The organism is Priestia sp. YIM B13489, assembly GCF_042787645.1.
Classification (GTDB): domain Bacteria; phylum Bacillota; class Bacilli; order Bacillales; family Bacillaceae_H; genus Priestia; species Priestia megaterium.
Genome location: NZ_JBHZOQ010000010.1, coordinates 1 through 57,671 on the forward strand (window position 1 = coordinate 1; position 57,671 = coordinate 57,671).

Consider the following 57,671-nt stretch of genomic DNA (forward strand, 5'->3'; position numbering starts at 1 on the left):
TACATGCTATGTAGAAAAACGTTGTATTTGTCGTCACTAAGAGTAAATAGTAAAACAATAATTTTTATAAGTTGGTTTATTCATTTACTTCTTTATGTAAAAAACGTTAATCTTATATTTTTAATTGAATTTATCTTATTAAAAATGCATTAAAGTTAAATACTTATACATTTTCTCTTTGATTAACATACATATAGCAATTTTTTAAAAACGAAGTAGAAGATAGATTGGTATATAATAAGAAGTAAAAATCATCATTTGTCTTTAGGAAGAGTAAATATTAAAACTATAATTTATAAAATGTAATATTACTTTGGCTTATGTAGCTATATATTAATTTAATCATTAATCAATGGAATAAATTAAATATCTAACATTCATTTAATTTAGGATGTTAAATATTTAAGAAGAAACACCAATAGGCGACCTAATCCTTCCGTTCAGAAAGATAAAGTCACCTAAACAATTTTCTATTCATTATTATTTATCCTTTCACTTTTGCTAATTTATAAATTTATAGGTTTACATGCTCCTGTTCTAATTGATTTACTACATCCTCCTGACATTCATTGATAAATAAATAAGTAAGGTATGAATGTAAATCAAATCGATCTTCGTTAATAAAAGTAGAGAAAATCTGTTTATATTCGCTCAGTAGCTTTAACTCCTTTATGCAAGTTCCTATTTTTCATTATTGACCAACTAACAATCTCTTAAACAACATATAAATTAACAAAATATTTTATACGATAAACTATTTTCACCTTTCTCAGGCTCTTTATTTAGGAATTATAGTGTGAATTTCATATTAGTTCTCCCTCAAAATAAAAGCACGCCCGTTAAGGGCGCGCTTGTTTTTCTGGTAAAGATATATTTTATATAAATTTATTTATCATACAATTTCTTTCAATTCCAAAGTCGATTTGTTTAGAAAAATGTCATTCAACAAACCCAATTCCATCTTTCAACTTTTCTCTCATAATTTTTCTTTTTTCATTTGAAATCCCCCTATGGATTGTCCAATCGAAATCCCATACAGGCCTATTTTTCATTAAATTCTCATTTTTATCAACAAATTCTTGCGTTTTAGCCACTACTTCAGCCGGATTGCCAACCGCAACACTGTTATCTGGTATGTCTCTTGAAACAACACTCCCAGCACCAATTACTACATTATTTCCAATTTTCACGTTCGGAAGTATTGTACTGTTTGCTCCTACAAAAACATTATTCCCTATACTCACATTGCCGACCTTAGTATATCCTGTATGCATTTTTGTACTAGCATCATGTGCTAAGATATAAACTCTAGATGCCAACGTGACATTATCCCCAATTGATATTAGCCAACAATGAGGTGGGTCAATTATAACTCCGCCCTGTCTGCTAAAATTTTTACCTACGGTTAAACCACTTCTTATTAAAGATTCAGTATCTACTTCTCCTCTTATTCTAAAAATAATTTTTCGTAAAAAATCCTTAACCAAATAAATCATCTGCCTTTTTTACATAGTATATTATAGAAAAAAGTTATATTTGCACCAACCATGAAATTTTCACATTTTCAGATGGGGCAATCGAACAATTAACTTTGAAGGTGGTTTCGTTGATATCAGATACTCAAACATGACCTACATTTCCTCTGTTAACTAACTTTTTTATATAAATTATTTACCTAGAATAGATAATTGTTTAATTTTTTTAAATACAAAATTATTTAATAATTTATAGAGGAATTTAAATTCCTTAGTTTTGTGAAATATCATCAAGAATATGACGTTAGGAATACCAATACAAATTATTATCTTAAAAATAAAATTTGTTAAGTTAGTTTCATCAAATAATTGACTTATGTTTAGTGTAACTATACTAACAAGGATAGTAATAGTCGTATACAAAATATATCTTTTGAAAAATGGAAGTAAAGGATATTTTAACCCATGCTTATAGAGAACATAAGGCTCGATCCAAAAACATGTTGTCAATGTACTGATAGTTGTCCCAATAAAAACACCTATCATTCCTAGATATTTTACAAGTATAAGTGAAAGACAAAGGTTAATTATGGATTCGAATATTGGCTTATGTCTATCATACCAAAATAGGCCCATAGCTTCTTTAAAGGTAAGAACAGCTTGCCTCATACCTGTTAAATAAAAATTTAGAACTATCATTATTACAATACTATCATTTAATAAATATTTTTCACCAAGCCATAATTCTATGAAAGGGTTTAAAATTACAATAAATACTATTGAACAAAATCCATAGATCCAAAAATTCAAAAAGAAAACTACATCGAAAATTGATTTTGTTTTCTCTTTAGTTTCCGTAACTCCTAAATTGCCAACACTTGCGGTAATTGAAGAAAATATTTGGGCTATAACTAAATTTAAGGCATTAATAACAAGGAAATAATTTGAATATAGGCCAACCCACGTCAAACCAACAAATCTTGAAATAATGAGATTATCTGTCGAATTTATCACTACTCCTCCTAATTTATGCACGACTAATGCTCGAATGTTCTTAAATATGGAAGAAGTTGTCTCTTTATCTAATTTGTTGATGGTTTTTTCTTTTAAAAATGGATAAAGTTTATCGGCCTTCTTTGATACCAAAATATTCTCAGCAAATGTGGCAATAATCTGGCAAGATAGAAATAAAATAAAACTCTTGGTAGAAAAAAGTACCGCAATCTGGACAATATTTAAAACAGTAAAAAAAGTATATCTATAATATGTTGCAATATAACGCTTTTGATCAGTAATAATCAATGAACGTTTATAAGAAAAGAAATAAGAAATTGCGGAATTCCCAACAAACATCAGATAAATTAAATATAAATTAGGGATATCCGGAACATCTTTTATGAAAAAATGCAAAAATGGCGCTAGGCTGGCACCTAAAATAGCTACTACAATACCTATAACTGTATATGCTTTTTTGTATAGCAGCATTAAAGACTTTACTTTTTCTGTATCTTTTTCCGCAAGTGGTTTATACAGGCTAAAGGTCATTGCTGGACCAACGCCAAGCTCTACTAGAGAGAGTATGCTTAATATAGTTGTAAATAAACCATTAAGGCCTAAATATTCAGTACTAAGCACACGGACAAAAGCTAATCTTGCTACAAAACTTACTAACAGACCTATACTTTGTCCAGCCATAGCAAATATTAAGTTTTTAATTGAACTTTGTGTACGCATATATCTATCCTTCTAATAATGTAATGGCATGCAATAAGAAAGGTAATTAGCTCTTATATGTGATTCTTTTTGTCATAAATACAATAATTATCCACGTTGGTAATATGTACGTGAATAAACCAATTAAAAAAATATAATAATTATAAAGCACAGGTATACAGGCTAAAATAATTGAAATAAATTGATATAAAAATTTATATGGTAAACGAGTTTCCTGAGAAAACTTTGATCCGTACCTCATAGATTGATATGTGAATATACAAGAAAATAATGGGGCTAGAATAAAACCGAAATATAGTTTTCCTAAACCAACAGAAGGTAAAATTTGTCCTCCAGCTCCATTAGACCCATACATTATCCCATTAAATAAGGCTGTTGAATTAATCATATGAGTAAAAAAGGTTCTCAAAAGAGGTAAAGATGTAAAAAAGTCAGCTATTATTAGGCTATAGGTATTAACTTTATTAATCATTAGTGCAGCTGCAACATTGACTGGACCATTAAAATAGGCTTGTAATGTATTGGAAATATTAAACAATGCACCAGAAGAATTTTCAGACGATGCTAACGATAAAGATAACAAACCTAGTACAGCTACTATTAATACTAGTAAGGAAGTAAATAAAGTTATAATCCTTTTTCTATTAGGATATAAATATGTTAGAACAATAAGAAATGCTAGAGAAAAATATAATGAATAAGCAGTATCACCTGAAGAAATTAAGGCGTTCAAAATAATAATAGTAATGGAAATAAATAAATGTCTCTTTTTTGCGCCTCTTTTTCTAAGATTTAAAATTAACACTAATATCCAAATGTTCTTGACTATATTAATAGCCCATGTAGATATGTAGAATATAAATATTGGTACATTTTCTTTCGCTAAATTATAGTTTCGATACCAGTTTATAGACTGTTCTTCAGATAAAAAAACAAAAAATTTATAGTTATTTAGAATATCTGGATATACCAGTACACAAGCTAATATAAATATCGATAAAAAGATTAAGAGTAATCTAGCAGTCTTATAAGATTTATCTGGCAACTCTAACTTTTTACTCACTTCCACATTGTCAGCTGGTAAACAGAATTTTTTCCCAAATACAGACAAAATTAAAAATACAAGAAAATACTCAAAAATCATTAGTGTAATAGCTGTATTGAAAGTATTATCGACGTTTGCTGCTATTTCGCTTCTTTGATAATTTGAAAATTTCATGAAAAATGGTGTTATTACTAATCTAATATAATAAGTAAAGACAATAATTGTAATTGCAATATTTTTATAAATATATGAATAAATATTTATAAAAACAATACATCCAAAGGCAAAAACCATTGGTAAAAACGGTAAATAATCTCTAGTGGGAGGTAATGTGGGATCACTAAACAGTATAATTGTTACTGCTATAGATGAAAAAAATATAATTAATTGAGTTAGTAAAGATTTTAAATTAAATGTCATAACCTTAATCCATGTTTCCAACATAATGTAGATATTGTTTTTGCAAATCTGTTGCAACATTTTTTATTTCAAATCCAGCATCTTCAATTATATTGTTTGTATTCATTCTCTCACTTTTACTAGATCCCTCAATTATTTTTTGAGCCCAAAATTCTTTGTCCTCTTTTAAGGATATATATTCCACTAAATTTGATAAGTTTACTTCTGTTGGAACAACGTCTTCTGAAGTGAAACACCTTAAACCTGAAGCTTGAGCTTCTACCAGCACCATGCCTAGACCCTCATATAAGGAGGGAAATACAAATGTATCCATTGCTTGCATAATATCTGCTACATTAGATCTACTACCTAGGAACATTATTTTATTGTTAAGGTGTTTTTCCTTAACATAATCTCTTATTTCTTGTTCCGATGCTCCGTGCCCTATCAATAATAGCTTAGCTTTTTCTATCTTATTTGCAATCTCACCAAAAACGTCAATTAAAAATTTATGATTTTTGGCTTCGGTAAACCTGCCAACATGTCCAATAACAAAATCCTCTTCTATAGAGAGTTCTTTTCTTATCTTTGTACGCTTTTCAAGATTATAAATGAACTTTTCAACATCTATTGCATTTTTAATAGTGTGTACATCTTTACGTTTTACTTTGGATTTATTAAACAACCAATCTGCTGCTAATTCTGAACAGGTAAAATATATATTTGCATATTTATCAATGTACCTGCTGTGTAAAATATGAAAAAGATGATGTAATTTTCCCTCTGCTTTGATGCTATGTGAATGAACTATACGAACTTTTACATTATTACGAAACGCGATTTTAAGTGGGTTAATATAGGTAAGAGATGATACATGTTGGTGAATAATTTGTAATTCAGGATGATTTCTAAATAAATTATTCCAATCTCTATAGTGTTGAATAATATTTTTTCCCCTCGGCGTAATATAAAATATTCTGCCTCCTAGCTCTTTAATTTCATCATCATAGGCACATTTATTTTTTGTGTGGACTGCAAAGTCAAATTGTACTTTTTCTCTGTCAATATTCCTATAAATATTCATTATAAAGGTTTCGATTCCACCTCTATTCATACTGCCGACAACATGTAATACTCTAATCATTATTTATCACCTTAATATTTCCTTGTATTTTTCCACTGTCTCATGTGTTACTTTTGTCCATTCAAAGTTATCTTTAATAAATTTAACTGCATTGTGTGAAAAAATATTTAACTTATCTTTGTTATTATATGCTTCAATAATTGTACGTCCTATATCCTCCGCCTCGGAATCTGATTTCCATCCACAATTATTATTTTTAACGTCATCAGCCATATTAGTGCCAGGGGTAACAATTACAGGTACGCCATTAGCCAAAGCTTCCATTACTCCTAAAGGCTGCCCTTCAAACCTTGAAGTCTGGATGAAAATATCACTATTCAAAAGTTGAGCCATTTTTTCTTTGCCAAATAACCCATCATTTATACTAACAATATCTCTAATATCAAAATCGTTTATCATTGTTGTTAAATGATTTTTTCCTCCCTCATGGTCAGGGCCATAGATTGATAATATAATCTTCTTTTGGCGCATTTCGCTTTTTATTCCATTACAAGCTTGTAAAAGTAAATCAATTCCTTTATGAAAAGGATCTAGTCTACCTATAAAAATCATTTTAAAACTGTCCTCGTTCATAAAAGAGTGTTTGAGAGTTGAACCTATATTCATACCATTACAACCAATAAAAGAGTTAGTATTTTTAGCAATGGTAGTTTTTTGTTCCTCTTCTGATAAGTACTGAATTGCTTTTGCTTTTTTTACTATACGATCAAAAATTAATAAATTTGCCAGTAGTTTTTTTAGACGCTTTTTATCTTGAGCAGCTTTAGATAAGCTACCATGCGGAACTAAAATATATGGTAGTTTATTTCTTAAAAGTACCTTTACGATCTTTGAATAAAAAGGGATATATAATCCGTGAATTATTACTAAATCAGGCTTATTGTAAGGTGATGGTAGCTTAGTTATATCCCCGTCTTCACAATCAACTGTTGTAAACATTGGGAAGTTTCCGTCTCCAATATTAGGTACAATATTAGAACAATTCAATAAAGCAACATCTGCATGCAAATTCTGATATTGTACATGAAGAGGAACTACAACACTCATCCCACTAGCCTGGTTATTTGTTATACTTGAAATATGTAATATTACCATTTATGACTCCTTTTCTGTTTTCGATATTACAATATACTTCCAATTAATGACTGAATTAATTTATAATTAGTTTTTCTATCAAACTTATCTTCTGCGAGTTTCCTATTGTTCATACCCATTTTCTGTCTCAATATCGGGTCATTGTATAGAATTAAAATTTTTTCAGCTAAGTCATGAGGATCGCTATTTTTACAGTTTAATCCTGCATTATAATCAACAATTAAACGCCTGTATTCCTCAGATTCTTGTGTATTTAATACAGGTAAACCTGCTGCAGCATAATCCCCAACCTTATTTATGATACTACCAGCAGAATTTGATTTAATAGGATTTACAGCAATATCGCATGAGACTAAAACTCCAACCATCTTTTCATAGTCGAGTCTACCCATAAATTCCACATTTATTTGTTTTTGTTCAGCATAGTCTCTAAACTTTGAATGTAAAGGTCCATCTCCCATCACAACAAATTTAATATTATTTATATCTTTATTTTTAATTAGAGCCAGAGCATCTATAACATATATAAGATCATAACTATTTCCTAAAGTTCCTATGTAAGCAATTTGTATTTCATCTTTCGGCTTATCGACTTTGTTCTTTATCACTAAATTATCAAAGTGTGCAAGCTCCGTACCCAGGAATATACTTAACCCCCCTTTAAGCTGTTTATTAGCAAGTAAAGCTCTATTTACATATGTCTCCGATACTGCAACTATCTCGTCAGCTGCATTATAAATGAAATTTGCTTTTTTATTCATAGGGTGAAAAATAAGATCACTAATAACAGGAAGATTAAATACCATTTTAAATGCTTCAGGCCAAAGATCTTGAATATCAATTATAAACTTTATACCATTGTGCTTAGCATATTTCGCTGCAACAAATGCTGCATCCAACGAGGGCACAGCACAGTAAATTATATCCGGTTTTTTTCTGTTTTTAAGATAGTTTCTAAGATTTTTACCAAATGTATAGTGACTATAAAAGCGTTTTAAAGATACATTTTTTCTATATCCTTTTTCCTGCAACATTGTCAATTTGTATTTTATATGTTTTAATTGTGATTCTTGAACATTTCTTTGTTGCTTTGTCCTATGGGAAAATTGTGTTGTTACTATCTCAACGCTTTGGCCACTATTCGCTAACATGTCGGCAAGGTACCAAAAGCGTCCATTACCTTTTTCTCCAGGAACCTGAGTAAAGTGTGCTACAATTAAAATATCTTTCATTTTATTCATCCTTTTTATATCTATAAGCTGGAAAAAAATCAACAGATTCGTCAACATCGACGTGATTACACAGTAAACTATATACTTTCTTATTCCATACTCTTTTTCCAACGAAGAAGTTAAAATGAGTATTTTTTGAGAAACCTTTTTTAAATTTAAAAAGAGAGTCTTCCTCAGAATTTGTTCTACCGCCTCCATGATGTATTAACTCATAACCCTTTTCTTTCCCCCATAATGTAACTGCATACCTTAGAATATAAGCAGGCGATAAATAAAGGTATTCTGAAAGAGTCCCCGATAGATGTATATGAATCGTTTTATCAAAAACAAAATAAAAACCCTGGGCAATTGTTTTATCCTCATAAATAGCTGATACAACAATAATATTATCTTTAAATAATGATAATGCCTTATCAAAATATTCATCGTCGAAATAATAGTAATCAGTTGCGTTGTTTCTATCCATAGTAGAATAGTAAATCTCTTTAAATTCTTTAATGTTAGAAGGTTTTTCAATGATTTTAAAAGAAACACCTTTATCTAAAGCCTTACGTATGTTTTTACGACAGCTTTTAGAAAATTCTATTTGAAATGGATCTTCAAAATCCTTAAGGTTTGTCCCAAGTGTTTTTCTAATACAATTAACATCATATATCGAAGTGAAATCCTCAGCATTTTTTATTATTGGATGAAACCTGATGAATTCACTAACTATATTATTCTCTTCGCAATAATGTGAAAAAGCTTTTGTATATTCTATTAATAGTTCATTTTTTTTATTTTCATCACATTTAATAATTACAGGTCCACCATAACCATATGGTGTAACAATATCATAATATATTTCATTATTAATTTTTATTGGTATTTCTCTTTTTATGAATTGATTTTTTATAATTCCAAACTTACAATTAAAGTTAAAAATCTCCGCCTTGCCATTTTCAACTTTTTCATATAATCTTCCATAGTTATCGTCAAAATACACATCTAAATCATTTCCCATAACTAAACTCCTTAAAAAACCGTTTAATTTCATTAATGCTGTCTTTAATGTTATAAACATCGTACCTTTGATCACAAATTAATGAAAGTTCTAAATCGTAAATGGATATACACGTTGGGTGATATTTAACTATTGCTGGCTTTGGCCAATGAATTGGATAATAAATTTTCTGTTTAATAAGATATTCTCTTAGGTGATTTCTTATATTTTCATCTAATAAAACTGGTATAAAAATTGGGCAATCACCTTCTTTTAAAATCGGAAACAGTGGTTTGACCTCATTTGTTTCATTAATAAAATCATGAATAATTTGTGCGTTTTTTCTCCGCACTTTAATTATTTTTTGAAGATTAATTCCGTTTAAGATTCGAAGTGAATAATCATCGATTTTATAAAGAGAATAACTTTCATTAAGCATTTTATTTGCAGCACTGTATTTTTGGAGGAAATCTTCCTTTTTTACTGTCATATCTCCATTTATATATCGAGCCTTATCCAGCATTGCACTTTTTCTTACTTTTATCATCTCGTCCAATGTATTGTTGCTTACTTTAATGTTAAAACTATCATTAGCTTTAGCTGCTAGCCCCCCGCTCATAACGGGAAACCATTTTCTTAAGCTTGCAATCCGATAGTCAGAATAGTTATTATATGAATTTGACGAAAGCAGAGAATGAGTTATATCTTCTATAATAATAACTCCTCTTTTTTTAAATTTTTCTATATAATAATCCATTCTTCCATCGGAGTAACCAAAGTAATTCATTGCAAAAAAGATATCACATTTCTGATCAATATCTATGTCAAATTTCAAACCTCTATTTGTGTTATACACATTATAAAATTCAATATGAATGTCATTGTCGATAAAGGGTTGTAACATAGACTGACAGCAATATGATGGAAAATACACGGTGGAAACCCTTTTATCATATAAAATATCTTTTAAAACAAGATCAATAGCTGTCCGTCCAGAGAGTAAATATTCATTTGCATTACCAATGTTTAACCAAGGTGGGAATTGAGGTCCTTCAAATTCCTTGCCTTCAATTTCTTCTATCCAATACTCACTACCTATTTCTTTCATTTATAAAATCTCTTTTCAATAAGGAATAAGAATATACATCCTGATACGCACCATTTTTATAAATACGGCCTTGTAATTTACCTTCTAAAGTAAATCTACATTTTTCAAATAATTTTTGTGAAGCAATGTTGTAATTCAAGATATTTGCTATTAGACAATTTAAATTTAGTTGGTTAAATGCATAATCTGATAATAATATTATTGCTTTATACCCTATTCCTTTTTGTTTGATTTCATCAGAATTAAGTTTAATATTAATTGTAGCTGTTCCATTTTTATAATCTATGTTAGTCAATGAGACTAATCCAACAGCACCTATATTATTTATATCAACAATAAATCTAACGTTATTTTTGTCACCTTTTAGATTATTTATCCAGTTAATCTGTTGGTTGCTTGAAACTGGGAACGACCAACCTAAAACCATGTTCTCAATGTTAGGATTATTTATCATACTCTTTAATAATTCCATATCTTCTAATTCAATTGCTCTTAAAATTAAATCTTCATTATATATATTCATTAGATTATAGGCTCCTTAATTTGCTTGTTTTGTTCGATTTGAGCTTGTCTATGAATATGAAAGTCAACTACCTTTGTGGTTCCTCTTACAGTTATACCGTCCCTTTTTATAACTTTTATAAACGTTTGAAATATTATTTTAATATCTCTTTTGAATGTGATATTCTCTACATATTCAATATCAAATTTAAATCTATCTTCCCACCCTGCGGTATTCCGGCCATTAATTTGCGCTAATCCTGTTAATCCAGGACGAACTGTATGTCGTAATCGCTCTCTATCATTATAATACGGAAGATAAATAGTAGCTAAAGGCCTTGGTCCTACCAAACTCATGTCGCCTTTTAATATATTAAAAAGTCCGGGTAACTCATCAAGGCTAGTAGCTCTTAAGAACTTACCAAACCTTGTTAACCTAACCTCATCAGGTAATAATTCCCCGTTTTCATCTCTTTGATCTGTCATAGACCTAAATTTATACATAGTGAAAATTTGTTCATCTTTTCCGGGCCTTTTTTGTTTAAAGATGATAGGACTGCCTAATTTACACCTAACTAAAATTGCTGTTAATACAATAATTGGAGATAATAAAATTAAAGCTATTAAAGGTAGTAAAAAATCTATGATTCTCTTAAAATATTTTGCATACAAAAGCCGACACCCCTAATAAATATTATCTAAATAAAGTAGTAATTGTATTAATAACCCTTGCAATTTGACTATCTGTCATTTTTGTATCACTTGGAAGGCATAATCCCCTATTAAATATATCCTCTGATATACTAATTCCACTATCATTATGATTGAAGAAATCATATTCTTTAAAGAAAGGTTGAAGATGCATTGGTTTCCATACGGGTCTACTTTCAATATTTTCACTTTCTAGTGCTAGTATTATATCTAAAGGTTTTATTGCGCTATTTTCTTTCAATGTAATACAAGATAACCAATTATTTGATTCCCCATAATTGCAATTTGGCATCATTTCAATCTCTTCAATCTCTTCGAAAGCCTCTGTATACGATCGGTATATCTCCCTTTTTTTCTCAACTCTATCCATTAATACTTTCAGTTGACCTCGGCCTATGCCTGCTACAACGTTACTCATTCTATAATTATAGCCTAGCTCACTATGTTGATAGTGTCGTGCTGAATCTCTTGACTGGGTAGCCCAGAAACGAACCTTTTTTATTGCCTCCTCATCATTTGAAACAAGCATGCCTCCGCCACTAGTAGTAATAATTTTATTACCATTAAAAGAAAATACACCAAAATTTCCTATTGAACCAGTCATTTTTCCTTTATAAGTTGAACCTAGGCTTTCAGCTGCATCCTCAATAATTGGAACATTATTTTTTTCACAAATCTCCATTATTTCATCCATTTGAGCAGATTGCCCATATAAATGGACGACAATAACAGCTTTTGGCTTGTAATTCTCAAAGGCTTTCTCTAAAGCCTTTGGACTCATGTTCCAACTATTCGGCTCACTATCAATAAAGACCGGGGTAGCATTTTGATATATGATAGGGTTTGCACTTGCTGAAAAGGTGAGTGATGAACAAAAAACAATATCCTCTTTTTCTACTCCTAACGATTTAAGTGCCAAGTGAATAGCAGATGTACCAGATGAAAGAGCAGCAGCGTGTGAAATTCCTGCAATTTCTGCTAACTCTCTTTCAAATCCATCTACATTTGCTCCAAGTGGTGCAATCCAATTTGTATCGAATGCTTCTTGAACATATGACATTTCCAATCCAGACATATGCGGTGAAGCAAGAAAAATTCTATCTTCCATAAAAGCTGCTCCTCACGATAATGAAATTATATATAACCTAATAAATTATATTAATTTAATTAGTATTTGTTATTAATAGTTCTTCTTCCTTATTAGCTAATTCCAAAACATATTTCCTAATATATTCTGAATCATAATCATTATAATTCTCAATCAAAGTAATCACTCGAGAATAATTCACTTCAACTGACTTCCCAACAAATATCTTAGGAAACACAGCCTCACTGTCAACTTCATTCTTTCCTAAAAGTTCCTCATACATCTTCTCACCGGGACGAATCCCAGAATACTTAATTCCAATTTCCTCTTCTGTATACCCTGACAATCTAATTAAGTTCTTTGCTAAATCAACTATTTTTACAGGCTCACCCATATCAAGGACAAAAATCTCCCCACCACTAGCAAGCGCTCCTGCTTGCATAACAAGTCTTGAAGCTTCCGGAATGGTCATAAAATACCTTGTCATATCAGGGTGAGTAACAGTAACCGGCCCACCAACTTGAATCTGTTTCTTAAACAAAGGAATAACACTACCGCGACTACCAAGGACATTACCAAAACGGACAGCTACAAACTTTGTTTGACTATACTTGTCTAACTCTTGAATAACCATCTCTGCTATACGCTTAGTAGAACCCATAACATTGGATGGATTTACTGCCTTATCAGATGAAATAAGCACGAAAGTGCCTACCCCAAATGTATCCGCAGCCTCCGCCACATTCTTTGTCCCCATCACATTATTCTTTACAGCCTCTTTCGGATTATACTCCATCAAAGGCACGTGCTTATGGGCAGCAGCGTGATAAACAACATTAGGTTTATGTTCTTCCATCACATGAAAAATTCGATTTCGATCCTGAATATCAGCAATAATAGGTATAATCTCAAATTCATTTTGATATCTATTTCTCAGCTCCATATCAATGGAATAAATAGAGTTTTCACCATGACCTAGAAGCAATATTTTTTTTGGTTTAAACTTACTTACTTGACGGCAAATCTCTGAACCAATTGATCCACCAGCACCTGTAACAAGTATGGTTTTTCCCGACAGTTTCTTAGATATACTTTGAATATCAAGTTCTACAGGATCACGTCCTAATAAATCCTCAACCTGTACATCTCGGAATTGATTTACAGATACTTTACCCGTAACGATGTCCTCTATCATTGGCATAATTTTTGTTTGTGCTTTTGTTTTACTGCACTCTTGGTAAATCTTTTGAATTTCGTGTTTGCTAAGTGAAGGAATTGCAATAATGATATGATCAATTTCCTTACTGTTCACGATTTCGGGAATATTTTCCGTTTTTCCAAGTACTGTTACGCCATAAATTTGAAGTCTTTGTTTTGCAGTATCATCATCTACAAAAGCAACTGGTTTTAGTTTACTATCATTATTTTTTAATAATTGGCGAACAAGCATAGTGCCCGCTGAACCTGCTCCAATAATAAGTGCATTCTTTTTCGTTACGTTCGACTTAATGAACCGACCTCTCACGATTCTCCAGGAGAATCGGGACCCGCCAATAAGACACATATGTAAAAGCCATGTGATGAATAACACTCGAACATAGATATTCCCACTTATAAGCAACTGAACAGTAGCTGCAGTCCCAAGAGAGAATGTAACAGATTTCACTATGGTAACAAGCTCTCCTACACTTGCATACTCCCAAGACTTATGGTACAAACGATAAATAAACGCAAACACATGATGACTTATAAGCAAGGTCAAAGAACTAATTATTATCATTTCTAGACTATAAATACTAAAATAAGGATTTAAAATATAATATCCAATAAATATTGAAAATAAGACGATGAATGAATCCATCCCCATGAGCAGCGACACTCGTTTTGAGTAACCCAACTTGACCCCTTCTTTACATGAAATTTTATTATAAAAGATATCTAATGAAAAAAAACAACGCTTGTACTCTCTAATTAGATATCTATAAATGTCTAACGATTACTTTCTATCTTCCTCGCAGCAATTGCATCATTTATTACCTTTTGAATATCCACCAATTTCTCTAACGGTGCTTCTTGATAGATATAGCGAACTGTTTTCTTTATTGTTTTTGGTAATTCATTAAAATTACTCATAGTTCTCTCCTATCTGTAAAATTAAAAAATCCCTAAAAATCTTTTACATTTAATTTTACTTGGTTCTTGCTTGTATATAGGTTGACCCTGTACGATAAGCTCAGCGTTCTGATGAAAATAATAATTCACTTGACTTCCAAATTCTTTATGTATTTTAGAAATTGATTCTCTCATAAAAAAACTTCTTGTAGATGTGTTATGCGCATCAGAAGCAATAAAATGTATAGTATTTGACTCAATTAACTGCACCGAAAGCCTCTGAACCTTCTTTCCAAAGTGTCCTGTCAAACTTCCAGCCGTAAGTTGGGCAAGTGCACCTTTCTTAACAAGATTAAGTAGTTTCTCAGGATTATTCATAATTTCAGCATTCCTCTCTGGATGTACAATAATTGGTGTTAAACCTTTTAATTGCATCTCAAACAGGAGTTGTTCTGTATACCTTGGAACATGCCCAGAAGGCAACTCAACAAATAAGTAGTTTGTGTGATTAAGAGTTAAAATATCTCCCTTCTCAAAATCATCTAACAATGATCCATAAATCCTTGTTTCTTGACCTGGCAAAACTTCTAAAGGGATATTCTCACTTTGAAGCACACAATTGAGCTCTCTTACTCTTTTTATAATATCTTGTTGCCTGTTGAAAAATATTCCATTTTGATGATGCGGAGTAGCAATAATCTTTGTAATCCCTTCATTGACTGCCTGCTTAGCCATGCTAACGGCATCTTCCATGGTTAATGCACCATCGTCAATGCCGGGCAAAATGTGACTATGAATATCAATCAAACTACCTGCCTCCAATGGACTTTCTGTAGATTCTTCTTATTATTCTCCATAGTAATAATGTTGACTATCCTGTTCTTTCTTATTATTGAGCACAACACCAAGAATTTTCGCTTTCGCACTCTCAAGTAATTCTTTTGCTTTCTTTGCAGAATCTTTCTGTGTATGCCCACTACTAATAACAAGAACTACACCATCTGTTAAATTTGATAATACTTGTGCGTCTGTAACAGCTAACACTGGTGATGAATCAAAAATAATGAGATCATATTCATTCTTTGCCTTCTCCAATAGGGCATTCATACTACTTGAACCAAGAAGTTCAGAAGGGTTTGGTGGAATGGGCCCACTTGTTAAAATCCATAGATTTTCTTGCCTAGTTGTCTTCACTGCTTTTTCAAGTGTTGTTTGTTTAGCCAAAACATTAGTTAAACCAACATGGTTTTCGATATGGAATGTATAATGAACAGTTGGTTTACGTAAATCAGAATCGACTAACAAAACACGTTTTCCTTGCTGAGCAAAAACAACAGCAAGATTAGCAGTTACTGTTGATTTTCCTTCTTCTGGACTCGGAGATGTAATAACCACTGAGCGTAAATCTTTGTCAACACTTGAGAATTCAATACTTGTACGAACTGTTCGAAATTGCTCAGCTATTGATGATTTTGGATTTGTTAAAGAAATTAAACTTCTATTTCGCAATTGTAAAATCTTCGCTTTATCTTTACGAGCCAATTGAATCACCTCTTGTTTCACTAATATTTATTTTGCTATCTCTTCCCTTTGCATAGCTATCCATATTAATAATATTTATTCCACCTAAGACAGGAAGACCAAGCTGCTCTTCAATGTCTTTATCCCTTTTTATTGTATTATCTAAATACTCAAGCAAGAGTGCTAAACCTACCCCCATCATTAGTCCAACTACTAAAGCAAGGGTCATATTTGATATTAAATTAGGCTTAATTAGTGAACCTTCTTCCGCTTTAGTTAAGATGCTAACATTGTCAACATTCATAATTGATTTAATTTCATTTTGAAATGTTGTTGCAATTGCATTTGCAATGTTTTTTGATTTTTGTGGATTTTTTTGTTGTACTGTAATATTGACAACTTGTGATTCTTGTTGGTTTGAAACAGTAACTAATTGATTCAATTGTCCGGAAGTCATTTCTAAATTCTCTTTTTTAATGACTTTATCTAAGATAGCTGGACTCTTAATGATAATGTTATAGGTGTTAATTAATTGAAGGTTGGTCTGTACTTCATAAGGACTATAAGCCTCATTCTTGCTTTTTGCTTGATTCACAAGAATCTGTGTTGAAGATTGATATATTGGTGTTATAAAAAAGTAACTAACTATTCCACTTATTGCGGTAAAAATAGCTGTAATAATAATAATGAGTAAGAGACGTTTCTTTAGTGATTGAAGCAACTCTTTTAGGTTGATTGTTTTTTCCATGATGACCCCCAAAATTTATTAATTTAGTTTAGCAAGACTATTAAATAGAAAATAATTTAATTTATCTTATATAAAACTACAGTTATTACAAAAAAGGATTTAGTTTTAAGTATTCCTTGATTATAGGTTGGGTTTTAAAATCCACCTTAATCTTTTCACAAGGTATGTTATAAAATTTTAATAGAAGTACTAATCTAATTTATAAGATAATAGAATTGTCAGATGATTCATCTACTATTTAAGTTTTAAAGAGATTCTAAAAATACCGTGAATTTATAGAGTGCTTTTGAAGTAAAGATGAAATCTCTTGTGGGGTAACTTATCGTTGTCCTTTAACCATTGCTATCTCATAAAATGGTATATTGAAACTATAATAAATACCCAAATAGGAACAGCAATGGCTACCCCCCATAAACATCCCTTCATGAAACTATTTTTTTGCATATGACACCCCTATGTGAGAAAAACATGTGCTTCTCTGATTGATTCTATGTTCTAGTCAAAATAAAATAGCTCAGCGTTTTCTGAAATGGATATAATTGTTTTAGTATGTATTCTAAGGTAAAACGTTGGCATTTCTATTCATTAAGGTCAAAAGAACTAGAATGTGAACGGAAACTGTAATAATAATTTCTTAATTTATCCTAGTTTTTAAATCCTCTAAACTTAAGTTAAGCAGATATTCACTTTTTTCTTCTTGCTTCCTTAGTTGTAATTCTGTATATTTGCTTTCTATTAAGCTACAAACCACATCCTTCATAGTTTTTCCGTATTCTTCTGATATTTCAGACAACATTTTTTTTATAGAAGGATCAGCATCTATTACAATTCTTTCAGTTACTGGCATATCAAATTCCCCTTATTTTGATAATTTTTTGTTTTTTTTTACAACTTTTTCATTATAATGTACGTACATAAGTTATTCAACCTCTTACCTAAAAAAATTACAATTATTCTCATCTAATGTTTTATAATAGATATGAAAAGCAGGAATATAGGCATGAAAAGTGAAAATGTCAGTTCTAATACAAGGTCTTTTGAATGAATATCGGGTGGTAGTTTCTTTAGAATAACATGTCGTAGAAATGACCTATGATTTATTGATTAATTCTTATTTGTTTTAGCACGGATTCATCTTTTGGTGAACTGTTCTTCTCTTAATACCTAAAATGTGCTTTTTCACTCACTATTATCAATACACTTACACTTGGCAAAGGACTTGAAAAAGTTTTAAAGTGTTTGTACTAGAGCTGAAAACAAAAACGCCACTTCCATATTCTTAATTCAAATTTAATTAAGAATATGAAAGTGGCGTTTTTATTGTAGCGTTAAATATTAAAAGTGATTGCTTTATTACTTTGGAGAAATAGATCCTCCTGAGAATATTTTATGTGCTCTTTGGGTTTTAAATCTATTGCAACTTTCATTGGTTTTTACTTTGATTTTATGTTCTCCACAATACTTTGAAATAGTATTGAAAAAACAACATTTAGCACAGTTCTTTTTTAAGTCTTCAGTTATATTAATTCCGGCTTTATTCTTATAAAATTCCCTAATTTCCTTTTTACTGATACCCTTTGACAAAGGTTTTCCCTTCTTTCTAATCATTCTTCTACTTTGAATAAATCAGCTATCGATACTCCAAGGGCTTTGGCGATACTAAACAAATGCCAATCTAAATGTTGTTCGTTTTTGTCAAAACGCGAAATACTCGCCTGTGGGATTCCTGTCATTTCTGACAATTTTCCTTGTGTTAGACCTCTTTCTTTTAGTAGCTCCCGCAATCTAGGCTTTATAGTTAACATGTTCATTCCTCCAACTTGATTTCAATTCATTATACAATAGTGAATTGAAATTGTTAAACTTATTTACAATAGTATATCCACTATTGTATAATGCATAATTATAAAATGTTGATTTTGAAAGGATTTAAAAATAAAGATGAAAGAAAGTTATTATTGCTTAGTTTTACGCCATTTTCTGAAATACCCTAATGAAATGTTGAAAACTATGAATAATTATAATTGCAAAGAAGAATACGAAAAAGTTGTTAGTATTGTTGCTTGGAGTAAAAAATTTCACGTGTGAAGAATTAGGGAGTTTTACTACATTTTTAAATTCTAAATGTGTAGTAAAGCCCAAAAAGGAGCTGGTTTTATGAAAGGGAAAACAACAGAGCCTGGATATCTTGCAAAACAAAAAGCAAAAGGAAAAACGTATTTGTTTATTAAAAAAACCTATCGTGAAGGAAAAAAAGTGAAGAGTAAATCATTATATAGTTTAGGAGCCATGCCGGAAGCTCTTGAACGTCTTTATTGGCTTCGCGATCATCCAGACTATTTTCCAAATGACTTGGAGAAAGCAGGCTTTACACTTGCTCATTTATATAAATGGATTTTAGCTATTGAAATAAGACAAAAAGAGAATGGGTCCCCTTTCGATGTGTTTAATTAATCTTCATACAAATAAAAAAGCCACTTTAATTACTAAGTGGCTTTTAGCTACGTTAAAATTGTCAAAAGGTCATAAGTTAGCAACCTTACCGCGGTACCTACATAGTATCTAAAGGCTTTCTACTTCGTTCATTAATCCAGTATCTACTTTGGTAGCGTTACCGCGTTAATACAGGCTTTATGTACGTATTGGAGCCAATTTTGGAATTTGTAAGAAAGATGATTTGGAGAAGAGAAAAGACGGAAAGGCAACTAGGGAGTAAACTGACGTGTAGAGCAATGAATGTAAATATGAGATAATCTCGAATATAAGGGAAAATCACAGGATGGGAGATTAAAAGGATGAGTATTCGAAAAACGGAAATCGAATTCAAATTCAAAAAATTGGTATGTGTCTTTGATGGTCAGGAAGAGGGATTGAGTATTAAAAAAGAAGAAGAATATTACGGATTTGAGACTGCTGACGCAAGGGGTTACAACGTTTTTTCGGATGTGAAAGTGGATAAGGATGTTTTATCTAATTGGATAGGGTCGTATCCAAAGGCTTATTTTGAAGTAGTTGATGATAAAATATAGGTTGTTACGTTGGAAAAAAGTATGTGAAGTAATAATCAATACATGTAAGGGAGAAGTAGAAAATGTCATTCCACACGTTTGTAGAACACGTTCGAAATCCATACTTTCGGGGTGAGGTTAATACTACAACTGATTTCGCTAAAATGCTAGATGAATGTTCGGTTGAGGATTTAGTTAAAAGAGCGCAGCAACATGTAACCAATTTATTGACAGCTCAAAGAGAATTGTTTTCGATCAAGATGTATACTGCACTTGAGGAATACTTAAATAATGACATTTTCTTGTTGCTTAGTCTGATTGCTGATGCCTTGCACAACATGCCTCAACAATTGACTAATTCGAATAAAGAAGACTTAAAAGTTGAGTTGCTACGATTTTATCAACTAAAGGAATCGATTCTACAGTATATAAGCGAGTTTGCGGAAAATAAAAACGTTAAAATTGTATTTGAAGCATTATAAAACAAAAAGCATCTAATTAAAAGTTAGGTGTTTTTTGTACGTTGAAATTTATCGATTAGACGTCTAATCACATTAAATTATAGAGTTAGTTTTATGAAAAACATTATAGGTCATCCGTTATATATTAATAGGTATTTTTAAGTATATCTAAATAAGTATATTTGTTAAGTTTTTAAGAGGTCATACAAAGGTATAAGGATTTATAAACATCCACTGTAAAAACTTATAGTTACACATATTGTAACTTCAATCAAATACTAAATGAAAACCTTCGATAAAAGCCTTACTATAAATAATGTTAAAGCTTTTTTATTATCGCTAGTTTAAATATCAAAAAAATCATCTGTTTTTTTACTTTTATCTATTGTTCTTATTGTTTTCATTACTTTTTTTAGTGTAGATGAGCTTGGAATATAATCTTTTTCGTTGTATAGCTTCCAAACCGTCCTCCTAGAAACTTTACTTTTATCTGCAAAGTCTATTTGTGTTACGCCTTTACTATCAAGCCATTTTCCAAACTTAGAACGTTTTGGGGTTTTCCACCACGACATAATTAAAACCTCCTTGCTAATAACCATCATTGCCAATTTGAGCAAAAATATTCTCACTGTCTGCAAAAAAATGCGAATAATGTACAAGTTACAGCTCATATCATTTATTAAGACGTCTAGAAGGCATCATAATCTCATGAATGGAGCGAATAAAATGACAAAAGAATTAGCATTCTTTTTATTAAATCGAAAAGATGTCTATTTGACATCCGAAGGTAAAAAGATATTGGAGGTCATTCTAAAAGAAAAGAACGCGTATGAAGGAAAATAAGCAACTGACATCTTTCAGAATAATGTCGGAATTTTTGTCATAAACATATAGCATGAATATAGTTAAGACCGCCTTATACACTAATACATAATGGGCGGTCTTTGTTAAAGATATTCGTATTTTTATAGAAAAAGAGCCTTGTTCTTATAAGAACAAGGCTCTTTTCTGTTATGCACAATGGGATAAAAGCGTTTTAGTATATCATTTTACAATCAGGTTTTTAAAAAAATCACAAAAACTTCTTTTATTTTTCAAAAGTAAAGATTACTAAGAAGTAATTATAGTTCTTTTAATGCTCGCTTCTGGAACTTTACTTACCTAATAATCGTTGGAACCAACCTTTCTTAGTAGGTTGCTCCTCATGTTGACTTACTGCAGTTAGTTTTTTACCTTCTAACATCTCACGCATGGCAGCAGTAAGGTTTTCATTTCTTTCTTGTAAGGTATGTTCTATATAAGTATTTTGCTTAGTTAGCTGTTCTGCTAAGTTCATGAGTACTTCATCACGTTTTTTATCACGTTCTTCTAACTGATCAAGCCGTTCTCTCATCCTTCTCATTTCATCAGCTAATATCGAATCAGCACTTATTTCTGGAACAGGCTTAAACGCTTCTCCTCCCGTATCAAGGTATAAAGCTATCTCTTTAAGTGTATACTCTTGATCTCGGTTTAGATGTTTAATTAATTGAAACCTTTCTAACCCATCTTTTTTAAAAATACGATATCCATTTTTCTTTTTCGTAAAAGGAATATAGCCCTCAAGTTCTTTTAACCAATTACGTATGGTATGTGGCTCTTCTTCTAAAATTTCTGATATATCCTTTATAATGTATTCGCGTTCTTCGGTTTGTTCTTCAAAACCTTGCTTTTCATCTTGATTATCATCAGTATGCATGTTTTTACCTCTCTTCCTATCAATGTAACTATAAAACTTATGTAAACTCGATTATCAGCATTATAATAGTTAGAACCTAATTTGAAACTTATAGAAAACTATTACGTTAAAATCATAATATATCCTCTTTTTAAATTCAAAATCTTTTTAGTTGTTTTTTGTAAAGATAATTATTTCAAATGCTAATACGTATGTTAAAAGGTGAAAAGTGCCTATTATACACTTTAATAATAGTGTTTAAACATAGTTAAATGAGTGGGAAAACACTTTAGTTTAACTTAAGTTAAACTAAAAATCTAAATTTGGATGTCTCTATGTGTATTGGATTAACTAGTTGAACTTAAAAGGTGATTATGTTGATATATAGCTTTTTTGAGAAGTTTGTTAGTTCAACTTGAAAGGTATAAACTTATGTACATATGAAATTACCAATCTTTAGATGGATTTAAGTTCAACTAATGTAACCTTGTTTTAAGTATAACCTAACTCTTTAAGGAATAATAAAATCCAATAAGGCTAATGCTAAAGTATTTTATTTTAAAAATGACAAAACGCGTAAAATCTTAAAAGATCTCACGCGTTTTGAACATTGACTATAGCATTAAAGGTGTAACTTTATAACATAATATTCGATAAATAATACACTAGTATTATAACATGTTCTAGGGAGATAAGGTATAGAAAACCAGTGGAAGATATGATTGCTCGGACGCTAAGTTATTAGATAATTTAGAATAAAATGGTTATGTTTTTTCATTTTATACTTGTAAAGTGGTTAAGTTTAGCAGTATCATAGAAGTACAACTAAATGAACGGAAAAAAAGCAAAAAGCTCAAGCGATTAGAATCGGATTGCCGTCCTATCTAATCGTTCACCGTAATATGCCTACGGTAAACTGCTGCTCAAGCTTTTCACTCAATGTACGTATTCAACGTACATAATGTATTTTCCTACTTGGAATTTTACTACAAGTAGAAAATATAATCAAGATATTATGAGTGATTAATTTGAACAGGTAACGCTAAATTTATAGGGTTTCTCTATCTATAAAAGCGTCGTTTACCACTTAACGGTAGACGACGCTTTTTGTGTTTCCGGGTAAATGGAGGGACACATGTAATGAGAAATCTTGCGCAACAAATCTATGGAAGTCAGTTGACGGAATATTTAAAAAAACAAACACGAAAGCAAAAAACCGGATACAGTAGCCGTTTAGGGTGGGTTTTTGTATCAAAAGATTTTACGAAAGAGACAACAAAAGCTGTTCGTACATATGGTTCGTTGTTTAATGTCAGCAAAGACTATACATACTTTACGCCAAATACGTTTTATCGCAATGATCTACGCCGTTTAAGTACGCTACGTTGGATCAATGCGATGTCGATTGATATTGATGCAAAAAATGGGGAGAACGAAGGGATGACTCTTCCAGATGTGCAAGAGTCCATTACACAAGCAGGGCTTCCAATGCCTTCTTTAATCGTTCAGACACCATCTAAAGGATTTCATATCCATTGGTTTTTAGAGAAGCCAAAACGGGCTTCAGATAAGCTAAATACACATTATAGTCGTATTCAAACATGTATGGCTGAAATGATTCATGGAGATGTACATGCTGTGGGTCCTGAGCGTTTATTCCGTTTACCAACAGATGAAAATACAGTCTTTCATTCACAAGAACGTGTATCGTTTGACGAACTATGCGATTGGTTCCAACTAGTACAAGAACAAGATCAACAAGACGTACATACATACAAAAAAGGATTCTGCAGAGGCTATGAATCTCTTTTAAAACATCCTGCTGTTCAAAAGATCCTAGAAGGTGTAAATGAAGGCCAACGTGATACGGCTTGCTACACACTTGCACTTGCTTATAAGGCAGCTGGATACGATGAAAAAACAGCAGAAACACACTTACATAACTGGAATCAAAAAAATAAGCCTCAAATGCGCCAAATTGAGGTTAAACGTAAAGTTAAGAGTGCGTATAATGGCCGTTTCCATGCTCCATCTGCGAAAAAAATTCGTGAGTTATCGGGCATGTTATTTAGCTATGTCATTTGGGAAGAAGCGAAACCACGTGAAGAACGTACATATAGCCATATCGAAGAGTGGGAAGGGGACGTATTAGCATTTATTCGTGCACAAGGAGGACAAGTATCTGGTTCACAGCGCGACATTGCGGATCAAATCACTTCAAGTGTTGATGCTGAAAAGAAAATCCCTTATGCCACGTTCAAAAAAGTGGTTGCTAGATTAGAAGAACAAGAAATCCTTTCGAAAAAGGTCTCTGGTAAAGGAAGAGGAGCTTCGACAGAGTTAACTATTGTCAATGAATTAAAAGCTCATAGAACGCAATCTGATGCGTCAAAAAAAGAAGGGCAGACTCCTTCTAAAATTAATGGGTTCAATTCAAATACAATTAAAGATACGGTGGTGGGTGGGACGGCTCTACCTCTCTCTACAGGTTCTAGTCTCGCTCTTCCTAAAGAAACTTTAACCTCTGTTATCTTACCTACGTCTTCTACTCTTTCTAAGCCTGCTCCTATCCCTGGGAATGTGCCTAGTGCGTTCGTTAGTGCTCTTTATAACCTTAGTTTTGTAGATGGGCGTTTTATCTTCCGTGCTTGGGGCAAGATTCAATTAGCTTTCAAGGCGTTTGGGATTACCTATCATTCTATTGGAGCTACTGATGACTATCTACGCTTAGCCGTGGATGCTGTCGCAGTAACTGTTGAGAAAAAAGGTTCTATGGTTGCAGGAGACTTCCAGGGTGACGAACCTTTCTTAAAGTATCTTTTCGGCACGATGAAGGGTTTATTTGCGAATTATCGTTCTGATCAGCTTACACAGTTTGTTGAAGAAATTGAGGGTTTAGGTGAAATTACATTATCACATATGGGCATGGAATTAGAGGACGAATTGAAAGCTTCTAGGGTAGTAGATCGAGAGTTAGTGGAGGCTAAATTAGCTGAAATTGAACGTGAGCAATCTGCACGTCAAAGACGCAAACACTATCACAATCATTCTGCTTTTGAGCTTCATTCAAGCTTAAATCAGTTCAAACTTTTCATGAAAAGGGATGATTAATTTCTGTAAAAAAAGAATCAAGAAAAGATATAAAATCTCTTCTTGATTCCACTCACGAAGTTAACTATTCCCCTTACAGAATAGTCAAAAATAGTGTATACAAAGAACGAAACAAAGGCAATGGTTATCTTGATGTGATTAAAATTCTATTAAAGACTTAGATGAGATATTAAAGAGCAGGGTAGTATATACATTATCGAATATATAATAATAGGTTTAATGATACATAATTAATAGGTTTATAGTAATGCTAATACGAAGTTAAAATAAGGATTTTCTAAAAAATGTGACCTTAAAGGTCTATGTAGTAAAACTTCTACTAGGTATTAGGTCAGTTTCGCTGGAAATCCCTTGAAGCTCTAAGGTATGAGGCATATAATGGAATTAAGTAATAAACAACCTAAATTTTTCAAGATACTTTCCTATAGGTAACATTGATTACGTTAGTAATCATGTACCGATAGGAGAAGCTCTCTACTACTCCTGTTTTTTCGTTTGTATATTTTATTCGTATCGGCGGGGGGCGCACCAAGCGTCAAATCAACATGGCCTTACACATGCTGACACCCATACGACCCTATACAAACAAACTCAACATCGTTCTTCCTTACAACACAGAATCCAACTTCAAAACAGCTTAGAACCCAACACCCAAAGAACCTCGCTCTTCGAAAATTTCATAGCTCTTTTCCTTCCTCTCTCTCAACAAGGAGGGGAAACCAATTGCAAGAAAAACCGTCAAAAAAACAGGCAACTATATTTGACGATATTCTCGACCAAATGATAGAAAATCCACGGCAGGGAGTAGCTGTTGTACTTCTTGGTTTGGCTGGCATGGGTGTTTGGAAAAAAGACTGGCTTTTATCTCTTTTACCATACAGTCCAGAAACGATTCAGCATTGGCTGACCATTTGCATTCATATCATTCAAATCCTAGTTGTCTTGCTGCTTCTCTTTCTTTTGATTCGATGGATATGTGCAATCTTTCGAATTCAACGACATTTTGATTATGTTCAACTATTGCCACATACGGATGATGGTGTTTCAAAAGAAATGCTTAGTCAGTTGATGCGAAGGATTCATGGCACAAAACGAAGATGGATTGAACGTCTATTCTTTGGACGTGAACGCTTTTCGTTTGTTATTCATTACACCATTGATGATGAAGCAGGAGCGCAATATCGTTTTTATATCGGAGCTGAAAAGAATCAATTAGAAGCGATTAAGTCCAACTTTCATAGTGTCTATCCGAATTTAACGTTTTTCTCTGCTGATAACTTAGAGTTTCCAAGTAAAAAAGCAGTCGCAGGAAGGTTGAAGCTGAAAAGCAATAATTTGAAAAAGTCGCTTCCACTTTCACGCTACAAGTCGGATCAGCTACCAGGAATCATTTCACATATGAAAGCTGATACGTGGTTGCAAGTCGGATTTACACCTAACGATGGGTGGAAGCTTCGAAAAGCCATTCAGAAGCTAGAAGAAGACTTGAAAGGGGATAAACCTTTTAAAGATCATTCAGCATTTGATAAGGAAGAGTTAGCGAGCCTCAAACATCGCTATTCTGGAAATGAAGTTGCCTTTGATTGTACCGTGTCAATTGCTTCCGAATACTACCCAGGTGTACCCGTTGTTAAAAGTATTGCAAATGCCATTCATTCAGTGTTAAACAATGTGAATGAACTGAAATATAAGAAATGGAAAAAGGCTGTGCAATGGTATCCGACGGGGACACCTTACAACATGACCTGGACAGGAAGCGAACTTGCAAACCTTCTTCATTTACCGCACTTTGATGAACGAAACTTGATGCAGAAACTTGCAAAAGAAATACCGCATTCGAAACGTGGGGAAGAATTACTTCCAGATCATGTTTTAAGTAATGAAGAAGGTTCTGTCGATTTTGGTGTGCAGCATCATCAATTTGTTAAAAATCGCACCGTGCGAATTTTAATGAGTGTTCTGCAAAAACACTGGTCCTTACTTGGTGTGACGGGTTCAGGGAAATCAACGTTACTCAATAATGTGTTAATGAGTTATGTTCAGTCCTTTATTAAACACGGAAACGAAGGAAAAACGTCTCCTGGCTTCTCATTTGTTGACCCAGCAAGAAACACAGCTATGATTTTACTCAATCAAATGTTGAAAGCTGAACACGACGGGGCAGAGATTAATTGGAATAAAGTACATTGGATCTCGTTTAAAGATACGGATTATCCACCGGCTTTAAATTTATTGCATCGTTTTCCAAATGAATCTCCTGAACGAGTGACACAAATCATTATGCGAATCATCAGCGAAAACTTCCAAGTGGCCAAACAAACTGAACGTCTTCTGGTGAATTGTATCAAAACGCTTGTATTGGACACAGGAGAGCGTCACACGATTTTAGGTGTAAAACCATTAATAAATGATTTTACGTTCCGGCAGCGCATTCTGAATCGTTTAGAAGATGATCCAGAAGCTTATGACGTGTTAGATTTTTGGCGGAATGAAGCAGAAGACTTAATTGATGCCAGTCGCATTGCTTTATTTAATCGCTTAGATACGTTTACCTCAAATCCATTGTTACGCAGGATGTTTGGTCAAAAAGAGTTTACTCTTCCTATCCTTCAATGGATGGATGAAGGACATATTATCTTTTATGACTTTAGTGGATTAAGTGAAGAAGAAGCTGGATTGATTGGTGGATTTCTCACGTATTTGTATTACCGTGTTGCCGATACAAGAGGGGGAACACCCCTTATGCATCAATTTGTTTTTGATGAAGCCGCACGATTAGAGAAAATGACGATTCTACCTCGAATTATTGCCGAGCAACGTCAAAAAGGACTATCGTTAGGGATTGGGACACAATCCATGCACCAATTAGACCAGGAACTGAAAAATGCGTTAAAAGAAGTTCAAGGTAACTTCTTTGTGTGTCGACAGGGGCCAGAAGGGGCGGCAGCAGCGAGTAAGATGTTTAGTGTTCCAGGTTCGAAAAAAGATCAACCTCTTTTTTCAGAATCCTATTTTACAAGCTTGCCAGATTTAGTCACCGTCATTCGTACACAAGACCAAATCAATGGTTCGAACGAAATTGTTCAATGTGTCGTGAAATTACCGCCACTAGATCGTTATATGCCGAATGGACAAAAGGCTACCTTTAAAAATGAGGTAGAAGAAGCGAAAGCTAATACTTGGACCGCACAAAAAGTAAAAGAATTGGCTTCCAAAAACGGTTATCACAAATCAGAAGTTGATGTAATGATTCGTGCCTATCTACAAGGTGAAGAATACGTGCCTAAAAAGCAGCCGACAAAGGAAAAGAAAAAGCCGAGAGCTCCTTTACAAGCTCAACCGGAAACACCTATTTCCTTGCAGAAGAAACAGCGTATAGATACTAAGAATGTAGCTTCTGAGAAAGTGATTGAAGCTGAACAGGATGTTACGAAAGAGATAGAAGTAGAAGTGAAGACAGAACCAATTCAGCCGGCTATCACGCTTTCAAGGAAAAAACGCGTAGAAGATAAAGCGCCAGTGAAATCAGAAAAACCTACGCAAAAACAGCCGTTTAAACCAATGGTTAAGCTTTCATGGGAGAAGCCTGTAAAGGCAGAAAAACAAGCGATGAAAGAAACGGCAGCTTCTGTTGAACCTGTTTCAGATGATAAAGAACAAGTTCGAGAAATAGAGCCTACACCTATTGAACCTGCAGTCACACTTTCAAAGAAAAAAACAGAAAATTTACCAAAAGAACCGCAACCTATTGTATCATTACGAAAGAAAAAACCTTCACAAAAGAATGAATAAAGAGGGAAGGAAAAGAGGAAAAGTAAACGTTTTATGTGGAAAAGGGAAGACTTTTTACACACTCACGAAAGTAACGTTCCTCTTATAGACAAGGGAGAGGCGAAACAGAATGAAAAAATATATCACGCTGAATGAACAGGATACAGATCTATTGATCAAACTACATGACTTTATTTACATTGACTCTAATTTCATTGTTGAACATATTTTAACGAATTACGCTGATCGTAAATATGCGATGAATCGTTTGCGCCTGCTAGAAGAGTCTAAGCATATTAAGAGTTTTACCGTTCCAATGCGGGGTTATGAAAAGCCAGGTAATTTATATACGCTGGATGCTTTTGGTGTTGAAATCGTAGAAGAATTACAGGGCTTTTCAAAATGGCAAAAGAAATGGACAACGGATGTGCCCGCCTGGTACCAACACCAATTGATGTTAAATCGTTTGGTTTTATCGTATACCAAACAAGCAGAGGAACTAGGGCTTGCGGTTAAAGAATGGATTCCAGAAGCAAGAGGAACGTTCCAATATGGAAAGAGCAAATCAGAAGTCATCAAACCAGACGGGGTGCTCGTTGTCGGCGAGGCAGATAGCGAGCAAAACATTGGCTTGTTTATTGAATTAGAACGTAGTGTAGCTAAGCGACAAAACACGCTTCAAAAAATCATTCGTTACAATGCCTTTTTGAAACGAGGGAAAGAAACATTAGAAAAATATGATATTCATGTCGGTTTTGAAGAACCTGTGTTGGATTGGCGGGTCTTATTTATCGCTGGGAATGAAACCAATACGAAAAAGACGATACGCGACATTTTAAGTATTCCAGGGCAAGAACGGTCACATATTAAAATTCCTGTTTTAGCAGCTAATCTTGAAGAAACAAAAAAAGATGCATTTGGGGACCTTTATCATTATGTATTAAGTGAATCACCAGATGTAAAAAGAGGATTGTAAGGAGGGACTAGCTAGTGGTTCGCAGTTTATTTAAAACCCTTCTTTATATCGCTGGAATTTGTCTCGTAGGAAGTTTTATCCTACGGACATTCCCAGAGGCAAACGTAATTTGGGAAACGGGAAAAGATCAATTTTCCGTTTTCTATAATCAAAGCGTTGCAAGTTATGGAGTTACAGGGACGATTATTATCATAGCTATTGTAGTCTTCTTGTTTTTTGGTAAAAAGTAAGGAGGAATGACAATGAGAAAATGGCAGAAAAAAAAGAAGCCTACTCCTATCGAATCGTCACAAGGGATAAAGGAGAAGGTGAAAGATAAGGTCGGTACTTCAAAAAAGTATATGCCGAATTTGCTAAAAAAAGATGAAAAACAAAAAGAGAAAGATCAAGTCATGATCAAACGGGCGAGTATGAAACGTTCTACAGCTACAACGATTGGAAGAGTGATTATGATTGGAAGCATCGTGATTGTAGCGTTAGGCGTCTTTAGTGCCTTTCGACATAACCTGGTTCTTAGTGACTTAGAAGATCAAGTGTCAGCTCAACAACAAGATCAAAATCCTAAAAGTAATCAAAATACTCAAAATCTTTCGGCTATTGAGTACTTTACTACTCAATTTATGCGTCATTATACAAGCATCGAACCAGGAGAGGACAAACAAAAGGAACGTGAAGAAGCTTTACAGAGCTTTCTAGCAACCGGTCTAGATAAAGACGCTGGAATTGATTATGCCAATATCCCTGGTAGTCAGCGTTATGACAGTAGTGACGTGGTTTCGATTAAGCAAAAAGATGACCATATTTCAGACGTATCTATCAAGGTCAATGTGACCTCAACTAAAGAAGTGGAAAAGAAGTCAAAAGACAAAGATGGAAAAGAAAAAGTCGAGAAAAAGAATGAAGAGAAACAAGCAACTCTCTATTATTTGGTACGTGTCTATGAAGATAAAAACGGTTATAGCGTCATTGATCTACCTCAACCTTACATGCCAAAACAAAACCAACAAGTGACTGTTTCAGAAAACGAAGAAAATAAAAATACAGATGCCGTTGTCAATAATGAGGTTCAGAGTTTTTTAGAATCCTTCTTTAAAACGTATACAGCGAAAGATCGAAGCGATGAAACAAAATTCTTTTTTAAAGATTCTAGTAGAGCTCAGTCTTTAAATGGATTAATGAATTATAAATCAATGAACAATGTATCTGTCTATGAAAAGAAATCGACGAAAGGTCAGTATATTGTCAGATGTTCAGTCAAATTAGAACAGCCTGTCACGGGCATTCAAAGCAATCACAGCTACGAATTTTCTATTCAACGTGACGGCCAAGATAAATTCGAAATTTTAACCATGAAACCTGTTTCTTACGAAATTAAATAAACTCTTAGGGGGATAAGAAATGCTTACAACTTTTTTACAATCATTTATGTTGGGCGATATCAATTTGCAAGGTGTTAGTAGCCAAGGTGACACGAATGTAATGAGTGTTTTGCAGACCGTTTTTATCTGGGTAGTGCTGTTTGCGATTATTGGTTCACTGGTCATGAAAAAGTATCGCGGTGCGCTTATGGTTGTTGTGTTCGGTGGAATTATTGGTGTATTTATCTATGGCCCAAGTAACATTATTTCGTTGGGTGATTCGCTTCTAAAATTCTTCGGTCTTTCAAGCTAAGGAGGTCTATGCATGAGACGTGTTACGGGATATTGTACCAACAAGATTTTTGCCATTCCAAATATCGTGAGAGGGCTAGCAGGGGGAAGGGAAAGCATTTCGCTTCCCTTTTCTGTAACTGTTACTCAAATCATTGTCATATTCGTTTTCTTTCTCCTAAGTCTTCTTTTAGTTGTTCCTATGACCCCTTTTATTCCTAATAAAGTTGCGCGAGTGATTGTTGTTTGTGTAGCAGCACCTACATTTTTTGGTTATCTCTTAGGTTCTCAAACCAAAGAGCATATGAACATCATTCGTTATTGGCAAGTGAAGTATAAAACCTTTATGGAGCCAAAAGAGCTCTTTCGATTTGAAGAAGTCGAGCAAGCGAAAAAAATTACGTACAAACGCAAAATTCCTATTTATCGAAAATGATGTGAGGAGTGAATGTGAAAATGGATATTCAAAATGACATTGTAGCTGTTTGGCGAAATGTTGTGATTACAAGAGATAGTCGGGAACAAGGGTGGTTTAAATTTAGTGGCTTTCATACCAGTTTTGATTCAGAAGCACAATTAATGGCTCACTTTTCCGAATTGAAACGGTTGTTTAAAGAGATCAAACGAGAAATTCAATGTATCGTTGTCCCAACGCGGCAATCGATTGATGATATTCGCGAAAAATACGCATCCATGATTCGAGGTAACTTACGAGTGGTTGCCAGTTCACATATTCAATCCGTTTTTCATTATCTTAAAACAAGTGATGAACTAGGTGCGGAAGAGCGTCGCTATGAATTTTATATTGGAGTAGAACTAGGTAAAAGTACACTAGATGATGAGGCCGAGGATATGACGTATAAGGAAATGTACCAAGCTTTAAAAGATTGGCTTTCCTCTAAATTTGCGAAAATTCGCGGAGATCATCATGTGTATTTAACAGAAGATCGTTTGAGAAAAATCTCTCGTTCAAATAAAGAAGTCACGAAGTTTCTTGAAGGCTTACCTTTTTCTTTTACACCTGTAACAACGGAAGGAATGACAAAATTAATTCCGTGGATTTTCAATATAGGATTACGTTTTCCACCTAATTGGCAAAAGTGGGAAGATCGATTCACACCTATTTTTAATAAACAAGGAGAGCTCATTGCCCGTATTCAGACGGAAGATGATGTATTAAATCTTCAATTAACAGGCATTGAAAATCCTAAATCACGTCGCTATCTAACGTTGCATCAAACAGATGCGAAGGGGTATAACCATCAAACGCACGTTGCTTTCTTGCACATGGTGGGTATGCCGGAAGAAATTCATTTTCCAGAAACACGATGGTTAGAAGCCTTACGGTCATTGCCTTTTGCAGTAGGTGTTAACTTGAAAATGAGTTATCAAGACGCAGACCAACGGTTGCGGAAGCTACGTCGCAAGAAATCGAATTTGGAAGATCAAGCGAATCATTTGAACACATTCGGAGAGGATGCAGGATCAAACGTTTATCAAGGTATTTCACATGCTGAAAACATTATTGCCAATGTAGAGAAGGAACGAGAAGGTGGTTACTTGATGAGTGCTATTTTCTCAGTTAGTTCTTCTGATCGGGATGAATTAATGCAGCGTGTAAACGACTTGATTGACGAGTATGCAGGTATGGGAATTACGCTTCAAAATACGTATGGTCTACAATTGCGGAGCCTACTTGAATGCTTACCAGGTTCAAGACGCTATGTAACTGAATTTATCCAAGATGTGGACATCAATGCGGTAACAGCCAGCTTCTTTGGAAATCGACAAGAATTAGGGGATGAATACGGCTATTATGCAGGAAGGACATTAAGTGGTACGGCTGTTTATATATTGCCTGGTTTAGCTGCATCGGGTGCGGTTCTTACACAATCTCTTGTAACCGTATATACAGGAAAAACGGGTTCTGGGAAATCAATGGCTGCCAATCGAGATATTTATGAAGCCGCATTAAGTGGTGCAAAAGTGTTGTTGTTGGATCCAAAGTCAGAACGCAAGGACATCTGTAAATGGGATGAAAAATTAACTGAATTGGGAAGTGAGCTTAACTTTATTTCTTTTTCGACAAAAGATGAAGATGCAGGGAAATTAGACCCGTTTCTCTTATTTGATAACAGGGCCGAAGCTGTCGAAGTTTCCCGAGAAATAATCTATTACTTGTTAAACATTAATATTCGAAATGATAGTGCAAAAAGTTCGATTGTGACAAAGGCTGTAAAGCGTGTCGGTCAATTGGCAGAGCCTTCTATTCGATTTGTAAAGGATGAGTTACGAAATTTAGTGCAAGAAAATGACACGCTACCAGAAGAGCATCGACCAATGGCATTGGAGTTAGCTTCTATCTTAGAAGAATTCGAAGATGTGTCACTAGCCCGTTTGATTTTTGGAAAGCGTATGAATGATGAAAACGTCTTGAATTACGCGAATCAATTTAATGTACTGCAAGTTGATAATTTGCAGTTACCGAAAAAGAGCACCCCACCAGAAGAGTATACAGAAGCTAACATTGTGTCAGTAGCTATTCTGTTTAGTTTGACAGCCTACATGATGAAATTTTTACGGATGTTCCAAAATGAATTAACGGTTGTTGCGATTGATGAAGCGTGGAACTTCTTCCAAAACCCAGCAGGGGAGCGTTTGATTGATCGTTTATTCCGTGAAGGACGTTCCTTGTTCTCACCGATTTATTTAATGACTCAAAACTTAATGGATATTCCAAGCAGTATGCGAGGTCAGATTGGTACAGCATATTGTTTCCGTACAGATATACCAGAAGAGATTGAAACGATTCAAGAGTTTATGAAATTAGAAGATAGTGCAGGTCTAGAAGATATGATGCCTAAAATGCAGTCAGGTTACTGCTTGTATCGTGACTTGCATCAACGAACAGGCGTAATGCAGGTTCGTATTTTACAAGAACATCTATTTGATGCATTTGACACGTCTATAGACGTCAGAGAGCTTGCAAGTCAAATGTAAAAGTTAAACCCTTCGTTAGCAGGTAAAACGGAGGGTGAGTCTTCTAAGAGGTTTAAAGAAAAGGAGAATAAGTATGAAAAAAATAATAGCCTTTATTTCAATCATTTCCATTGCGAGTGTACTTGCAAGTTGTGGGAATAAGGAAACGAATACAGAGCCGAAGCCAAAAACATGCGAACAAATTGAACCCTGTAAAACGGCTTTACAGTATGCAACATATGTAGAGCAAGGAGCCAGTGACAAAGCATACAAAATAGAAAATAAAGATGAAAACCTTGTGAGTTATGACAGTGAAAAAGACGCAAGAAAACATGTTCTTTCAGATTATAAAGAATATCAAGATCGTCAAATTGAAAAATATGGACTGTTAGAATATGTTCTTAGTCCAAACAAGAAATACATCTATAAATTTAGATTTGAAGATTTTCGTACTGGAGAAACAAAAAACATAACAGTAGGTATTATTAAAAAACAAAATCATTATTTTGCCAATGAGTACTATAGTCCAGCAACTAAACAAGATATAACAGTAGACGGAAAAATAGCTCAACATAAAAGGTATTATTCTAGTAATTTGGATGAACAAATGAAACAAAAATTCACCCCTGATTTAATTGAGCAATATTGAGAAAAAAGGAGGAATAGATAATGAAAAACAGTCTTCATATAAAAGTAATAATGTTACTGTTTACACTATGCCTTTTATGTCCTTTCTCATCAGTCTCAGCAGCTGCACCAAACGTCATGGATGAGTTAATGCCAAAAAGTGATTTGCCACAAACTAATGCTCCTTTACTTCGGTATAATGAAGTTCCTTTGGAAAATTACGATATAGATATTTATACCAAAGATGAACAGGATAGTCATTGGTACGATTCAATCAATATATTTCAAGTCGATGAAAAACTTTATAACAATATTGCAGCTTTTCAGCAACAAATACTAAGTGGAATATGGTACGGGTATTTAGTGGTTGTTAATTTTGGCATCTTCTTAATGGAGCAAGCGTTCACTTTCGATATTATTGACAGTATGCTGTCCTATATTACAGTCTTTATTTCGGAAACAGGCGGAACATATGGAATTGGTCAATTCATGAGTTTTATGATGATTATGGTAGCTGGATGGCTTGTTTATTCATTTGCTCAAAAGAAGTATCGAGCTACGATATCAGGATTGATTGTAGCATCTTTATTATCAGCCGTCTTTACAGCGTATGTACAAAATAGTGACCAATTGCTAGGTCAGTTAAATCAGGCGCGTAACTATATTTCTGGTGCTGTTTTGACATCTTCCACTTACTCGCTAGGTGATGGAGATGAAGATGCAATAAGAAAAGAAATGATTCAAGATCGACAAGAAGATCAAGCTACGCAGAGTTACAAAGATACGTCTTCGGTACGATATGGTGTATCAAGAATAAGAAATTTAATGCATGATTTATTAATCGTAAAACCGTACTTGTTACTTGAATTTGGTACTACAAATTATGGTGTGATTGGTGGAGGGAAAGCCGATAATTCTTCGCCAGCTCAAATAAAAGCAGGTAAAGATAAAGTTAAAGAATTGTTGAGTAAGAAGCCTGGAAGTAGTAAGAGAAAAGCTATTATAAAGGAAAATGCTAAAAACTCACTTTTCTCACCAGAGCATACAAATAAACGAATTGTCTTATCTTTATTAATCTGGATTCCAGCCCTTGTCATATTAGCAATGATTGGTTATTTGGCAACATTCATTCAAATATACGGTGTAGGATTCTTGCTCACAGCCATCACAGGGGTATTCGTCTTATTTCTTAGTATCTTTCCAGCGTTTCGAAGGTTCGCAAAGCAATTTGCTGTGAAACTGTTAGGGTTTTTAGCAATGTGTGTAGGACTCACCGTTTTGTTAATTTTATTGTTTAGCTTTGTCAATATTTCCTATAAGGTAGCAAACGAGAATAACTGGGCCTATGCTCAAACGATTATTGCCGTTCTTATTATTGTGGCAGCCATATTTGCTCTTCAAAAACAGCTTTTTGGTTATAAACTTTACGATGAAAAGAAACAACAAATAAAACAAGCGTGGAGAGAAAAGGTTGATGCTATTAAGTATCAAGATCAGCAACGACAATATGCACGAATAGAGCCATTTTATTTAGGAAATAACGTACACTCACGATCTTTATCTAGTCAGCCAGGCACTACAGACGCGAGAGCTAAAGAGCATATGGAAAAAGCAATGGAAAGACAAAGTAATAAACCGACTTTACGCCGAAATAAACCCATTGATAGCAACGGAAATGTAATTGAAGACACACCAAAGCGTAATGTCATGCCTTTTAAGAGACGACAAGAAAAAGAGGGAAAAAGAAATTTATCATCTGAAAATGGTGTAATTCCAAACCCTCATAAAAAAGCAAAGGAAAATGACCCGAACTATAATCAAGCTGTATCCGATCAAATGAGCAAACAACAGCAACAAAACCAAGTCAATGCACCATTAAAAGCGCAACCTAAAAGCCCGGAACAACAAGAAGCTATGAAAAATAATCCTTCTGCTTCTGGAAATCAGAATGAACAAGTTATGAAAAAGATGCATCAACAGGAAAATCAACATCAAGCACCTTTGAAAGCACAGCCGCAACAAGAGTCAAGTTCTTCTCGATCAAGTAAAGTTATTGAGCAAATGAGAAGACAAGAAGCGCGTTCAGAAAGCCAACAAGCACCAATCCACAATTCTAGACGTTTAGTTCCAGCTAATGGAGAAATTTCAACTAAACAATTCAATCAAGAGCAAGCACCGTTAAGAGCGCAACCAAGACCACCACAAACTGAAAAAACAAATCAGCAATTTCATAAGCAAATGAGACAACAACAGGTACAGAAAGAGGTACAACAAGGTAAAGAACAGGCTTCTGCTGCTAATGAATCAAATAATGGACATATAGACCGTTCTAAAGAGATTGAACAAATGAGACGACAATCTCGACAAGAATAAAGGAGGTTCTTTTCATGAGTGTTCAGCAAAAGAAAATGCTGGTATTCCTAAGTGTCATTGTCTTCTTGGGCATTATGATTAGTTCCTTTATTTCAAAGGAAAAGCCTGCTTCTTCCCCACAAGAGGAGAAGCAAGCTCCTTCTTCTGAATCTGTTCAAGAAGATAAAGAAGCAATGATTGAAGGCAAGGAAAATCTATACGACCAGGCCCAACGAAATACAAAAGAGGATTTACAGAGTACAAAAGAAATAGCAATAGAGTTTGTCAGATCCTTTGCTAGTTTTAACGGTAAAAAAACTTCAGAACATATTGAAAAAGCAAAGCCTTATATGTCAGATGAAATGTATCAAAACTATAAAAATCAAAAAGAACGTGGAACGTTAACCTATGATAAAGTCGTGCCAGAAACCCTTCAAACAACGGAGGTTTCAAATGATGATCCAGAAGTTATTCAATGGAATGTCGTTATGCAAGGGAAGGTCTATGATGTGAAAGGAAATGCACAACCAGAGGAAGATTGGTATTTAGTTACACTCAAAAAACAAGATAATGGATATAAGGTGGTGGGGGTTCGTGTCAACTTACCGAATTAAGCCAATCCATAAGTTAAATCATTCTGCCAAACGAAAGTCTAAGATATTACTAGCTATTATTGCAGCCTTATTAGCATTGGGAGTTGTCATAAGTGCTATGGCCATGGTTAGTATATTTGGTATCCTTCTTCCAGATCAAGAAGAGGTAACAGAGATTGACGGTGTAGGGGTAAATATCGGGGATATTCAAATATCGAAAATTGGGGAAGGGCAAATACCAAAAGAATACATTCCAATTTATAAAGCAGCAGGAGAAAAATACAATATCCCTTGGACACTCATTGCCGCGATTCATCGCGTTGAAACGCATTTTGGTCAAGATTTAAATGTTTCTAGTGCGGGCGCTTTGGGTCACACTCAATTTATGTCAAAAACATGGGTAGGATGGAGTTATCCAGGTGGAACGAGGTTAGGGAATGCAAGTATTCCAAAAGACGTTTTAGAGAGTCCAGCAGCCATTAAAAAGTATGGGGGATTCGGCGTTGATGGCGATAATGATGGTCGGGCTGATCCTTGGAATGTTGTTGATAGTATGTATTCAACAGCAAACTATCTAGCTGCCAATGGTGGAGCTTCTGGAAATTATCAAAAAGCTGTTTTTATGTATAACCATGCTAGTTGGTACGTATCACGAGTTATGGGATTTATGAAAGAATACACAAATGGTTCTGTTGAGGCCGTTTCTATTAAAGGGGGTTCCGCCAAAGGTTCAGCAGCCATTGAAAAGGCAATTCAAGTTGGTTCTTCCATAGTTGGAAAAAGCCCATATGTATGGGGTGGTGGAAGAAATCAAAGTGATATTGCTGCAAGGAAATTTGATTGCAGTTCTTATGTAAGATGGGCATATAGTTCAGCTGGTGTAGATTTAGGACCAGTAAGTGCTACTACAACAGATACATTAATCAAGCGCGGTAAAGTTGTAAAAGCAAGTGAAATGAAGCGTGGAGACGTCATTTTCTTTGATACTTATAAGATTAATGGCCACGTTGGGATCTACCTGGGAGATGGAAAGTTTCTTAATGACAGTAGTTCACAAGGGGTTTCTGTGGGTGATTTAAACAATACGTATTGGAAGGCAAAGTTTAACGGAAATGTTCGACGTGTAGCTTAGTTTTTTAAAAGGGGGATGAGTACATGGAAAGAGAACAAGTAGAAGAGATAAAGACAACTTTAGTAAGGAATATAAAAACATTTTGGAGCGATCATTGGCTGCCTATCACTGCTTTTGTTGTTTTAATCGTATCGTGTCAGTTATTTAATTTGACCCATAGTGGATTCTTTTATCCTCTTATGTTTGTTTCTGGATGGATAGTGGTTATGTTTGCATTGAAACTTAAGAGTGAAAGCTCTCTCTTCTCCTCTAAAAAGTCAACTAAAAACATGCAGCAGGATTCTTCTTATGAAATGTATACGGTATTACGTGTTTATACAAATGACTCAAACTTTCAAGAATACATGCAAAATCAAGAGTATTTCCATAGTCAACATGTTCAAATGGAAAACAGAGTCATTGACCAAAATCAAGATATTGAATCGCAAATTATGTTTATTCGAAAACCAGAGTTTGCTTTTTGTTATCACATATTAATGGATAGAAAAAATGAAATGTATTTTATCAGTGAATATGTGTAAAAAGAGATCCATTCTCTTAAATAAATAGAAAATATGGGGTTGCTGAGAAGCGCTGAGACTAAATTACATTTCAGTTTACGTGTAATAAACCATTCGTTGCATATTTAAGGCTTCTCATGACATATATTTAAGTGTGTAGGAGGTAAGGAAATGCTACAGAGGGCTATAACTAGAGACGAATTAAGCATCTATATATGGCAGGATACATCTTTATATAAAGGAAGACTGTACTGTCCCCATTGTAAATCTAAAGTAACAGCTAGAAAAGGTAAATTGAAAGCGCACCATTTTGCTCATGATTCATTAAAAGAATGTCCTTATAGCAATAAAGAAAGTGCAGAACACCTAGGAATGAAGAAAAATTTGTTTAATTCGCTCACTAAAAGATATTCTGCGGTTCACATAGAGTTAGAGAAATCAGTAGTTCCGAACAGGATTGCAGATATGATTATACATGGCGAAAAGGATCTGATTGTAGAATTTCAGGCTTCTCCAATAAAGTTTAGTGAAATACAAAGTAGAACTAAAGATTACAACAAAGGTAATTATCCAATACTATGGATTTTTCATGTTAGTCGATTTAGTAATGCTAAAGGTACGGGAGCCTTCCCAGAAGAGGCCAGTGTCCCATATGAGTTGCTTATGATGGCTAAATTAGAATCACTTTTTATAATGAATAATGAAGGTGTTATTAAAAGATGTGTAATTGGTAAAAAAAGAACTAAAACAAGATATTTTTTGAAGTTTTTTAACGTGAATATAGAAGCTAAGAATGTATTTAAATTTAATGAAGTGTTTCAATGGCAAAACAATGACTGGATATATTTATGTCAACTTGGTAAAGATTCGATCTATAGTAAAAAAAATTTATATTATGGTTATTGGCTTTTAAGGAATACCAATATTACTGATAATAAATTTAATAAAGATAAAGTAGAATCCCTTATTGCTAGAAAAAAAGAAGCCCTTCCTTTAAAAACATTTGCTGTTATTAAACGAATAAAATGGTATAACACACATGCTGAGTTTTATTTGTTTGTACGGCCTGAGCAAGGCCTAAACTCTACAAAGGATTTTATTATAATGAAGGAGAGTTTAGATTCGAAGGAAGTCTTAGAAATCTTTGGGAAATTTGAAGCTTTATCGCAGTTCAGGCCCCTGGAAATGGAGTTTAAAGAAGTTGCTGCTAGTATTGAAGCAATAGATTTAGAAGAGAAAAATAAGGAAAAGCAGAATGTTTATGAGAACAAGAGTATTGACTCTGGGTCAAATATAGAAAATCAATATCAAAGTAATGTTATGACAAATGAAACTATGAATAATAAAATTAATAAAAATTTAAAGAAGAATAAAAGGAACTTTCTTCTGGACTTTTGGGGGAAATTTAAAAAAATGATCCGTTAGCATTTTGAAGAATTTCTACTTATAGGGGGTGTGTTTATGATAGGTAATATCTATTTAATTCGGAATGGAAATAAAAAAGTAGTTCCTGCTCTTTGTCTACAGAAGGAGGAACAAATAATGATAATGGGACAAATTAGAACAGCAAATGAAGTTGATATTTTTAATACCCAGACTAGAAATGAAATGGAAAGGTACAACCGAGGAAGGAAAGAAAAAGATCAAATTAAAATTCGGAAGAAGTATGAGGTTAACACTGTTTATATAGATCAGCCCAATGGGCTAAAATCCAAGTCTGTAGTTATGGTTAATAAATTACATCAAATAAAACTGCATCAAATAGTTAAACATATTGCTCAAGTACCTAATGAAATTGTTATTGAATGTGTTAACTTATTAGATTATGTGAAACATATATCAGAATTAAAAAATGAATTACGTATATTAAAGAAAAAAGCTCAACTTGCACAAATTAATAATGAGAGATATCAAGATTATGAAAAAAGAATTGAACAAATAATTGAACAAATTGGATATAGAAATGTTAAATCACGAAGTGAAAGACCCTTCCTTAATTATAGGGAAGTTCCTAACAGTGGATATATTAAAGTTTATAAAGGAGGACGCTAATTGATATTCCTTTGAAATTGAATGCATGTAGCAGGTCCATCTTATATAGATATAGATGATCTTCTACATGCTGTTCCTTATTAGAGCTAGATAAATGTATTGATATTTTAGAACCTATTAATGAATGTGAGTTTATAGGTGGCTAAAAGTTTATATATTATTTTGTTCGAAAAATTCATTGTATATTACATATAAGGTCTATATTTTCGGAATATATAGCATGAATAATTTATTTCAACGGTTTTTTAATGTGAATTTATTTTAACCATATATATGCCACTATCACGAGAAATGTAATCGGAAGATAAAAAGGTAAAATTGTTTTTGACAGTAAAGCATATCTCCATTTCCTTACTTGAAATTTAAAAGGGTTTGTTTTCATAGAAAAATTAATATCTTTTTCGTTTTGGGTAGTTACACATTCATATAACTTTATAAATAACCACTCTTGATGGACAAAAAATGCATCTAATCCCCAAAAAAACAAAGTAGGTATAATTGCTAATAAAATGAGGTTTGAATCCATGTCTTTAACATTAGCAAATGCAAACAAAGCAACTACAATTGTGACCGTCCACCCTTTTAATAAAAAAGAGTTAGAATTCATACGAGCTATCACACTTTGAATCATTTCTAGATGTCGTATTTTGCTTTCCATATGTGTTTTTCCTCCGGACATCTTTATTATTACTATTTTAAAAGGTTATATTTTATAGAAATCCTTTAATCAAAAGTTCTATCATTAATACCTTCATGGTGCATCGTAATATAGGTGAGAATTTCTTACAATATTAAACAATAATAATTATATATTTTTACCTATTATGTTACAATACACATGTTATAAATATGAAAATCTGAATAATTAATTTTTCACCTTAAGGAGATAAATACTTTGGAAAGTATTATAGATATTTTGAAAGATGACTTAATAAAATTTTTAGCAAAAAGAGGGTTTAAAATTAATGAAAACTCCTTAAACATTTTAATTGAGGGAGAATTATTATGTATTAATAAAAATATTACATTTGTTTCTTCTCGTTTATTATTGCCTTTAATAAGGGGGTTTTCTCAGTTTAAAGAAATTATTAATAAATACGGGGGGAATTCTAAATTAGCAGCTACCTTTATAGAAGAAACTCTAGATAAATATAAAGAATATGATGAATATGAGGGATTTTCCGTGGAGGTATATTATTCTACAGAGAGTGAATTGAATGAGCGATTTCGGATTATAGATAACTGTATAAGGTACGCGCAAAAGAATAATCGTCTCATAATAAATGAATCTGATATTCTTCTATCTATTCTAGACCTTCATGATAAAGACTTTCCTCCTTACGAGAATGAGGCTTGGACTGATTATAATCTACAAACTTCATATAATACAATATCTCATTTAATTAGCCACTTCAATAAATATTTGTGGGTTAAAAATGATGATATAAGATGGGAATTAAGTGATTTAAGTAAAAAAAATTATGATATAGCCATTTCTTTTGCAGGTGAAGATAGGAAAATTGCTGAAGAAATAGCAGAAAAGTTATTTGAGTTAGGTATAAGAGTCTTTTATGATAACTTTGAAAGGGCTAATTTGTGGGGAAAAGATTTATACACTCACTTAAGTGACGTGTATGGAGAAAAGGCTAAATATTGCTTGATGATAGTCTCAGAGTATTATTCAAAAAAACACTGGACAAACTTAGAACGACAAGTAGCGCAAGCAAAAGCCTTTAGAGAAGAGCATGAATATATTTTACCGTTAAGACTTGATGATACTGCAATTCCAGGGCTTTTACCTACAACGGGGTACATTGATATTAGATATACAAATATCAATGAAATAGTAGATTTAATTACTCAAAAAATATCACAAACAAAGAATACTAGATCTATTGAATGAAACAAGTATAAGTGTTATATCTCATAAGGAACTCCCCTAATGAGGCATAAAGAAATTTACTTCCTTTGATGGAGGTAAAGGCTAAGAGGAACAAGTGTTGTTCCTCTGATTTGATTTTTCCACTTTGTTTATGAATAAAAATATCGCTAGGATAAATGCAACTTCTTGCATTAAATGAAGTTGCTGACCTTCATTTTGATCTAGACTGCTCACACGTATGTATCCAAATCTTCTATTTTTCATTTTTGTGTTATATTAATTTTTTATCCTTATTGTTCTGCTGAAAACGTTCGCAAAAGTGTGTGATTTTAAGGATGCGTTCGTAATTTATTCTGAAACTTAAACGGGCGATAGAAATGATAGATTTTTTATACAAAAGAAAAGTCCGTAAAAGTATACTTTTGCGGAAAAGTTATTTAAATCCATTATAAGATATAAAAGTAATTATTATCGTTAGCAAAATAAAAAGCCATCTCTGGTCGTCGATTCAGGTAGTTCAAGTACAACTTCAAATAATGTTTCTGTAACTAAGGATACAGCAGCGCTTGTAATGGTAGACTACATAAATGGACTAACAGCTACAATTAATACAGGTGATTTTAGTAATGTTGCAGGCACTGTAAAGGGTTCTTTGTATAATGACCAACAGTCGTTAGTAAAAAACTTATATAAGAAGAGCATTAAAGAAAACTGGGTGAGTTATCCTGTAGTTGGTTTCAATAAGGCAGGGACTTCTTCTGATGGTCCTCTTTATAAAATACAAACTGTAGAGACTGTATCTGTTATACAACCAGATGGATCTCAAAAAACAAATAAATATAATTGAATGTATACAGCAGTATTAATCAATAATCAGTTATATTTGACTGATATAGCCAAAAATGGCCCAATTACTACGGTATCAAAAACTGGTTCAACGATAAGCGCTCCATCATCTAATAGTTCTACTGTAACAAATAATTCGTCATCTACCGACGGTACAAAAAGTTTGTATTTAACTAAAGCAGACCAAACAGTATGGACAGAAAACCCTGCGGATTCTGAAAATGATTTTGAAAGAAAACAACAATATGGTGAGAATTATAAAGCTTGGGATAATTTATTAAATGAAATTTACGGTGTATTAAAAACACAATTATCTTCTTCGGAAATGAGTAAACTTCAAGCTGATCAACATCAATGGATTAAGTCTAGGGATGCAGCTGCTCAAAAAACCTTTGATGAAGAAGGTGGAGGTACTTTATCTCAAGCTGAACAAGTTCGTACATTATGGGAAGTTACTAAAGACCGTTGCTACTTTTTAATTAATAACTATATGAAATAAATAATAAATAAGGACAGATTTCAATAAGGAATCTGTCTCTTTATTCTTAAGGAAGGATTTATTCCCTTTCTATTATCTAGCCTATCTTACATAGAGAAATAAAAAAGAGCAAACCCTTTAAAATAAAGAGTTTGCTTCTTACATTAAGAGTGCTAAATATAACTTATGTAATCTTTTATTTTAAAACCTCTATAAGTACACTATAATATTCAATGCAACTCAATAATACTATAGCCCTGATTTAACAAAGAATTTGTCAAAATTATTGTTAAACTCTTCTAAAATATTAAGGTAGCTGTCAATTTTTTCTTTATTATTTTGGTAATGGTTTTTAAGGTCACTTTGCATTTGCAGCATATTGTTACTGAATATTTGTTCTCTTTCTGTTCCTTTAATAAGCAATCTTTCTTCTGTATGATACTTATCATATCTCTGTCTATTGCTATTACTAAAAGTCTCTAACGACCTTAAAGTGTTTGATATGTTTATAAAATTCTTTTGTAGCCCTTTTATATAGCTGAAGATTTCTTTATATTCTTCAAATAGTGAATAAATTTTTGAGGGTTTCTTAAAATAATAATCATCCAAATTTCTAATTTCTTGTTTTAAATTATTAATATATTCGTTCAATTTCATATTGATTTCTAAACTCTTCCCATCAGGGATTAACTTTCGAAAATAGGCATTAAATATATTGTTATTTTCTTTCAACATTTTACTTATTTCTAAGTTGTCCAATTTTTTTATTAATATTTCTTTTTCTTCATTTTCACACGCTGTTTTACGAAATGTATCCCACCAGTCTTTATCTTTAATATCTAAATCGAGAGGAACACATAAAAACCAGCTTCTTACTTTCTTTCCCTGGGAAGCAGCTGTCTCCATAGCTTTTTTAAAGGAAGCTTCTATACTATCTTGTCTAGAAGTATTACCACCAATCTTTCCCTCAACGTAAAATTTACATTGAAATATATCCCATGTATCTCCATTTTCGTATATAATGTCTAATCCGCCATCCCCTTGTCTAGTCTGTATATGATATACTTGCCCCGCATTAACCTCAAGAGAACTAATATTTAGCTCTTTTTCATCTTTCTCAATTTTGAAGCTTTCCAATTCATTTTCACTAACGTCTTTTATTGATTTATTTGAGTATTTATCAAGAATTAACAAAGCACATAACCTTTCGAAGGTATCTCTTGCAGATTCCTCTCCAAATAATCCAGCCAATAAATAATTAATTTCCATAACGAAATTTCCCTCCATTATTTTGTATTTATTTAATTTTTGGTTATAACCCTAATGAATAGGAGAAGAGTTGAAGTCTTACCTGCTGCTCCTATAACAAGATGTTTTATCTATAAAATAATTGTTTAGAGAATTAAATAATCACTTTTTTCTGCCGGGTACAAATAGGTAATATTTCTTTAATTTCATAATAATACCTATACTATATTACTAATATCACATATTTGATTGGAAAATCCAACATTTTTATTAAAAAGTAAATCCAATTTATCTTTATTTACTTAATCTATATGCAAATGATAACTTCTGTTGAGCAAAGATTGGCTACATGATTTAAATTGTTCTTAGCAAGTAAGAGATTCAGACCGATTCCTGTTGTAGCTGTAAGATAGGTCTTTGAATAAATTTTATTGATAATTAGATGAAATTTATTGGAGTTTTGGCAAATAACTACAAAGGCGCTATTTCATTGATAAACACCTGATTAATGCTATACGAATGAAAGTCATCAGGAGTTACATATTGTAATACCAATCAATACAAAGGAGCTAGTTTATCTCGTCCCAAAAAAGTTAAAAAGAATTTGTTTTTTGATAGAATCCTCATTGAAAAAAGAAAAGTCCGTAAAGTTATACCTTTCTTACGTTCGGATTTTTACACAAAATTATCCAAACAAAGATATAATATATTTAATTACTAAGAATAAGGATGTGTTTGTCATAGAATGGTTAGATGATTCAAAAGCATGCTTAGACACTGCAGCTGTTATGATTGAAGAAGTTGAGCAGTTAGCGCAACAATCAATTAAAGATGAAAGCGCAATTCCATACCTAAAGGTTAAAATTAAAAACTGCTTGGAGAATTGCAGGTCACCTCTTGATTATGTTGCTAATTACATATTCGATACTTATTGCAGAAACAATTACACAAAAAAAGAGTTGCATAAATTCGGAAAACCGTATTTTCCTATTAGGAAAACAGACTCTCTCTTTGACATATGTATTAGGGACAACTTCAGAAATTTATTAAATAGTAGATCAGATATAGTTGATATCCTTAAGTCTTGTCAACAATTCAAGAACTCTACATGGCTACAAGACTTAACTTCTTTAATCAATGAAAACAAACATCGTAACTTAACTAAACAAAACGACGAAACACATACTACTATTAGAGACTTAAATTTCACTCATGGAGGAGTAGAGATTGGGGGCATATCGAATATAACATTTGTCACGAGTGGGCATACTACTCCTATTAAGTACGGGGGCGGAAATTTAGATTTTTCAGGTGAAACAAGCTACCCTTTTGTAAATAAGATGGACACAGATGTTAAAAGATACTTTTTCTTTAGAGATTTAGGAAGACCGGTTACACCAACCTTGAAAGAAATTTTAGAAGGTACCAGAGATGTAATAGGGAAATTGGAAAAAACAATATAAATCAAAAATTCTCTGTCTATATCGGTTATCTATAAAAAAGCCTCACTCTTTTGAGTGAGGCTTTTTTATTAATATCCTTTTGATTTTAAAACAGCTTGCAGTTTCTCTTTTGTGTTAGCCCTATAAATTCCATCAGCCGTACCATATTTGAAATAAACAGCATTTAGAGTGTTTTGTAATTGCTGAAGTGCTGTTTTATTTATAGATCTTGCTTTAAAAACTAAAGGATATTTATATTGTGATTGGTCTTTCTTAGGTGTTTCAGGTATAGGTGTATAAGTATTTTCAGATGAATCTTTTCTGGAGAGAAAGAAAAGTCCTGCTAATTCAGTAAGTGAAGTATTTACTCAGTTAAAAGACTATGAATTAAATTATAGTCTTTTAACTGAATGGTATATGGAATATAAAAACGTATTACCTAAAATAGAAGAAGAAACTGCATATCCGTTTTATAAGGGTGGTAAAATTGGAAGTCTAGTAGGAGTGGTAAGGATACTAATGTTTCTTAACATTCTTGAATTTATCTAAAGAGACAGAATACACCTAATATTAGGGAAATTTATAAATCGCTATAAATAGGATCATATTCATAAAAAGACCGCCCATTATCTATAAGTGTATAGGCGGTCTTATCTATGTTTTTATTAGATAGTTCACGCATATGACATAACGTATAATAAGATCAATTATTTTTTATACGTTTAAAAAGATGTATTTATAGATTTAAATAGACATCTTGTCATTAGTTTTTCTGTTGCCTAAAAAGGCGTACCTTTTTAGAGTTTTTATATTGGGAAACCCCGATCATAAATTAATCGAAGCTTTATTAAGGGGATCCCGTATAAAAAGTGTTGCAATATTGAAAAAGCATCCCTGGACGGATGCTATGGTGTAAATTAAGCTGGTTCATTATTTTGTTTTTTTAGCAACTTATTTTCTAAATTTAATTGCTTCATTCTTCGTTGTAATCCCAAATTTTCTAAGTCCTGCTCTAACTCATAAGATAAATCAATTCGTTTCTTAGCATTCTCCCTTAGTTCCCTAGTAATTGCTAATTTCTTTTCTTATTTCGGATCCACATTACCAGCTCTTTCCCATGGTTTGCTAGGTTCGACATACTAAATGAAAAGTCTTGTAAAAAACAGTCATTAGATATCCATGTCTAACGATTGGAATTCGGTTTACCTTAGGAGTTTTTTAAGTGCATATATCTTATGTAAGAATTAATATCTTACAGAATCTTGAATAGTTAGACCTAGAAATTATGTGAAAAACATAAAAATTTTAATAAACATCATACTATAATTAATTTGTGTGCACATGTTATTTTAAAAATAAGAGTACCTTTTGAAGTAGATATCAAAAAACAACAAAAATTACGTATTATGACACAGTTCGACACCCACTATATAGTAATATAGATTTAAATTTACATATTCAGACAAAGGCAAACTAGTTGAAAAGTTAGGTCGCAAAGCTACAGGTCTAAGGTCAATTGACTATGACAGCTGGGCTACCTGGAGATCTGGAGGTATTTTTATGAATAGTTCGAACCAACTTTTAACGCACGAGTTAGATGAGGAATGGGTAAATCTTATTCGAGAAGCCAAAGAGATGGAATTGTCCATTGAAGAAATTAAAGAGTTTTTAGCAAATAAACAAATACTGTAGCAATAAAAAACATTAGGCCAGACTATTTTTGGTATCTAATGTTTTTTATTGCTATATAATGTTTAAGATTTCTCTTCAAGAAATCTTTTAAATTCTTCCTTAGTCACATTCGAACCCATAGCTATTTTAACTAATGCTAGCCATTCCTGGGGAAGATTAATTTCATAATTTTCATTATTATCCATGATATTCCTCCTCTTGACTTGTCATATTATATACTAAAATATTCGGTAACATAACCCCCTAAGAATAAATCTATTACTTTTTTTATGACTAATATGCATAAAACCCAATTACTTATCCTGCTTGTAAAAAGTTCAAATCTAATACCATATACAAGCCATAAAAACATAAGTGTTAAATAAATTTAAAATGCACCTTTATTTATAAAAGTACATTTGAAAGGATTTTCAGTAGTGGAAGAGAAAGAATTATTCAAAGACTATCTAATAATTGATAAGATGGGTAGAGTTAAGATACCATCGCGTTTTTTAAAATACGCTAATATTCAGCCATTTACTAAAATGCAATTTTTTGAGCATAAAAACTGTTTTGGTATGAAGCAGATTGAAGTTCCACAGGTCTGTTTAAAGAAAAAAAAGAAGTTAAACAAATTAATTAGAACTATTGATAATTGGGGCTACATCACAATTCCAAAAACATTGCGTGAAATACATAATTTGAATTTGTATGAGAAGATAGGAATAAAATTACTCAATAAAAATATTATTTTCTATAAAATAAGAAAATACAATAAAACATTAGGTCAAACAATGGAACCTATAGAACACCAATTAAATAAATTACTTTTAATTACGTTAAAAGAGGGGAAAATTAAACTTAACAATTTTTTCTTGGAGGCTTTAGATTTAGAACTAAATATGCAATTGCAGTTTTTTATTAAAGAACAAGACACCCTTGTTGTAAAAAAACATGAATATAAATTTTCTATTGAAGGAAATCTATCTTTTACTGGGCAATCACGGATAATAAGTAAAGACAAATATTTAAACATACCTAAAAGGTTAAGAGATTATTTAAACATTAATAACGGTGATATTTTGGAAGTTAGATTAATAAGGGATAGGTTATTTATAAAAAAGTTAATTAGAAAGGAATAAGATTTAAGAAACTTATAGCGAAAAAGTTAAATATTTTCTTTTATGAGTTAAATAAAGATATTGCTAATTTTTTATCAGCAATTAAGACCATTAAAATAAAAGTGTTAAAAAGTCACTTGTTGTAAACAAGTGGTTTTTTTGTTATCTAGAATGCTTTTTGTTAAGTAACTATATATTTTTAGGGGGGTTAATCATAAAGTAACTACTGTTTTTGCTTCATAATTTTTGTAAGGGATCTTCAAATTTATTTTTTAAATTATGAAAAAAAGAAAAAAAGTATTATTTATGTTCCTGTATCTATTGTAGGTCAATAGATTTATTATCTAATATCCGTAGTGAATGAGAAAAGAGGAGAAAGTAGAAGGGTGTTCTTTAATAAGGTTTATTTTTCTGAATTTTTATTATATTTTACCTAAGGATGGCAGCTTATTTTGAAGATATGTTCTTAATTGAGGTTTACTTTTTTGTTTTTGTTCTTTATAATGTTTGTTTAGATAGTATAAAAGGATTATATTTTTATATTTGGTGAAAGAAATTTAATTTCTAGGAAATAAATTTATTGTTTTGTTCTTTATTGAGAACGAAGTTTATTTTTGAGGTCATGAGAGGAGAAAAAATGAGCGCGATAGCTGGAATTTACCATACTAACAATGATCCCATATCTCCCGACAATATTGCTAATATACTTGAATGCTTATCAAAATATCCTGCAGATGATATACAGGCATGGAAAAAAGAAAATGTGGCGTTTATAAGTCATACACAATGGATTACACCAGAATCTGTAGGGGAGAACTTGCCTTATTATGATTATGAAAGGCAATTGGCTATTACAGCAGACGCTATTATTGATAATCGTGAAGAACTATATAGTAGGCTCCAAATTAAAGATATACATAGAACAAGAATCACCGATAGTGAATTAATTTTACTTGCATATCATAAGTGGGAAGAGGAGGCACCAAAGTTTTTAATTGGCGATTTTGCTTTTGTAATTTGGGATGAGAGAAAGCAGAAGCTATTTGCTGCAAGAGATTTCTCTGGTAATAGAACCCTCTATTTCTTTAAAGATGACAAAAGGTTTGCTTTTTGTACTGCTATTAATCCCTTATTCTCCCTACCTTATGTAAAGAAAGCCTTAAATGAAGAATGGCTTGCGGAATTTCTAGCTATACCTATTAATTTTGAGTCTACGGATGCGTTGTCAACAGTTTATAAAGATATTAAACAAATTCCTCCTTCACATTCAATAACTATAAGTGGAAATCAAATTAAACTTAAGAGATATTGCACACTGTTGGGCGAAGCGAAATTACGTCTAAAGACGAATGAAGAATATGAAGAGGCATTTCGCGAGGTTTTTCAAGAAGCAGTGACTTCTAAATTACGAACTCGACTCAAAGTAGGTGCTCATTTAAGTGGGGGGCTAGACTCCGGTTCAGTAGCAAGTTTTGCCTCTAAGGCTCTCCATAAGGAAAATAAAAAACTACATACATTCAGTTATGTACCAATAAATGGATTTGAGGATTGGTCACCTAAAAGTAGGGTAGCAAATGAGAAGCCTTTCATTAAGTCTACGGTTCAACACGTAGGAAATATAGAAGATAACTATTTCGATTTTAAAGAAAAAAGCCCATTTTCTGAGATTGATCAGTGGCTTGATATCTTAGAAATGCCATATAAGTTTTATGAAAACAGTTTTTGGCTTAAAGGTATCTATGAGCAAGCTTCCAAACAAGGTATGGGGGTTTTATTAAACGGTCAAAGAGGAAATTGGACTGTATCTTGGGGGCCAGCCCTAGACTATCAGGCAAAACTTCTAAGGAGTGCCAATATAGGTAAGTTTATCCGAGAATTACATTTGTATAGTAGAAATTTAGGAGTGAAAAAATCGCGTGTTTTCCCTGTTGTGGCAAAAAAGATATTTCCAAAATTACATTCGCAAATTTCATCAAGGGGAACAAAATCCTATACTCCTTTAATTAATCAGGATTTTGCAAATAAATTTAATGTATATGACAAACTGAAAAAGCATGGTGTAGATACTAGAGGTTTACTTGATAAAAGTGCTTATGAAATAAGAGAGACTCAATTTGTACAACCATACTACTGGAGTATAAATGGAACATATACTACCAAGCTATCTTTAAATCATTCCTTATGGGATCGTGATCCAACGAATGATTTACGAGTTGTTCGCTTTTGTTTATCAGTACCTGAAAATCAATTTGTACAAAATGGTCAAGATAGGTCCCTTATTAGGAGGGCAACTAAAGGTTTTCTTCCTGATAATATAAGATTAAATCAGAGAACAAGGGGCCTACAAGGAGCAGATGGAATTCAACGAATGACTTCAGATTGGAATCTATTTATGAACGAAATGGAATTAGTTATGAAAGCAGATTTTGTTTCAGAATATTTAAATACTGATGCGATAAATTCTGCAATGAAAAACTTAAGAGATAACCCACTTCCGCAATACGTATTTCATGATGACTTTAGAATCATGATGCGTGGCTTAATAATTTATAGATTCATGAAAAAGTTTGCTTAAAAGGAGGTGATAGTATGAAGAGAGAATGGGAGAAACCAGTATTAGAAGTACTTGATGTGAATATGACTATGGCTGGACCTGGAATTACCATACCTGATGCAGTGCAAAATGATCCAGATGAAACAGTTCATTATAGTTAATTTTGATTGGTCATGGGAAACTATTGCCCTTATACATTAGAAAATGTATAAGGGCTCTTAAAAATTTATGACATCTGGGGTGAAATGAATGACTAGTATTAAAGAAAAATATGCCTATTATGCTTTCGGTCTAAATATTTTGAGCGAGCTACCCCTTCCAGAATTAAACTGTCTAGCTATTCCAGATGATAATATAGATGTTGTTATTCAAACCAGAGACCTTACAGAGGCTGAAATTCAGTTAGACAAGAAAAAAGGTTTCACAGTATATAGAAATGAAGTGGTATTTGAAGTTCCTAATACAGCAATTTTTTCTATAAGGAACGGTAAAGAAATTATAGTAGTGCCTCTAGAGGAGTTTGATAAAGATAGGGTAAGGCTGTATGTACTTGGAACTTGTATGGGAGTACTACTAATGCAGCAACACATATTGCCCCTACATGGGAGTGCCGTAGCTGTGGGTGGAAAAGCATATGCTATTGTAGGAAACTCTGGAGCTGGTAAATCCACTTTAGCTTCAGCTTTTATTAATGAGGGCTACAAGCTAATAAGCGATGATGTTATCCCTGTAACATTCACAGGTAAGAATATTCCTGTTATTCAACCATCTTACCCTCAGCAAAAGTTATGGGAGGAAAGTTTAAATAACTTTGGGATGGATGCTAGGGGATATCAGCCTTTATTTGAAAGGGAAACTAAATACTCTATACCAGTAAAGAATAGCTTTCATAATCAGCCTATTCCCTTGGGTGGAATATTTGAGTTGGTAAAAGGAAGTGGAGATTCTGTAGGGATCCGAAAAACTGAAGGGTTAGAAGGCTTCCGTATCTTGCTTAATCATACTTTTCGAGGCTCCCTTTTACAGAGAATGGGTTTAAGGGAGTGGCATTTTATATATTCTTCAAACATCCTTAGAGAGGTTCAGACTTTCCAATTAACCCGATCTACTTCAAAGTTTGCGCCATGCGATTTAGTATCCAAAGTATTGAATACGATGAAAGAAGGGAATTTAAATGATTAAAGTAGAAAAAATCTCTGTTAATCATCTTGTAATACAAAGTGAAGGAAATATAGTGAGTGATATGGGTAATGAAAAAGTAATGCTAAATATTGAAAATGGAAAATACTACAATTTAGGGAAAAGTGGAGGGGATATCTGGGGACTTATTGATAAACCTGTATTAGTGAGTGAATTAGTTGATAATATCATGGCCAAATATGATGTGACTAAAGAAAAATGCCAAGAAGAAGTCATTTCATTTTTAGAAAGTATGTATGAAGAAAGGTTGGTTAAGGTCATCACACAAAACTAAGTTTCCCTTTTCATTTTATACTAACGATACTGGAGTAACTGTAATGAAATTTATAAAAAAGGTGAGAAACTTCTTACGTTTAGAAATGAATCAAAAGCTCTTATTATTAGAGGCTTTTTATTACCTGGGTTATGGAAGGATCTTTAAATATTTACCGTTTTCAAAGGTTGCCCCTACTCTAGGAGAGTATATGAAGGAAACCAGTTTCTCCTCAGATACTTATAATAATGTAATATTAAGAAATATTTCTAATGCTCTCTATATAATGAGTAGATATACTTTCTGGGAAAGTGAATGTCTAGTTAAAGCAGTAGCTGGTATGAAAATGTTGGAAAGACGCCAGATTGAAAGTACACTTTACTTAGGAACAGCGAAGGATCAAAATGGTAAACTAATTGCACATGCTTGGCTGCGAAGTGGTCCAATATACGTAACAGGATCAGAAAGAATGGCAGAGTTTACAGTAGTAGGGAAATTTTCTAAAGAACTGAATGTTAAGAAAAATGGAAGGGGAAACAATGGAAGATAAACTACAAATAAATTATAAGTTTCAATCTAATGAGTTAAGGCTTCTATTAGAGTTGTTAAAGGTAGAAGGTAAGATTAACCTTAAAACTAATCAACCTAGATCTTTAAAGGATTTTAATTGGGATCATTTTCTTGAATTAGTAAAGCATCATCGTTGTTGCCCATTAGTTTATTCAAAGCTAAGGAATACCCATGAAAGCCTAATCCCTTCTTACATTATTGAGGAATTGTATCAAGAATATAAAAGAAACACGTTTAAGATGCTTCAGCTAACTGGGGAAATGGAACAAGTAGATAAGCTTTGTACCGAGAAACATATTACTCTTCTATTTTTAAAAGGACCGACAATTGCTTATGATCTTTTTGGAGATATTTCCCTTAGAATGTCTAAAGATTTAGATATCTTAGTTCTGGAAAAGGACTTAGAGAAAACAGAAAAAATCCTTTTAAGTATGGGCTATGAAAAAAGAGAAATACCGATGGTATTAAATGAAATAAAATGGCGCCATTACCATATTACTTATTATCATACGCAGAAAAAGATTCAAATTGAAATCCACTGGAGATTACATCCTCGTTCAATGGAAGGGGGGAATTTTAAGGAGCTATGGAGCAGGAAAAGAGAAAGCTCATTAACTAAGCATCCAATATCTTTTATGGGAAAAGAAGACTTGCTTTTATATCTTATTTCTCATGGATCCCGTCATGGATGGTTTCGCTTACGTTGGTTAAAGGACATTGATCAAATGGTAAGAAGTAATAATATTAACTATGAACATTTTAATTTACTAGCTATAAAATATCGACAAGAACATTTAGTAGGCCAGGCTTTTCAGTTAGCCAACCTACTTTTAGGAACACCGTTACATGAAGATATTCAGAAGTTTGTAGTAACAGAACGTGCCACAGAATTAGCTAAAAAGGCTATCCCTTATATTGAAGAAATGGTTCAGTTAAATGTGGATGTTAAGCCAAGAGACTTAGATAAATCTTATAGAAACTATTTATTTTCTATAAAGTCTAAACGTCAAAAGCTCAAGTTTTTCGTTATTTTATTTTATCCAAGCTCAACAGATGAACAAACATTGAAGCTACCTAAAACTATTCATTTTTTATATTTTTTGTTAAGACCTTTTCTAATCGTCTGGAGAAAGATAAGAAAACCTTTGTTTTCCTGAAGGTAAGGAACTTTGATAAAGAAAGGGTAATAGTATTAGGTTATAAAAACAGAATAGAAGTGGTAGATAAGTTGTAGGAGGATAAAATTTGGAACCATTATTATATTATATAAAAAGGTTACACCAATTTGCGGGGAAGGTCATGTATTTAAATGTTTTTGGAATGGCAATAGTAAGTTTACTTGAAGGGATTGGGATTTTACTAATTATTCCTTTGCTAAGCCTCGGAGGGGTTATAGAAATAAATCCTGCATCCCACAAGATAATCCATGTTTTTGCCTTTTTTACTAAAGTTCCTCATTCTCTGTATTTACCTTTAGTTTTAGGCTTTTATATGTTACTTATAGTTGGGCAAAATCTTATAAAAAGAAGCCTAGCAATTCGTGATATTAAAATTAGGGAAAAATTCAGTCAGCATTTAAGGCTTGAAATCTATAGTTTACTGCTTCATTCGGAATGGGGTCTCTTTCTAAGAAAAAGGAAATCGGATCTAATTAATTTATTAACTATAGAATTCGCTCGTGTAATAGGAGGAATTAACTTTTTTCTTCAACTGTTGTCTAATATGATCTTCATGCTGATACAAATTATTATTGCACTATGGCTTTCGGTTAAAATGACTTTAGTTATTTTGTTGTTTGGTTTAATCCTTAGTTATTTCTCTAAAAGGTTTATAAAAGGAGCAAAAAGCCTAGGACGTAGAACATCTCAGCTAGGGGAAAACTACATGGCTGGAATAACAGATCAACTAAATGGAATTAAAGATATTAAAAGTAATACATTAGAAGGTTCGCACATTAATTGGCTACAGTCCTTAACGTTCAGGATGAGTGAAGAACAAATGGAATATATACGCCTTAAATCAAGTTCCCAATTTGTACATAAAGTATCCTCTGCTCTTTTGGTTACAGTATTTATATTTGTATCTCTTGAAGCCCTTCATGCCCAAGAGGAGCAATTGTTATTAATCATTCTCATTTTTTCTCGCTTATGGCCAAGGTTTACTGCCATTCAGTCAAATTTTGAGCAGATAGCCTCAACTATTCCTGCATGTCTATCCATCATTGAACTAATGAAGGACTGCAAACGAAATCAAGAATTTAAGAAAGGAACAAAGCAAATATTTTCTAACTTCACATATAATCAATCAGATATAGAATGCAGAGATATTTTTTTTCGTTATAAAAAAGACGAAGATAAGTATGTTTTGAAAGATATTAACCTTAAAATTCTTGGAAATCAAATGACGGCAATTGTAGGACCTTCTGGAGCAGGAAAAAGCACACTTATTGATATATTGATGGGGCTCAACTTACCAGAAAGAGGAAGTGTATTCGTAGATAATAAGCTTCTGAAAGATGAAGTTATTTTATCACTAAGACAGTCAATAAGCTATGTTCCTCAGGATCCTTTCTTGTTCAATGCGA

Annotated in this window: 56 protein-coding genes and 1 riboswitch (1 of these 57 running past the window's edge); of the genes, 31 read left to right on the forward strand and 25 right to left on the reverse strand. The window is 32.8% G+C overall.

Annotated features, from left to right (window positions below; translation table 11 throughout):
- Nucleotides 1-938 precede the first annotated feature (938 nt).
- The 19 genes from ACFX4W_RS00435 to ACFX4W_RS00525 form a co-directional block, all read right to left on the reverse strand.
- Complete coding sequence (locus tag ACFX4W_RS00435) at nucleotides 939-1,496, reverse strand: acyltransferase (protein WP_377558890.1); 558 nt, start codon at nucleotides 1,494-1,496, stop codon at nucleotides 939-941.
- A 171-nt stretch (nucleotides 1,497-1,667) separates the two neighbouring features.
- Nucleotides 1,668-3,209, reverse strand: coding sequence for a lipopolysaccharide biosynthesis protein (locus tag ACFX4W_RS00440; RefSeq protein ID WP_377558892.1), 1,542 nt, complete (start codon nucleotides 3,207-3,209; stop codon nucleotides 1,668-1,670).
- Nucleotides 3,210-3,255: 46 nt separating this feature from the next.
- Nucleotides 3,256-4,674, reverse strand: coding sequence for a hypothetical protein (locus ACFX4W_RS00445; RefSeq protein WP_377558893.1), 1,419 nt, complete (start codon nucleotides 4,672-4,674; stop codon nucleotides 3,256-3,258).
- A gap of 4 nt (nucleotides 4,675-4,678) precedes the next feature.
- Entirely contained in the window at nucleotides 4,679-5,797 is a 1,119-nt protein-coding gene (locus ACFX4W_RS00450) for a glycosyltransferase family 1 protein (RefSeq protein ID WP_377558895.1), read from the reverse strand.
- Nucleotides 5,798-5,803: 6 nt separating this feature from the next.
- A complete protein-coding gene (locus tag ACFX4W_RS00455) occupies nucleotides 5,804-6,892 on the reverse strand; it encodes a glycosyltransferase (RefSeq protein ID WP_377558896.1) in 1,089 nt (362 codons plus the stop codon).
- Between the two features lie 26 nt (nucleotides 6,893-6,918).
- The gene (locus tag ACFX4W_RS00460) at nucleotides 6,919-8,124 is read right to left on the reverse strand and encodes a glycosyltransferase family 4 protein (protein ID WP_377558897.1); all 1,206 of its coding nucleotides are present in this window, start codon (nucleotides 8,122-8,124) and stop codon (nucleotides 6,919-6,921) included.
- A 1-nt stretch (nucleotide 8,125) separates the two neighbouring features.
- Nucleotides 8,126-9,127 carry a peptidoglycan bridge formation glycyltransferase FemA/FemB family protein gene (locus ACFX4W_RS00465; RefSeq protein ID WP_377558899.1) on the reverse strand — a complete coding sequence of 334 codons (1,002 nt, stop codon included), beginning with the start codon at nucleotides 9,125-9,127 and terminating at the stop codon, nucleotides 8,126-8,128.
- Nucleotides 9,117-10,214, reverse strand: coding sequence for a hypothetical protein (locus ACFX4W_RS00470; protein WP_377558901.1), 1,098 nt, complete (start codon nucleotides 10,212-10,214; stop codon nucleotides 9,117-9,119). The genes ACFX4W_RS00465 and ACFX4W_RS00470 overlap by 11 nt, the downstream gene beginning before the upstream one ends.
- Nucleotides 10,198-10,737, reverse strand: a complete 540-nt coding sequence (locus ACFX4W_RS00475; protein ID WP_377558903.1) for a GNAT family N-acetyltransferase — start codon at nucleotides 10,735-10,737, stop codon at nucleotides 10,198-10,200. Before ACFX4W_RS00475 ends, ACFX4W_RS00470 begins: the two co-directional genes overlap by 17 nt.
- Nucleotides 10,737-11,387 carry a sugar transferase gene (locus tag ACFX4W_RS00480; protein ID WP_377558905.1) on the reverse strand — a complete coding sequence of 217 codons (651 nt, stop codon included), beginning with the start codon at nucleotides 11,385-11,387 and terminating at the stop codon, nucleotides 10,737-10,739. The genes ACFX4W_RS00475 and ACFX4W_RS00480 overlap by 1 nt, the downstream gene beginning before the upstream one ends.
- A gap of 22 nt (nucleotides 11,388-11,409) precedes the next feature.
- Nucleotides 11,410-12,534 (reverse strand): DegT/DnrJ/EryC1/StrS family aminotransferase, encoded by a 1,125-nt coding sequence (locus tag ACFX4W_RS00485; protein ID WP_377558907.1) that lies wholly within the window; start codon nucleotides 12,532-12,534, stop codon nucleotides 11,410-11,412.
- Between the two features lie 55 nt (nucleotides 12,535-12,589).
- On the reverse strand, nucleotides 12,590-14,410 hold the full coding sequence (locus ACFX4W_RS00490) for a polysaccharide biosynthesis protein (RefSeq protein WP_377558909.1): 1,821 nt from the start codon (nucleotides 14,408-14,410) through the stop codon (nucleotides 12,590-12,592).
- A 92-nt stretch (nucleotides 14,411-14,502) separates the two neighbouring features.
- Entirely contained in the window at nucleotides 14,503-14,646 is a 144-nt protein-coding gene (locus tag ACFX4W_RS00495; protein WP_377558911.1) for a hypothetical protein, read from the reverse strand.
- Between the two features lie 21 nt (nucleotides 14,647-14,667).
- Nucleotides 14,668-15,432 carry a tyrosine-protein phosphatase gene (locus tag ACFX4W_RS00500; protein ID WP_377558913.1) on the reverse strand — a complete coding sequence of 255 codons (765 nt, stop codon included), beginning with the start codon at nucleotides 15,430-15,432 and terminating at the stop codon, nucleotides 14,668-14,670.
- Between the two features lie 39 nt (nucleotides 15,433-15,471).
- Nucleotides 15,472-16,167: a CpsD/CapB family tyrosine-protein kinase gene (locus ACFX4W_RS00505; protein ID WP_377558915.1), complete on the reverse strand. Its 696-nt coding sequence runs from the start codon at nucleotides 16,165-16,167 to the stop codon at nucleotides 15,472-15,474.
- Entirely contained in the window at nucleotides 16,157-16,894 is a 738-nt protein-coding gene (locus ACFX4W_RS00510; RefSeq protein WP_377558916.1) for a YveK family protein, read from the reverse strand. Before ACFX4W_RS00510 ends, ACFX4W_RS00505 begins: the two co-directional genes overlap by 11 nt.
- Before the next feature lie 634 nt (nucleotides 16,895-17,528).
- The gene (locus tag ACFX4W_RS00515) at nucleotides 17,529-17,741 is read right to left on the reverse strand and encodes a hypothetical protein (protein ID WP_377558917.1); all 213 of its coding nucleotides are present in this window, start codon (nucleotides 17,739-17,741) and stop codon (nucleotides 17,529-17,531) included.
- Nucleotides 17,742-18,247: 506 nt separating this feature from the next.
- A complete protein-coding gene (locus tag ACFX4W_RS00520; RefSeq protein WP_377558918.1) occupies nucleotides 18,248-18,478 on the reverse strand; it encodes a hypothetical protein in 231 nt (76 codons plus the stop codon).
- Between the two features lie 20 nt (nucleotides 18,479-18,498).
- Nucleotides 18,499-18,699, reverse strand: a complete 201-nt coding sequence (locus ACFX4W_RS00525; protein WP_377558919.1) for a helix-turn-helix domain-containing protein — start codon at nucleotides 18,697-18,699, stop codon at nucleotides 18,499-18,501.
- Between the two features lie 352 nt (nucleotides 18,700-19,051).
- Between ACFX4W_RS00525 and ACFX4W_RS00530 the strand changes: the two genes are divergently transcribed.
- The 3 genes from ACFX4W_RS00530 (at nucleotide 19,052) to ACFX4W_RS00540 (ending at nucleotide 20,384) form a co-directional block, all read left to right on the forward strand.
- Entirely contained in the window at nucleotides 19,052-19,348 is a 297-nt protein-coding gene (locus ACFX4W_RS00530; RefSeq protein WP_377558921.1) for a hypothetical protein, read from the forward strand.
- 341 nt (nucleotides 19,349-19,689) lie between these two features.
- Nucleotides 19,690-19,923, forward strand: a complete 234-nt coding sequence (locus ACFX4W_RS00535) for a hypothetical protein (protein WP_377558923.1) — start codon at nucleotides 19,690-19,692, stop codon at nucleotides 19,921-19,923.
- Nucleotides 19,924-19,985: 62 nt separating this feature from the next.
- On the forward strand, nucleotides 19,986-20,384 hold the full coding sequence (locus ACFX4W_RS00540) for a hypothetical protein (protein WP_377558924.1): 399 nt from the start codon (nucleotides 19,986-19,988) through the stop codon (nucleotides 20,382-20,384).
- A 323-nt stretch (nucleotides 20,385-20,707) separates the two neighbouring features.
- Here the strand turns inward: ACFX4W_RS00540 and ACFX4W_RS00545 are convergent, their stop codons facing one another.
- Nucleotides 20,708-20,935 carry a helix-turn-helix domain-containing protein gene (locus ACFX4W_RS00545; protein WP_050691492.1) on the reverse strand — a complete coding sequence of 76 codons (228 nt, stop codon included), beginning with the start codon at nucleotides 20,933-20,935 and terminating at the stop codon, nucleotides 20,708-20,710.
- 581 nt (nucleotides 20,936-21,516) lie between these two features.
- The gene (locus ACFX4W_RS00550) at nucleotides 21,517-22,101 is read right to left on the reverse strand and encodes a MerR family transcriptional regulator (RefSeq protein WP_050691493.1); all 585 of its coding nucleotides are present in this window, start codon (nucleotides 22,099-22,101) and stop codon (nucleotides 21,517-21,519) included.
- A gap of 1,119 nt (nucleotides 22,102-23,220) precedes the next feature.
- Here ACFX4W_RS00550 and ACFX4W_RS00555 point away from each other — a divergent pair.
- From ACFX4W_RS00555 to ACFX4W_RS00625, 15 genes are all read left to right on the forward strand, one after another.
- Nucleotides 23,221-25,191 (forward strand): primase C-terminal domain-containing protein, encoded by a 1,971-nt coding sequence (locus tag ACFX4W_RS00555; RefSeq protein WP_377558926.1) that lies wholly within the window; start codon nucleotides 23,221-23,223, stop codon nucleotides 25,189-25,191.
- Between the two features lie 723 nt (nucleotides 25,192-25,914).
- On the forward strand, nucleotides 25,915-28,983 hold the full coding sequence (locus ACFX4W_RS00560) for a TraM recognition domain-containing protein (protein ID WP_377558928.1): 3,069 nt from the start codon (nucleotides 25,915-25,917) through the stop codon (nucleotides 28,981-28,983).
- A gap of 109 nt (nucleotides 28,984-29,092) precedes the next feature.
- Nucleotides 29,093-29,938: a replication-relaxation family protein gene (locus tag ACFX4W_RS00565; RefSeq protein WP_280166649.1), complete on the forward strand. Its 846-nt coding sequence runs from the start codon at nucleotides 29,093-29,095 to the stop codon at nucleotides 29,936-29,938.
- A gap of 14 nt (nucleotides 29,939-29,952) precedes the next feature.
- A complete protein-coding gene (locus ACFX4W_RS00570) occupies nucleotides 29,953-30,168 on the forward strand; it encodes a hypothetical protein (protein ID WP_377558930.1) in 216 nt (71 codons plus the stop codon).
- Nucleotides 30,169-30,180: 12 nt separating this feature from the next.
- Nucleotides 30,181-31,317, forward strand: a complete 1,137-nt coding sequence (locus ACFX4W_RS00575; RefSeq protein ID WP_377558931.1) for a conjugal transfer protein — start codon at nucleotides 30,181-30,183, stop codon at nucleotides 31,315-31,317.
- Nucleotides 31,318-31,417: 100 nt separating this feature from the next.
- Entirely contained in the window at nucleotides 31,418-31,609 is a 192-nt protein-coding gene (locus ACFX4W_RS00580; protein WP_141536313.1) for a hypothetical protein, read from the forward strand.
- A gap of 12 nt (nucleotides 31,610-31,621) precedes the next feature.
- Nucleotides 31,622-32,023: a hypothetical protein gene (locus tag ACFX4W_RS00585; RefSeq protein WP_057275146.1), complete on the forward strand. Its 402-nt coding sequence runs from the start codon at nucleotides 31,622-31,624 to the stop codon at nucleotides 32,021-32,023.
- Between the two features lie 20 nt (nucleotides 32,024-32,043).
- A complete protein-coding gene (locus tag ACFX4W_RS00590) occupies nucleotides 32,044-34,587 on the forward strand; it encodes an ATP-binding protein (RefSeq protein WP_377558933.1) in 2,544 nt (847 codons plus the stop codon).
- A gap of 73 nt (nucleotides 34,588-34,660) precedes the next feature.
- Nucleotides 34,661-35,215 (forward strand): hypothetical protein, encoded by a 555-nt coding sequence (locus ACFX4W_RS00595; protein ID WP_377558934.1) that lies wholly within the window; start codon nucleotides 34,661-34,663, stop codon nucleotides 35,213-35,215.
- A gap of 20 nt (nucleotides 35,216-35,235) precedes the next feature.
- Nucleotides 35,236-37,566 (forward strand): CD3337/EF1877 family mobilome membrane protein, encoded by a 2,331-nt coding sequence (locus ACFX4W_RS00600; RefSeq protein WP_377558936.1) that lies wholly within the window; start codon nucleotides 35,236-35,238, stop codon nucleotides 37,564-37,566.
- Between the two features lie 14 nt (nucleotides 37,567-37,580).
- A complete protein-coding gene (locus ACFX4W_RS00605) occupies nucleotides 37,581-38,159 on the forward strand; it encodes a hypothetical protein (RefSeq protein ID WP_377558938.1) in 579 nt (192 codons plus the stop codon).
- Nucleotides 38,140-39,270: a bifunctional lytic transglycosylase/C40 family peptidase gene (locus ACFX4W_RS00610; protein ID WP_377558939.1), complete on the forward strand. Its 1,131-nt coding sequence runs from the start codon at nucleotides 38,140-38,142 to the stop codon at nucleotides 39,268-39,270. Before ACFX4W_RS00605 ends, ACFX4W_RS00610 begins: the two co-directional genes overlap by 20 nt.
- Nucleotides 39,271-39,293: 23 nt before the next feature.
- Entirely contained in the window at nucleotides 39,294-39,791 is a 498-nt protein-coding gene (locus ACFX4W_RS00615) for a hypothetical protein (RefSeq protein ID WP_377558941.1), read from the forward strand.
- A gap of 150 nt (nucleotides 39,792-39,941) precedes the next feature.
- A complete protein-coding gene (locus tag ACFX4W_RS00620) occupies nucleotides 39,942-41,195 on the forward strand; it encodes a competence protein CoiA (RefSeq protein ID WP_377558943.1) in 1,254 nt (417 codons plus the stop codon).
- 36 nt (nucleotides 41,196-41,231) lie between these two features.
- Nucleotides 41,232-41,822 (forward strand): hypothetical protein, encoded by a 591-nt coding sequence (locus ACFX4W_RS00625; RefSeq protein ID WP_377558945.1) that lies wholly within the window; start codon nucleotides 41,232-41,234, stop codon nucleotides 41,820-41,822.
- Between the two features lie 256 nt (nucleotides 41,823-42,078).
- Here ACFX4W_RS00625 and ACFX4W_RS00630 read toward each other — a convergent pair whose 3' ends face one another.
- Complete coding sequence (locus ACFX4W_RS00630; RefSeq protein ID WP_377558947.1) at nucleotides 42,079-42,480, reverse strand: hypothetical protein; 402 nt, start codon at nucleotides 42,478-42,480, stop codon at nucleotides 42,079-42,081.
- A gap of 237 nt (nucleotides 42,481-42,717) precedes the next feature.
- On the opposite strand from ACFX4W_RS00630, the gene ACFX4W_RS00635 reads away from it, so the two are divergent.
- The 3 genes from ACFX4W_RS00635 (at nucleotide 42,718) to ACFX4W_RS00645 (ending at nucleotide 45,049) form a co-directional block, all read left to right on the forward strand.
- On the forward strand, nucleotides 42,718-43,725 hold the full coding sequence (locus ACFX4W_RS00635; RefSeq protein WP_377558948.1) for a toll/interleukin-1 receptor domain-containing protein: 1,008 nt from the start codon (nucleotides 42,718-42,720) through the stop codon (nucleotides 43,723-43,725).
- 475 nt (nucleotides 43,726-44,200) lie between these two features.
- Nucleotides 44,201-44,551 (forward strand): TcaA NTF2-like domain-containing protein, encoded by a 351-nt coding sequence (locus ACFX4W_RS00640; protein ID WP_483879980.1) that lies wholly within the window; start codon nucleotides 44,201-44,203, stop codon nucleotides 44,549-44,551.
- Nucleotides 44,552-45,049: a lysozyme inhibitor LprI family protein gene (locus ACFX4W_RS00645; RefSeq protein WP_377558952.1), complete on the forward strand. Its 498-nt coding sequence runs from the start codon at nucleotides 44,552-44,554 to the stop codon at nucleotides 45,047-45,049.
- Nucleotides 45,050-45,277: 228 nt separating this feature from the next.
- Here the strand turns inward: ACFX4W_RS00645 and ACFX4W_RS00650 are convergent, their stop codons facing one another.
- Complete coding sequence (locus tag ACFX4W_RS00650; protein ID WP_377558954.1) at nucleotides 45,278-46,297, reverse strand: hypothetical protein; 1,020 nt, start codon at nucleotides 46,295-46,297, stop codon at nucleotides 45,278-45,280.
- A gap of 605 nt (nucleotides 46,298-46,902) precedes the next feature.
- Between ACFX4W_RS00650 and ACFX4W_RS00655 the strand changes: the two genes are divergently transcribed.
- A complete protein-coding gene (locus ACFX4W_RS00655) occupies nucleotides 46,903-47,739 on the forward strand; it encodes a hypothetical protein (RefSeq protein ID WP_377558955.1) in 837 nt (278 codons plus the stop codon).
- Between the two features lie 68 nt (nucleotides 47,740-47,807).
- Here the strand turns inward: ACFX4W_RS00655 and ACFX4W_RS00660 are convergent, their stop codons facing one another.
- Nucleotides 47,808-48,008, reverse strand: a complete 201-nt coding sequence (locus ACFX4W_RS00660) for a peptidoglycan-binding protein (RefSeq protein ID WP_377558977.1) — start codon at nucleotides 48,006-48,008, stop codon at nucleotides 47,808-47,810.
- A 1,167-nt stretch (nucleotides 48,009-49,175) separates the two neighbouring features.
- Nucleotides 49,176-49,260, forward strand: a riboswitch (cyclic di-GMP riboswitch).
- Between the two features lie 18 nt (nucleotides 49,261-49,278).
- Between ACFX4W_RS00660 and ACFX4W_RS00665 the strand changes: the two genes are divergently transcribed.
- On the forward strand, nucleotides 49,279-49,410 hold the full coding sequence (locus ACFX4W_RS00665; protein WP_098813208.1) for an anti-repressor SinI family protein: 132 nt from the start codon (nucleotides 49,279-49,281) through the stop codon (nucleotides 49,408-49,410).
- Between the two features lie 62 nt (nucleotides 49,411-49,472).
- Here ACFX4W_RS00665 and sinI read toward each other — a convergent pair whose 3' ends face one another.
- On the reverse strand, nucleotides 49,473-49,595 hold the full coding sequence (sinI, locus tag ACFX4W_RS00670) for a DNA-binding anti-repressor SinI (RefSeq protein ID WP_377558957.1): 123 nt from the start codon (nucleotides 49,593-49,595) through the stop codon (nucleotides 49,473-49,475).
- A 231-nt stretch (nucleotides 49,596-49,826) separates the two neighbouring features.
- Between sinI and ACFX4W_RS00675 the strand changes: the two genes are divergently transcribed.
- From ACFX4W_RS00675 to ACFX4W_RS00710, 8 genes are all read left to right on the forward strand, one after another.
- Nucleotides 49,827-50,531, forward strand: coding sequence for an AbrB/MazE/SpoVT family DNA-binding domain-containing protein (locus tag ACFX4W_RS00675; RefSeq protein WP_377558958.1), 705 nt, complete (start codon nucleotides 49,827-49,829; stop codon nucleotides 50,529-50,531).
- Between the two features lie 616 nt (nucleotides 50,532-51,147).
- Nucleotides 51,148-53,085 carry an asparagine synthase-related protein gene (locus ACFX4W_RS00680; RefSeq protein ID WP_377558959.1) on the forward strand — a complete coding sequence of 646 codons (1,938 nt, stop codon included), beginning with the start codon at nucleotides 51,148-51,150 and terminating at the stop codon, nucleotides 53,083-53,085.
- 14 nt (nucleotides 53,086-53,099) lie between these two features.
- Nucleotides 53,100-53,225 (forward strand): paeninodin family lasso peptide, encoded by a 126-nt coding sequence (locus tag ACFX4W_RS00685; RefSeq protein WP_377558961.1) that lies wholly within the window; start codon nucleotides 53,100-53,102, stop codon nucleotides 53,223-53,225.
- An 88-nt stretch (nucleotides 53,226-53,313) separates the two neighbouring features.
- Nucleotides 53,314-54,246, forward strand: a complete 933-nt coding sequence (locus ACFX4W_RS00690) for an aldolase (protein WP_377558963.1) — start codon at nucleotides 53,314-53,316, stop codon at nucleotides 54,244-54,246.
- Nucleotides 54,239-54,538 carry a lasso peptide biosynthesis PqqD family chaperone gene (locus ACFX4W_RS00695; RefSeq protein WP_377558965.1) on the forward strand — a complete coding sequence of 100 codons (300 nt, stop codon included), beginning with the start codon at nucleotides 54,239-54,241 and terminating at the stop codon, nucleotides 54,536-54,538. Before ACFX4W_RS00690 ends, ACFX4W_RS00695 begins: the two co-directional genes overlap by 8 nt.
- 43 nt (nucleotides 54,539-54,581) lie before the next feature.
- A complete protein-coding gene (locus ACFX4W_RS00700) occupies nucleotides 54,582-55,067 on the forward strand; it encodes a lasso peptide biosynthesis B2 protein (protein ID WP_377558967.1) in 486 nt (161 codons plus the stop codon).
- On the forward strand, nucleotides 55,057-56,244 hold the full coding sequence (locus ACFX4W_RS00705; protein WP_377558969.1) for a nucleotidyltransferase domain-containing protein: 1,188 nt from the start codon (nucleotides 55,057-55,059) through the stop codon (nucleotides 56,242-56,244). The genes ACFX4W_RS00700 and ACFX4W_RS00705 overlap by 11 nt, the downstream gene beginning before the upstream one ends.
- Before the next feature lie 88 nt (nucleotides 56,245-56,332).
- Nucleotides 56,333-57,671, forward strand: the 5' portion of a protein-coding gene (locus tag ACFX4W_RS00710) for an ABC transporter ATP-binding protein (protein ID WP_377558971.1). The gene runs 461 nt beyond the window's last position; 1,339 of the gene's 1,800 nt are visible here — the first part of the coding sequence; it begins with the start codon at nucleotides 56,333-56,335; its stop codon lies off the right edge, out of view.

Coding starts and splice junctions, on each gene's coding strand:
- ACFX4W_RS00435 (WP_377558890.1), bottom strand. CDS start 1,496: ATGATTTATTTGGTTAAGGATTTTTTACGAAAAATTATTTTTAGAATA.
- ACFX4W_RS00440 (WP_377558892.1), bottom strand. CDS start 3,209: ATGCGTACACAAAGTTCAATTAAAAACTTAATATTTGCTATGGCTGGA.
- ACFX4W_RS00445 (WP_377558893.1), bottom strand. CDS start 4,674: ATGACATTTAATTTAAAATCTTTACTAACTCAATTAATTATATTTTTT.
- ACFX4W_RS00450 (WP_377558895.1), bottom strand. CDS start 5,797: ATGATTAGAGTATTACATGTTGTCGGCAGTATGAATAGAGGTGGAATC.
- ACFX4W_RS00455 (WP_377558896.1), bottom strand. CDS start 6,892: ATGGTAATATTACATATTTCAAGTATAACAAATAACCAGGCTAGTGGG.
- ACFX4W_RS00460 (WP_377558897.1), bottom strand. CDS start 8,124: ATGAAAGATATTTTAATTGTAGCACACTTTACTCAGGTTCCTGGAGAA.
- ACFX4W_RS00465 (WP_377558899.1), bottom strand. CDS start 9,127: ATGGGAAATGATTTAGATGTGTATTTTGACGATAACTATGGAAGATTA.
- ACFX4W_RS00470 (WP_377558901.1), bottom strand. CDS start 10,214: ATGAAAGAAATAGGTAGTGAGTATTGGATAGAAGAAATTGAAGGCAAG.
- ACFX4W_RS00475 (WP_377558903.1), bottom strand. CDS start 10,737: ATGAATATATATAATGAAGATTTAATTTTAAGAGCAATTGAATTAGAA.
- ACFX4W_RS00485 (WP_377558907.1), bottom strand. CDS start 12,534: ATGGAAGATAGAATTTTTCTTGCTTCACCGCATATGTCTGGATTGGAA.
- ACFX4W_RS00495 (WP_377558911.1), bottom strand. CDS start 14,646: ATGAGTAATTTTAATGAATTACCAAAAACAATAAAGAAAACAGTTCGC.
- ACFX4W_RS00510 (WP_377558916.1), bottom strand. CDS start 16,894: ATGGAAAAAACAATCAACCTAAAAGAGTTGCTTCAATCACTAAAGAAA.
- ACFX4W_RS00515 (WP_377558917.1), bottom strand. CDS start 17,741: ATGCCAGTAACTGAAAGAATTGTAATAGATGCTGATCCTTCTATAAAA.
- ACFX4W_RS00525 (WP_377558919.1), bottom strand. CDS start 18,699: ATGTTAACTATAAAGCCTAGATTGCGGGAGCTACTAAAAGAAAGAGGT.
- ACFX4W_RS00530 (WP_377558921.1), top strand. CDS start 19,052: ATGAAAGGGAAAACAACAGAGCCTGGATATCTTGCAAAACAAAAAGCA.
- ACFX4W_RS00535 (WP_377558923.1), top strand. CDS start 19,690: ATGAGTATTCGAAAAACGGAAATCGAATTCAAATTCAAAAAATTGGTA.
- ACFX4W_RS00540 (WP_377558924.1), top strand. CDS start 19,986: ATGTCATTCCACACGTTTGTAGAACACGTTCGAAATCCATACTTTCGG.
- ACFX4W_RS00545 (WP_050691492.1), bottom strand. CDS start 20,935: ATGTCGTGGTGGAAAACCCCAAAACGTTCTAAGTTTGGAAAATGGCTT.
- ACFX4W_RS00550 (WP_050691493.1), bottom strand. CDS start 22,101: ATGCATACTGATGATAATCAAGATGAAAAGCAAGGTTTTGAAGAACAA.
- ACFX4W_RS00555 (WP_377558926.1), top strand. CDS start 23,221: ATGAGAAATCTTGCGCAACAAATCTATGGAAGTCAGTTGACGGAATAT.
- ACFX4W_RS00565 (WP_280166649.1), top strand. CDS start 29,093: ATGAAAAAATATATCACGCTGAATGAACAGGATACAGATCTATTGATC.
- ACFX4W_RS00575 (WP_377558931.1), top strand. CDS start 30,181: ATGAGAAAATGGCAGAAAAAAAAGAAGCCTACTCCTATCGAATCGTCA.
- ACFX4W_RS00580 (WP_141536313.1), top strand. CDS start 31,418: ATGAGTGTTTTGCAGACCGTTTTTATCTGGGTAGTGCTGTTTGCGATT.
- ACFX4W_RS00585 (WP_057275146.1), top strand. CDS start 31,622: ATGAGACGTGTTACGGGATATTGTACCAACAAGATTTTTGCCATTCCA.
- ACFX4W_RS00590 (WP_377558933.1), top strand. CDS start 32,044: ATGGATATTCAAAATGACATTGTAGCTGTTTGGCGAAATGTTGTGATT.
- ACFX4W_RS00595 (WP_377558934.1), top strand. CDS start 34,661: ATGAAAAAAATAATAGCCTTTATTTCAATCATTTCCATTGCGAGTGTA.
- ACFX4W_RS00600 (WP_377558936.1), top strand. CDS start 35,236: ATGAAAAACAGTCTTCATATAAAAGTAATAATGTTACTGTTTACACTA.
- ACFX4W_RS00605 (WP_377558938.1), top strand. CDS start 37,581: ATGAGTGTTCAGCAAAAGAAAATGCTGGTATTCCTAAGTGTCATTGTC.
- ACFX4W_RS00615 (WP_377558941.1), top strand. CDS start 39,294: ATGGAAAGAGAACAAGTAGAAGAGATAAAGACAACTTTAGTAAGGAAT.
- ACFX4W_RS00620 (WP_377558943.1), top strand. CDS start 39,942: ATGCTACAGAGGGCTATAACTAGAGACGAATTAAGCATCTATATATGG.
- ACFX4W_RS00625 (WP_377558945.1), top strand. CDS start 41,232: ATGATAGGTAATATCTATTTAATTCGGAATGGAAATAAAAAAGTAGTT.
- ACFX4W_RS00630 (WP_377558947.1), bottom strand. CDS start 42,480: ATGGAAAGCAAAATACGACATCTAGAAATGATTCAAAGTGTGATAGCT.
- ACFX4W_RS00645 (WP_377558952.1), top strand. CDS start 44,552: ATGTATACAGCAGTATTAATCAATAATCAGTTATATTTGACTGATATA.
- ACFX4W_RS00650 (WP_377558954.1), bottom strand. CDS start 46,297: ATGGAAATTAATTATTTATTGGCTGGATTATTTGGAGAGGAATCTGCA.
- ACFX4W_RS00665 (WP_098813208.1), top strand. CDS start 49,279: ATGAATAGTTCGAACCAACTTTTAACGCACGAGTTAGATGAGGAATGG.
- sinI (WP_377558957.1), bottom strand. CDS start 49,595: ATGGATAATAATGAAAATTATGAAATTAATCTTCCCCAGGAATGGCTA.
- ACFX4W_RS00680 (WP_377558959.1), top strand. CDS start 51,148: ATGAGCGCGATAGCTGGAATTTACCATACTAACAATGATCCCATATCT.
- ACFX4W_RS00685 (WP_377558961.1), top strand. CDS start 53,100: ATGAAGAGAGAATGGGAGAAACCAGTATTAGAAGTACTTGATGTGAAT.
- ACFX4W_RS00690 (WP_377558963.1), top strand. CDS start 53,314: ATGACTAGTATTAAAGAAAAATATGCCTATTATGCTTTCGGTCTAAAT.
- ACFX4W_RS00695 (WP_377558965.1), top strand. CDS start 54,239: ATGATTAAAGTAGAAAAAATCTCTGTTAATCATCTTGTAATACAAAGT.
- ACFX4W_RS00700 (WP_377558967.1), top strand. CDS start 54,582: ATGAAATTTATAAAAAAGGTGAGAAACTTCTTACGTTTAGAAATGAAT.
- ACFX4W_RS00705 (WP_377558969.1), top strand. CDS start 55,057: ATGGAAGATAAACTACAAATAAATTATAAGTTTCAATCTAATGAGTTA.